Annotated in this window: 36 protein-coding genes and 1 pseudogene (1 of these 37 cut by a window edge); 15 read left to right on the top strand and 22 right to left on the bottom strand. The window is 73.1% G+C overall.

Annotated features, from left to right (window positions below):
• Positions 1 to 423: 423 nt before the first annotated feature.
• Both M1L60_RS26335 and M1L60_RS26330 read left to right on the top strand, forming a co-directional pair.
• Positions 424 to 999, top strand: a complete 576-nt coding sequence (locus M1L60_RS26335; RefSeq protein ID WP_253240197.1) for a sigma factor-like helix-turn-helix DNA-binding protein — start codon at positions 424 to 426, stop codon at positions 997 to 999.
• A 120-nt stretch (positions 1,000 to 1,119) separates the two neighbouring features.
• Positions 1,120 to 6,291 carry a diguanylate cyclase gene (locus M1L60_RS26330; protein ID WP_253240196.1) on the top strand — a complete coding sequence of 1,724 codons (5,172 nt, stop codon included), beginning with the start codon at positions 1,120 to 1,122 and terminating at the stop codon, positions 6,289 to 6,291.
• 25 nt (positions 6,292 to 6,316) lie between these two features.
• Here M1L60_RS26330 and M1L60_RS26325 read toward each other — a convergent pair whose 3' ends face one another.
• The 4 genes from M1L60_RS26325 to M1L60_RS26310 form a co-directional block, all read right to left on the bottom strand.
• On the bottom strand, positions 6,317 to 6,703 hold the full coding sequence (locus M1L60_RS26325; RefSeq protein ID WP_253240195.1) for a response regulator transcription factor: 387 nt from the start codon (positions 6,701 to 6,703) through the stop codon (positions 6,317 to 6,319).
• 70 nt (positions 6,704 to 6,773) lie between these two features.
• Entirely contained in the window at positions 6,774 to 9,812 is a 3,039-nt protein-coding gene (locus M1L60_RS26320; RefSeq protein ID WP_253240194.1) for an ATP-binding protein, read from the bottom strand.
• A 113-nt stretch (positions 9,813 to 9,925) separates the two neighbouring features.
• On the bottom strand, positions 9,926 to 11,077 hold the full coding sequence (locus M1L60_RS26315; protein WP_253240193.1) for a thioester domain-containing protein: 1,152 nt from the start codon (positions 11,075 to 11,077) through the stop codon (positions 9,926 to 9,928).
• A 65-nt stretch (positions 11,078 to 11,142) separates the two neighbouring features.
• Complete coding sequence (locus tag M1L60_RS26310) at positions 11,143 to 12,291, bottom strand: cellulose-binding domain-containing protein (protein WP_253240192.1); 1,149 nt, start codon at positions 12,289 to 12,291, stop codon at positions 11,143 to 11,145.
• 129 nt (positions 12,292 to 12,420) lie between these two features.
• Between M1L60_RS26310 and M1L60_RS26305 the strand changes: the two genes are divergently transcribed.
• From M1L60_RS26305 to M1L60_RS26285, 5 genes are read left to right on the top strand one after another with little or no spacing between them, the layout of a single operon-like run.
• Positions 12,421 to 12,813: a cupin domain-containing protein gene (locus M1L60_RS26305; RefSeq protein WP_253240191.1), complete on the top strand. Its 393-nt coding sequence runs from the start codon at positions 12,421 to 12,423 to the stop codon at positions 12,811 to 12,813.
• Positions 12,814 to 12,855: 42 nt separating this feature from the next.
• Entirely contained in the window at positions 12,856 to 13,251 is a 396-nt protein-coding gene (locus M1L60_RS26300) for a group III truncated hemoglobin (RefSeq protein WP_253240190.1), read from the top strand.
• Complete coding sequence (locus M1L60_RS26295) at positions 13,236 to 13,895, top strand: helix-turn-helix transcriptional regulator (protein WP_253240189.1); 660 nt, start codon at positions 13,236 to 13,238, stop codon at positions 13,893 to 13,895. Before M1L60_RS26300 ends, M1L60_RS26295 begins: the two co-directional genes overlap by 16 nt.
• A 30-nt stretch (positions 13,896 to 13,925) precedes the next feature.
• Positions 13,926 to 14,516 (top strand): dihydrofolate reductase family protein, encoded by a 591-nt coding sequence (locus M1L60_RS26290; protein WP_253240188.1) that lies wholly within the window; start codon positions 13,926 to 13,928, stop codon positions 14,514 to 14,516.
• Between the two features lie 52 nt (positions 14,517 to 14,568).
• Positions 14,569 to 15,978, top strand: a complete 1,410-nt coding sequence (locus M1L60_RS26285; RefSeq protein WP_253240187.1) for a DNA polymerase IV — start codon at positions 14,569 to 14,571, stop codon at positions 15,976 to 15,978.
• A 317-nt stretch (positions 15,979 to 16,295) separates the two neighbouring features.
• Here M1L60_RS26285 and M1L60_RS26280 read toward each other — a convergent pair whose 3' ends face one another.
• The 14 genes from M1L60_RS26280 to M1L60_RS26215 form a co-directional block, all read right to left on the bottom strand.
• Entirely contained in the window at positions 16,296 to 16,604 is a 309-nt protein-coding gene (locus tag M1L60_RS26280) for a hypothetical protein (protein WP_253240186.1), read from the bottom strand.
• A gap of 47 nt (positions 16,605 to 16,651) precedes the next feature.
• Positions 16,652 to 17,323, bottom strand: a complete 672-nt coding sequence (locus M1L60_RS26275; protein ID WP_253240185.1) for a hypothetical protein — start codon at positions 17,321 to 17,323, stop codon at positions 16,652 to 16,654.
• Positions 17,324 to 17,846: 523 nt separating this feature from the next.
• Positions 17,847 to 18,173, bottom strand: coding sequence for a hypothetical protein (locus M1L60_RS26270; RefSeq protein ID WP_253240184.1), 327 nt, complete (start codon positions 18,171 to 18,173; stop codon positions 17,847 to 17,849).
• Positions 18,158 to 18,661, bottom strand: coding sequence for a hypothetical protein (locus tag M1L60_RS26265; protein WP_253240183.1), 504 nt, complete (start codon positions 18,659 to 18,661; stop codon positions 18,158 to 18,160). The genes M1L60_RS26270 and M1L60_RS26265 overlap by 16 nt, the downstream gene beginning before the upstream one ends.
• 66 nt (positions 18,662 to 18,727) lie before the next feature.
• Positions 18,728 to 19,834 carry an o-succinylbenzoate synthase gene (menC, locus tag M1L60_RS26260; protein WP_253240182.1) on the bottom strand — a complete coding sequence of 369 codons (1,107 nt, stop codon included), beginning with the start codon at positions 19,832 to 19,834 and terminating at the stop codon, positions 18,728 to 18,730.
• A complete protein-coding gene (locus tag M1L60_RS26255) occupies positions 19,831 to 20,688 on the bottom strand; it encodes a GNAT family N-acetyltransferase (protein ID WP_253240181.1) in 858 nt (285 codons plus the stop codon). Before M1L60_RS26255 ends, menC begins: the two co-directional genes overlap by 4 nt.
• Positions 20,685 to 21,764: a M20/M25/M40 family metallo-hydrolase gene (locus M1L60_RS26250; protein ID WP_253240180.1), complete on the bottom strand. Its 1,080-nt coding sequence runs from the start codon at positions 21,762 to 21,764 to the stop codon at positions 20,685 to 20,687. The genes M1L60_RS26255 and M1L60_RS26250 overlap by 4 nt, the downstream gene beginning before the upstream one ends.
• A gap of 1 nt (position 21,765) precedes the next feature.
• A complete protein-coding gene (locus tag M1L60_RS26245) occupies positions 21,766 to 25,026 on the bottom strand; it encodes an LpqB family beta-propeller domain-containing protein (RefSeq protein WP_253240179.1) in 3,261 nt (1,086 codons plus the stop codon).
• Positions 25,027 to 25,124: 98 nt separating this feature from the next.
• Positions 25,125 to 26,732, bottom strand: a complete 1,608-nt coding sequence (locus tag M1L60_RS26240; protein ID WP_253240178.1) for a PucR family transcriptional regulator — start codon at positions 26,730 to 26,732, stop codon at positions 25,125 to 25,127.
• 24 nt (positions 26,733 to 26,756) lie between these two features.
• A complete protein-coding gene (locus M1L60_RS26235; RefSeq protein WP_253240177.1) occupies positions 26,757 to 27,503 on the bottom strand; it encodes an ABC transporter ATP-binding protein in 747 nt (248 codons plus the stop codon).
• Positions 27,491 to 28,831, bottom strand: coding sequence for a serine hydrolase domain-containing protein (locus M1L60_RS26230; RefSeq protein ID WP_253240176.1), 1,341 nt, complete (start codon positions 28,829 to 28,831; stop codon positions 27,491 to 27,493). Before M1L60_RS26230 ends, M1L60_RS26235 begins: the two co-directional genes overlap by 13 nt.
• Positions 28,828 to 30,786: a dipeptide/oligopeptide/nickel ABC transporter permease/ATP-binding protein gene (locus M1L60_RS26225; RefSeq protein ID WP_253240175.1), complete on the bottom strand. Its 1,959-nt coding sequence runs from the start codon at positions 30,784 to 30,786 to the stop codon at positions 28,828 to 28,830. The genes M1L60_RS26230 and M1L60_RS26225 overlap by 4 nt, the downstream gene beginning before the upstream one ends.
• Complete coding sequence (locus M1L60_RS26220; protein ID WP_253240174.1) at positions 30,786 to 31,754, bottom strand: ABC transporter permease; 969 nt, start codon at positions 31,752 to 31,754, stop codon at positions 30,786 to 30,788. The genes M1L60_RS26225 and M1L60_RS26220 overlap by 1 nt, the downstream gene beginning before the upstream one ends.
• A gap of 3 nt (positions 31,755 to 31,757) precedes the next feature.
• Positions 31,758 to 33,305 carry an ABC transporter substrate-binding protein gene (locus M1L60_RS26215; RefSeq protein ID WP_253240173.1) on the bottom strand — a complete coding sequence of 516 codons (1,548 nt, stop codon included), beginning with the start codon at positions 33,303 to 33,305 and terminating at the stop codon, positions 31,758 to 31,760.
• A 185-nt stretch (positions 33,306 to 33,490) separates the two neighbouring features.
• On the opposite strand from M1L60_RS26215, the gene M1L60_RS26210 reads away from it, so the two are divergent.
• Together M1L60_RS26210 and M1L60_RS26205 are read left to right on the top strand one after the other, a co-directional pair.
• Complete coding sequence (locus M1L60_RS26210) at positions 33,491 to 34,183, top strand: response regulator transcription factor (protein WP_253240172.1); 693 nt, start codon at positions 33,491 to 33,493, stop codon at positions 34,181 to 34,183.
• Positions 34,180 to 35,898, top strand: coding sequence for a sensor histidine kinase (locus M1L60_RS26205; RefSeq protein ID WP_253240171.1), 1,719 nt, complete (start codon positions 34,180 to 34,182; stop codon positions 35,896 to 35,898). Before M1L60_RS26210 ends, M1L60_RS26205 begins: the two co-directional genes overlap by 4 nt.
• 31 nt (positions 35,899 to 35,929) lie before the next feature.
• On the opposite strand, the gene M1L60_RS26200 is transcribed toward M1L60_RS26205, so the two are convergent.
• The 4 genes and pseudogenes from M1L60_RS26200 to M1L60_RS26185 all read right to left on the bottom strand — a co-directional run bounded on the left by M1L60_RS26200 (position 35,930) and on the right by M1L60_RS26185 (position 39,680).
• Positions 35,930 to 36,484, bottom strand: coding sequence for a hypothetical protein (locus tag M1L60_RS26200; RefSeq protein WP_253240170.1), 555 nt, complete (start codon positions 36,482 to 36,484; stop codon positions 35,930 to 35,932).
• A gap of 108 nt (positions 36,485 to 36,592) precedes the next feature.
• Complete coding sequence (locus M1L60_RS26195; RefSeq protein WP_253240203.1) at positions 36,593 to 37,753, bottom strand: ABC transporter permease; 1,161 nt, start codon at positions 37,751 to 37,753, stop codon at positions 36,593 to 36,595.
• Positions 37,754 to 38,004: 251 nt separating this feature from the next.
• Positions 38,005 to 38,628: pseudogene (locus M1L60_RS26190) on the bottom strand (ABC transporter ATP-binding protein); the annotation flags it as partial.
• Positions 38,629 to 38,654: 26 nt separating this feature from the next.
• On the bottom strand, positions 38,655 to 39,680 hold the full coding sequence (locus tag M1L60_RS26185; protein ID WP_253240169.1) for a peptidoglycan-binding protein: 1,026 nt from the start codon (positions 39,678 to 39,680) through the stop codon (positions 38,655 to 38,657).
• A gap of 140 nt (positions 39,681 to 39,820) precedes the next feature.
• Here M1L60_RS26185 and M1L60_RS26180 point away from each other — a divergent pair, with 140 nt between their 5' ends.
• The 6 genes from M1L60_RS26180 to M1L60_RS26155 form a co-directional block, all read left to right on the top strand.
• A complete protein-coding gene (locus M1L60_RS26180; RefSeq protein ID WP_253240168.1) occupies positions 39,821 to 41,356 on the top strand; it encodes a sensor histidine kinase in 1,536 nt (511 codons plus the stop codon).
• A complete protein-coding gene (locus tag M1L60_RS26175; protein WP_253240167.1) occupies positions 41,353 to 42,012 on the top strand; it encodes a response regulator transcription factor in 660 nt (219 codons plus the stop codon). The genes M1L60_RS26180 and M1L60_RS26175 overlap by 4 nt, the downstream gene beginning before the upstream one ends.
• A 66-nt stretch (positions 42,013 to 42,078) precedes the next feature.
• Positions 42,079 to 43,080: a hypothetical protein gene (locus M1L60_RS26170; protein WP_253240166.1), complete on the top strand. Its 1,002-nt coding sequence runs from the start codon at positions 42,079 to 42,081 to the stop codon at positions 43,078 to 43,080.
• Positions 43,081 to 43,282: 202 nt separating this feature from the next.
• Positions 43,283 to 43,618, top strand: coding sequence for a hypothetical protein (locus M1L60_RS26165; RefSeq protein WP_253240165.1), 336 nt, complete (start codon positions 43,283 to 43,285; stop codon positions 43,616 to 43,618).
• A 115-nt stretch (positions 43,619 to 43,733) separates the two neighbouring features.
• Positions 43,734 to 46,658 (top strand): ABC transporter permease, encoded by a 2,925-nt coding sequence (locus tag M1L60_RS26160; RefSeq protein WP_253240164.1) that lies wholly within the window; start codon positions 43,734 to 43,736, stop codon positions 46,656 to 46,658.
• Positions 46,655 to 47,456, top strand: partial view of an FtsX-like permease family protein gene (locus tag M1L60_RS26155; protein ID WP_253240163.1) — the 5' end (the start) only. 2,207 nt of this gene lie beyond the right edge of the window; the window shows 802 of its 3,009 coding nt (coding positions 1-802); its start codon is at positions 46,655 to 46,657; the stop codon falls past the right edge of the window. Before M1L60_RS26160 ends, M1L60_RS26155 begins: the two co-directional genes overlap by 4 nt.

Here is a 47,456-nt window from a genome sequence, read left to right as displayed (position 1 = left end):
TGGACCGCCCTGCGGCCGACGCCAGCCACGACCTGGACCTCGCCTCGCTCCCACGTGATCCGCCAGATACGCCCTAGGAATCCAGTCGCCCGTCCAGTGCTCGTCCCGTTTCTGTCCGCCCACGCCGCGCTCCGGGCCGCGTGAGCGGTTGGAGCGGCCTGTCTCCCTCGCGACAGTTTCGGGTTGGCGACAGGGGACGGTCTCCGGCGGTGCAAACTCTGCGCGGAGTCGCCGGAACGGAGACCTCATGGTCGAGAACGGACATGTCGGAGACCTCGCCGGGCCGTACGCGGTCGGGGACTGCTCGCCGGGCGAGACGGCCACCGTCGCCGAGCACCTGCGGGGCTGCGCGGCCGAGGTCGACGCTCTCGCCCCGAGCAGTGGCAGCGACCCGCGCGGCCGCATCGCACCATTCAGGCGCTCATGCTGCACCTGTCGGCCAACGACGAACAGGTCGCGCTGGCGGCCGACGCCGAACCGGTTTCCGCCGGTTCGCACGGGCCGGGCGCGCCGCAGACGGGCGCCGAGACCGGGAATGAGGTCCCGGCCGTGCGGCGGCGGTGGCGGGACCGGGCCGACGCCATCCTCGACGCCGTCGGCGGGCGGGACACCGCGCTGCTGGATCGGCCCGTACGGCTGGCCGGGCGGCGTGAGGTGCGCCGCCCACTGCGGGAGGCCCTGATCAGCGCGGCTTCGAGGCCTGGATCCACGCCGAGGACGTGCGGGCGGTGCTCGACCTGCCGCCCCGGGCTCCGGGCGGGCGATCTGATCGGGCCGGGCCGAGCGGTCGCCGAGGTCACGCTGGACGCCGAGCGGTTCTGCCGGTTGCCGGCCGGGCGGCTCGCGCCGGCCGTGCTGCTGGCCTACTACGACGGCTTGACGTACCGGGAGGTCGCGCGGACCCTGGACATCCCGGAGAGCACGGCCAAATGGCGCCTGCGCGACGCCCTGCACCGCCTCGGGGAGCGCCTCACCGCCGAGGGGCTGCGCCCGGACTGACTTTCCGTGGTTGGTGTATGCCCTGGCCAAGGCGTACCGTCCGGATAGCTCGCTGGGGTGGGGAAGGACACGTTGACCGCGATCTTTGGGACGGCACCCGGATCACTTTCGGACTTCGAGGTGATCTCGGAGTTGGGGCGCGGCACCGGCACGGCCGTCTACCGGGTCCGGCGGCACGGCGCCGAGTACGCGCTCAAAGTGCTGTCCTCACCGGACCGGAACACCCTCACCGCCGTCCGCCGCGAGGCCGCCCTGCTCGGCTGCGTCGGGCATCCGCTGCTGCCCCGGATCTACGAGGTGGGCGAGACGGTCGTCGGCCCGTACCTGGTCCTGGAGTACGTCGAGGGCGTCTCGCTGGCCCAGGCGCTGCGCCGGGGGCCGTTCGACGAGCCCGACGCGGTGCGCCTGGCCCTCGACCTGGCCGAGCCGCTGGCCGCCGCCCACGGCGCCGGGCTGGTGCACCGCGACATCAAGCCGGACAACGTCATCGTCGAGCCGGCCGGCACCGCCCGGCTGATCGACTTCGGACTCGCGGTGCGGGACGGGACCGAGGAGGGCGGGGTCGCCGGCACGCCCGCGTACAGCCCGCCCGAGCAGACCGGCATGCTCAAACGGCCCGTCGACGGCCGGTCCGACCTGTACGCGTTGGGCGTTCTGCTCTTCGAATGTGTCACCGGCCGCAAGCCGTACGACGCGACCGACGCCGGCGAGCTGATCCGCCAGCACGCCACCGCGCCGATCCCGGACGCCCGCGAGGGCAGCCCCGGCCTCTCCCCCACCCTGGCCACGATCATCACCACGCTCATGGCCAAGGACCCCGACGACCGCTATCAGAGCGGCGAGAGCCTGATCAGCGATCTGCGCCGGGTCGACACGGGCCCGTTCCCGGTGGCCACCGACCGCCGGGCGATCCAGCCGACGGGTCCGGCCCTGCTGGTCGGCCGCGATCAAGAGATGATCACGCTGGCCAACCGCTGGCTGCAGGCCCGCGACGGCACCGGCGGCGCGGCGATCGTGGAGGGCCCGGCCGGCGCGGGCAAGACCCGGCTCGTGCGGGAGCTGACCAACGCGGTCAAGGTCGACGGCGACCTGGTGCTGTACGGCAAGTGCGTGCACGACGACCCGGTGCCGCTGGCGCCGCTGCGAGGCGCGGTCGAACGGTATCTGCGTACGGTGGAACGCCTGCCCACGGCCGAGCGCGTGCACGTCGTACAAAAATTGCAAAGAGCCGCCGGGCGCGGCGGGCCGCTCCTGCGCACCCTGTCGCCGCTGCTGGCCGACCTGGTGGAGCTGCCCGAGATCGGCGAGCAGAGCCGTCACGAGCAGTTCGTGCACGCCGTCTCGGCCTTCCTGATCGGGCTGGCCGACGAGTTCCAGGGCGCCGTCGTGCACATCGACGACGTGCAGTGGCTCGACGGCCCGACCCGCCGGGTGCTGCAACAGATGACGAGCCGGCTGACCGCGACGCCGCTGCTCATCATCGCGACCAGCCGCGACGGGGCCGACGACACGGCCGCGCTCGACCGGTTCGGCGCCGACATGGACACCACGCTCGACACCCGGATCCCGCTCGGCCCGCTCGACCACGACGCGGTGGCCCGGCTGGTCGACGAGCACCTGGGGGCCGTCCAGCTGCCGGGCGACGAGGTGCGGGAGCTCGCCGTGCGGGCCGGGGGCAACCCGTTCACGGTCGGCGAGTACGTGCGGGCCGTCCTCGACGCCGGGCTGATCACCCCGGCCTGGGGCGCCTGGCGGCTCGACCTGGCCGGGCTCGACCGCATCGACGTCACCGGCGACGCGGCCGACCTGGTGCTCCAGCGCATCGACGGCCTCGGGCTGGAGAGCCGCCACCTGCTGATCACCGGGGCCGCGGCCGGGCGGTTCTTCCCGGTCGACCTGGTCGCGGCCGTCTGCGACAGCGAACCCCGCCAGGCCCGGGTGCTGCTGGCCGAGGCCGAATCGCGGCGGCTGGTGACCGCGTCCGGGCCCGACGGCTACCGCTTCCCGCACGACCGGATCCGCGAGGCGCTGCTGGCCGAGCTGGACGGGCAGACCGAACGCCGCCTGCACCAGCGCATCGCCGAGGTGCTCGACGGCGCCCAGCTCCATGCGCCCAATTTCGTGTACGCCACGGCCCGCCACTACGCCCGCGGTGAACCCGGCCGCCGCCCCGAGCGGGTCTATCTCAGCGGCTACGCGGCCGGTCGCCTGGCATTGGCCGAGCACGCCCCGGCCGAGGCCCGCCAGTTCCTCGAGGTCGCGGCCCGGGCGGCCGAGGTCGCGCAGCTCACCCCGCAGCCGGGCTTCTACGTCGCGCTGGGCACCAGCTGCGCCCGCACCGGACAGTTCGCCAACGCGCTGCGCCACTTCGACCAGGCGCTGCGTGGCGAGCCCGACAAGGTGCGCCGGGCCGAGGTCCGGGCCCTGGTGGCCGTGGTGCACAACAGCGCCTGGAACCCGGACCGCGCGTTCGACGCGGTGCGCCGCGGGCTCTCCGAGCTGGGCTCGCCGCTGCCCCGCAGCCGGCCCGGGCTGGCCCTGACCACCCTGTACTCGCTGCTGCTGGGGCTGTTCGTGGGCCGCACCCGGCTCGGCTTCGGCACCGCCGACGGCCGCCAGCGCGAACGCTTCCGGTTGCAGGCGATTCTGTACGACATCGCCACCTATTCGCTGTCCATGCGGATGCACCGGATCATGCGCGCGGTGATGAGCCTGCGCGCGCTCTACCCGATCAACCGGCTCGGTCCCGGTCGCGAGTACGCGCAGCACATGGCCGGTCTGGGCGTGATCGCCGACGTGGCCGGCAAGCCGAAGTACGCCGACCGCCTGTTCGACCGGGCGGCAGGGGTCGCGGCCGTGATCGGCGACCCGGAGCTGATCGGCTACGTCGAGTGGAAGCGCGGCGTCGGCAGCCACTTCGGCGGCCGCGACGAGGACGGGCAGATCTGGGGCCGGGTGCTGATCGAGCACGAGCGCTGGCTCGAGCTGGGCGACTACCTGACCGGCGTGGGCGGCGTCTGCATGCAGTTCTACAAGCGCGGGCGCACGGCCGACGCCGAGGCCTGGCTGCGACGCGGGCGGGCCCGGCTCGGCCCCGGCGCCGAGGCCGAGGGAGCGGCGTTCCGGGCGGTCGCGGCCATCATCGCCGCCCAGCTCGGCCGGGCCGACGAGGCCGACTCGCACATCGAGGCGCTGCGCCGCTTCCTGCGGGCCAACCCCGACAACCCCATGCAACTGATCAATCTGTACGGGGCCCGGATGGTCGCCCTGTTCGAGACCGACCAGCTCGGTGAGCCGTTCGACCAGCTCACGGCCGAGTTCGCGGCGCTCGGCCTGAAGCCCGGCTCGATGGTCCCCGAGCAGCGGGTGTTCTACGTTTTCGAGGCGCTGGGCCGGCTCGCCCGGTGGCGCCGGGTCGGGCTGTCGGCGTCGCGGGACGCCGTGCGCACCGCGGCCCGCGAGGCGGTCGACCGGTTGGGCGAGAAGGCCACCGACAAGCCGCTGGCCGGGTTCCACCGGGTCGCCGAGGCCGAGTTCGCGCTGCTCGACGGGCACCCGCTCGAGGCGGTGCGGCTGCTCAGCGATGTCGAGGTGGCGCTGCTGCCGCTGGACGCGCCGCTGATCGCGTACGAGGCGGCCCGGGTGCGGGCCCGGGCCCTGACCGCCCTCAACCAGAACGCGTCGGCCGCGCTGCAGGCCAAGGCGGCCCACACGATCGCCACCGAGCAGCAGTGGCCGCAGCGGGTGCGCTGGGTCGAGGACGAGTTCCCGGGCAGCCGGCCCGAACCGGCCAGCCCGGTGCGGGCGGCCACCGACAGCCGGCGTCCGACCGACCTGTTCCGCCGCCGCCTCGAGGCGTTGCAGCAGGTCAGCCTGGCCTCGGCCACCGTGCTCGACCCGCGCGAGCTGGCCCGGGTGGCGCTCGACGAGACGCTGCGCATCCTGGGCGCCGAACGGGCCCTGCTCTTCCTGCCCGGCATCGGCCTCAACCAGCTGGTGCCGCTGGTCGGCCGGGACGGCGGCGGCAACGACCTGCACCAGCTCACCGGGTACAGCGCGACCCTGGTCGACCGGGTCCGCCAGACGGCCGAGCCGATCGTGGTCACCGGCAGCGAGGAGGGCGAGGCCCTCGGCTCGCAGAGCATGCAGACGCACGGCCTGCGCAGCATCCTGATCGCGCCGTTGCAGTTCGACGGGCAGCTGCGCGGCGTGGTCTACCTGGACAGCCGGGTCGCCAAGGGCGTGTTCACCACCGACGACGTGGCCATCCTCAAGGCCATCACCAACCACATCGCGGTGTCGCTCGAGACGGCCCGGGCGGCCCAGCTCGAGGTCGCGGTGCAGGCCGCCCGGCGCCAGCGCGACGTGGCCGAGACGTTGCGCGCGGCCATGGCCGATCAGAGCTCGTCGCTCGACCCCGACGAGGTCATGCAACGACTGCTCGACAGCCTTTCCCGTACGCTCGACGCCGACTCCTCGGTGCTGCTGACCGCGACGGCCGACGGGCAACTCGAGGTCGCGGCCACCCACGGCGCGGCGGCCCAAGTGGGGATGCGGATTCATCCCGTACCGGAAGAATTGTTCGATCTGACCGGCCCGCGGACGGGGATGGCGGCGCCCGCGTTCGACGCGTTGCTCGGCATGCCGCGCAGCTGGTGGGCGATCCCGGTGGCGCGGCACGACGAGCAGTTCGGCATCCTGCTGGTGGGGTGCCGGGCCGTCGTGACCGAGGCCCAGGCCGAGGTGGCCGCGGCCATCGCCGCCCAGGGCATGACGGCATACGAGAATGCCCGGCTCTTCAGCCAGGTGCGCCGGATGGCCACGATGGACGGGCTGACCGGCCTGAACAACCGCAACCACTTCTTCGCCGAGGCGGGCCGCCTGCACCACGACCCGGTGGCCGCCGTCATGATCGACATCGACCACTTCAAGAGCATCAACGACACGTACGGCCATCCGGTCGGCGACGAGGTCATCCGGGTCGTCGCCGACCGGCTGCGCAGCGTGGTCGCCCCCGGCGACGTGCTGGGCCGGTACGGCGGCGAGGAGTTCGCGGTCGTCACCCCGCAGGCGCCGGCCCGGGCCGAGGACCTGGCAAGCCGCCTGCACTGGGTCGTCTCGGGCGAGCCGGTGCCGACCGCGGCCGGGCTGCTGCCGGTCACCATCAGCGTCGGCCTGGCCTGCTCCCACGGCCGGACACCGGACCTGCGCCTGCTGCTCACCCACGCCGACCGAGCACTGTACGAAGCCAAGCAGACCGGCCGCGACCGCGTCGTGGCCTACCCGGCCTGACCCGCCTGGCCCTTCCGGCGGCCGGTCAGCGGCGGGCGTCCTCGAGGAGGCGGGTTACGCGGTTGACGAGGTCGCCGGAGTCGAAGGGCTTGGCGATGTAGTCGTCGGCGCCCATGGCTCGGCCGTGGCTGGCGTCGAGGTCGCGGGAGCGGGCGCTCAGGATCAGCACCGGGATGCGGGAGGTGCGGGCCATTCCCTGCAGTTGCTGGCAGACCGTCAGGCCGTCCAGGCCGGGCATGTCGATGTCCAGGACGACCAGGTCGGGGCGTTCGAAGTTGGCCACGCTGATGGCGTCGTTGCCGTTGTCGACCGTGACCGTCTTGTAGCCGGCCGCGCCCAGACGCAGGGCGACCAGGTCGCGGACGTCTTCGTCGTCCTCGGCGATCAGCACGGTGGTGGGCAGCATGGGCATGGGACGCTCCTGTGGACGAGGGGCCTGTGCCCTGTTCCATCGGGTGCGCGGCGGCCGGCGCGAGAGGTTCTCAGTAGCGAGACGAGAGCAGTTCGGCGCGCTTTTGTTGCTTCGCGGCATACAGGGCAGCCTCGGACCGGTCGAGCGCGGCCGGGATCCCGTCGGCCGGGTCGGTCGCCGACCAGCCGATCGACGCCGCCACCATGGCCGCTTCCAGCTCCGCGTTGATGCGCTTCATCACGGCCTCGGCGGCGGACGGTGTGCAGCGGGTGAGGACCAGGCCGAACTCGTCGCCGCCGGTGCGGGCCACGAAGTCGGTGTCGCGGATCGCCCGGCGGGCCACGGCCGCCGCGGCCTTGATGTAGGCGTCGCCGGTGGCGCGGCCCCGGGTCTCGTTGGTCGTCCGCAGGCCGTCGAGGTCGATGAGGGCGACCACCGTGGGGTCGGCCAGACGCTCGTACCGGGCCTGGGTCCGTTCGAGGATGCGCTCCCAGCCCCGGCGGTCGGGCAGACCGGTCAGGGAGTCGGTGTCGGTGCTGAGCTGTTCGCGCAGCAGGGCGTTGGTGGCCAGGTCCTGCACGCGGTCGGTGGCCAGCGCGGCCGTCAGCAGCCGGCCGAGCAGGGTGAGCAGCGGTTCGGCGGCGGCCAGGCGCGGGTCGTGGAGCCGGACGTCGGGGTCGAGCCCGCAGATCGCGCCGAACAGGCTGCCGTCGGGCTCGGTGATGACCGCCCCGGCGTACGTGCCGATGGTGATGCCTTTGTTGACCCCGGCTTTCGCGTACGCGGGCACGGCTTGGGCGTCCCCCGTCACGGCGGGAGTGTCACCGGCGGCCATGTGGATGCAGAAGCTGTCCTCCCACGGGTGGCTCTGGCCCTGGCGCAGCCCGTATCCGTTGTCGGAGTCGAGGTAGAGGTAGGTCTGCCGGCCGTTCTCGACCCGGGTCACGGCCCAGAAGGCCAGCGGCATCTGTTCGTGCAGATAGTCGAGCACCAGGTGCGAGGCGTGCTCGAACCCGGCCGCCGAGAAGAGTTCCAGGGGTTCGGCCTCGGCCACGGGCGGCGGTGCGGCGGCGGGAGCGACCGTGTCCTCGGGCGGCGGCACGACGGTGGCGTCGGCGGGCAGCGTGAACGTGAACCGGGAGCCGTGCCCGTCCGGCCCGGCCGCGGCGCTGATGGTGCCGCCGTGGCGTTCCACGATGCGCTTGCAGATGCCCAGCCCGAGCCCGGTGCCGGTGTAGCCGGCGGAGCGGTGGGCGCGGTGGAACGACTCGAAGATGCTGTCCTCCTGGCCCTCGGGGATGCCGATCCCGTTGTCGTCGACGGTCACGGTGACCAGGTGGTCGGCCAGCTCGGTGCGGATGCGCAGCCGCGGCGCCACCCCGGCCGCGGTGTACTTGATGGCGTTGCTGACCAGGTTCTCCAGCAGCTGCCGGACCAGCACCGGGTCGGCGTAGACCGGACGCAGCTCGCCGATGTCGAAGGCCGGCACCGGGGTGCCCGCGCTCTGCGCCTGGTCCATCCGGGCGATCGCGATGTCGTTGGCCAGCTCGCCCAGGTCGACCTGGGTCGGGGCCAGGGCGGCATCACGGGCCGTGGTGTACGCCAGCAGGTCGTCGATCATGCCGCGCATCCGCCGCGAGGCCCGGCTGATCCGGCCCAGGCCGTCGCGGGCCTGCGGGTCGTCCGGCGCCCCGGGCTCGTCGAGGGCGTCGAGCAGCCACGACGTCCAGCCCTCGACCGTGGCCAGCGGGTTGAGCAGGTCGTGGGCCACCACCCCGGCGAACGCGGCCAGCTCGTCGCGGTGCCGGCGTTCGGCGGTGACGTCGTGGAACACGGTGACGGCGCAGCGCACCCCGTTCTGGCTGCCCGGCACCGCGGCCGAGCTGACGCTGAGCAGCCGCCCCTGGGGCACGCCGGGGTTGCGGACCAGGATGTCCATGCCGCGGACGTCCGTCCCGGCGAAGGCCCGCCGGTGCGGCATCTCGTCCGGCGCGACCGGGGTGCCGTCCGGGCGGAACAGGCCGTAGAAGTCGGGCTTGCCCATGTGATCCGTGGGGCTGACGACCCCGCCCAGCAGCCGCCGGACGGCCGAGTTGCGCAGCAGCAGCCGGCCCTGCTCGTCGACGACCGTGAGCCCCTCGACCATCGAGTTGACGATCGCGGTCATCAGCTTGGCCTGGTCGGTGGTGGCGTTCTGCTCGGCCCGTAACTGGGCCACCAGCGCGACCCGCTCGTCGCGGCCCAGGGCCAGGGCCAGACCGACCACGGCGATCATCCCGACGAACGACTGGGCGACCAGGGCCCGCGCCGGGTTGGAGCCGACGTACGCGAAGGCGCCGCTGCCCTGGAGCGTGCACAGCACCGCGACTGCTCCGAGGACCAGCCCGTGCAGGACCACGAAGGCGGTGTTCAGCCGCGAACCGGCCCACACGGTGAGGCTGATCAGCGTGAACGCCAGCGGCAGGTGGTGGTTGATGCCGAACACGGCGGTGTAGGCCGCGATCGAGAGCACGACGACCGCCGTGTACTCGAGGCGGCGCTGCGGGGTGGCGCCGGCCCACCGCGCCCAGGCGCCGCGCCACGCGTGCCGCCAGGTGAACCAGACCGCGGCCAGCACGAGGATGCTGACGGTGTTACGGGTCATCCAGACCGCGGTCGCGGGCCACGAGTACACCCCGGTGACCGCCCACACGCCGGTCGGGCCGATCAGCGCGCCGCCCCCGGTGCTGACGAGCGCGGCCGCCATCAACCGCCACAGTTCCTGCGTACGGGAAAGGGGTTCGTCGACCAGATGGGCCAGCCACCGCCGCACGAGGTAGGCGAACAGGCCGGCCTGGACGACGTTGGCCAGCACGAACCAGGCCGCCAGGGCAAGGGAGGCGCCCGTGGCCATGTTGACCGCGGTCGTGATGACGCACAGGGCCGCGACGTCCCACGAGCGCCGGCGCGAGCGGTACTGCACCAGGAACCACACAGCGGAGACGCCCGCCGCGGGCCAGACCAGGCTCAGGTTGGTCGCGTCCATCACGGTGAGGCGGCCGGCGTAGGTCGCGACCAGGAAGGCGAGCGAGAACGCCAGCGTGCGCGTCACGGACGAGCGCCGGCTCATGGCTCCCCCGTCCTCCGCGTGGTCTCTCACGACTCATCGGCACCGAGAACCACTTGCTGAGACGGAAAATCTCCCCGGGCCGTCGTGGGTCCGGGGAGATTTTCGTACGCGGGTCAGGCCGTGAAACGCAGACGGCGGCGCCGGACCAGGAGGACCGTTCCCGCCCCCAGGACGAGAAGTGCGACGGCCCCGGCCAGCACGACGCCCGTCGGGGCACCAGTGACGGGCAGCCCGCCACCCTCGCCTCCGTCACCGCCCACGCGGCCGGTGGGCGACGCGCTGGGCTCGGCGGGCGAGCTGGTCGGTGCGGTGGTCGGCGGGGTCGTCGTCCCGGGCGCCGGGCTCGGCGTCGGAATCGGGCCGTTCCACTTCGCGTACTTCTTCTCGAACGTGCCCGAGACCTTGTCGCCGTACGGCTCGGCCGGCGTGAGCAGCGGGCCGCCCTCACCGCGGAACACGACACCGGGCACGACAGCGTGATCGGCCGTCGCGGTGACCTTCGTGGTCTGCTCCGGGTCGATCGACCGCACGAACGCGATGCCGCCCCCGCCGTAGACCTCGGTGATCAGCCAGGTGCCGCCGGAGTAGCGGAAGTCGGTGATCGCGTACCCGTTCTCGACCGTCAGCGCCATCCGGCCCGGGCCACGGACGATGAGCTCGGGTGCGTCGACATAGCCCGGCTCCTCGAAGGTCACCGTGCGCTGCGGCTCGCCGAGCGACTCCTGCCGGCGGGTCAAGTAGTCGTACACCTTCTTGACGACCGCGTACTCGTTCTCGGCGCCCAGGCCCGCGCCCGCTCGCCACGCCCCGAGCGAGACGTTGTCGGTCCGCTTCCAGATCGCGGCCTGCGTGCCCAGCCGCAGCAGCTGGTTGACGGTCGCGGCGGACGCGCCCGGCGGCACCTTCACCCCGGCCGCCGCGATGAGCGTGCCGCGATTGACGGACGGGTAGCCCTGCTCGATCACCCACTGCGCGGACGACAGGTTCCTGTTGCCGGCCTCGGCCCAGGTGATGTCCGAGTAGTCGACCTCACCGGTCAGCGCCGTCCGGCTGAACGACAGCGAGAAGGCGGGCACGGCCGGCGCACCCTCGCCCTTCAACTGAATGCCCCGGACCGTGGTCGGCGTGCCACCCAGCAGCAGCGTGCGCGCCGTGCCATCGGCCTTGGCGACCGCGGCCAGCGGCTCCGCGTCGGCGGCCGACGCCGGCGTGGCCGCACCCAGCCCGAGCCCGGCCCCGGCCAGCAGCGCGGGAACGAGCCTCAACAATCGAAATCTCACTGCTACTTCTCCCCCGTGGTTCTCGTGTGCGAGGGATTCAACCACGTCTCTCAGCAGCCGTTGCGGGCGGCGCTGACGGCCACGTCGTCGTACCACAGGGTGTCGGCGCCGTCGCCGTAGCTCTCCCAGCCCAGGCGCAGGTCGGTGAGCGCCGGGCGCCAGGTGCGGTTGAGCCACTGGCCGTCGATGTCGTGGGTCGGGGTGCCGTCGGCCTTCAGACCCGGTACCGAGGTGCCGTTGAGCCAGGTCTCGATGGCGCCGTCACGACCGTCGACTTTGTACTCGACGCAGTTCCACGTGTTGACCGGCAGCGGGGCCGAGAGGGCGACGCCGGCTGGGCTCTGCTCGGGCAGGGTCGCGTCGTCGGAGGCGCGGTTGAACTGCAGCGCGCCGTTCTGGCCACCGAACCGCAGGTCCCGGTGGCCGTCGGCCGAGTCCGACATGGCCACGGCGGTGACGTGAGCGGCGGGCAGTGCCGTGGTGTGCCGCACCCAGAAGCGGACGTACCAGGCCGTGGTCGTGGTGCCGAGGATCTGGGTGTTGCGCACGAAGACGTGGTTGCAGTAGCCCGCGGCGCCGTTGATGCGCAGCGACGCCGAGCCACTGCGAGCGACCGTACGGTCGATGGCCGCACTGCCTGCCCCGGAGCAGTCGGGATAGGTGACGGCCCAGTTACCGCCGGGGACGCTGCCCGTCTGGTTCTCGAAGCCATCGCCCTGCTCGCCCGCTGGCGGCGGCGTCGTGGGCGGCGTCGTGGGCGGCGTCGTGGGCGGCGTCGTGGGCGGGGTGGTCGGTGGCGGGGTGTCACCGCTGCACGAGACGCCGTTGAAGCTGAAGTCCGTAGGGGTGGCGTTGGTGCCCGAGTACGTCCCCTGGAAGCCGAACCGCGCGGACGCCCCGGTCGCCAGCGGCCCGTTCCAGCCGACGCCGGCCGCTGTGACGACGTTCCCGGCCTGGGTGACGGTGGCGTTCCAGCCGTTGGTGACCCGCTGATCGCCGGCGAACGTCCACGACAGCGTCCACGAGGTGACCGCCGCCCCGCCGTTGGTGACCTGCACCTCGGCCGTGAACCCGGTCGACCACTGGTTGGCCGTCCAGCCGACCGTGCACACCGGCGCCGCCGACGCCGCCCGCACCCCGGCCCCGCCCGCTACCACCACCGACGCCGCCGTCAGGACAGCCAGCACCCGACCTCGCACGACAACCACCTCCGCTTAATTTGGGAGCGCTCCCATATATCGATGACTGTAGTTGCATATGGCAGCGATGTCACGAATGGGAGGGCTCCGCTGTCCTGTCTCGTACGCCAATCCGCTCAGGAGGAACACATGAGTCAGCTGCCACCCGGGGTCGACCTGATCGCGACCCGGCCCGACGCCGCCGCCCTGATCCCGGCCGGCGCCGAGGCCCGCACCATCACGGTCACCCTCGGCCCCGGCGACCCCGGCGCACCGCCGCACCGGCACCCCGGCCCCATCTTCGGCTACGTCATCCAGGGCGAACTCCTCTTCGAGCTGGAAGGGGAACGGCCACGGGTGCTCAAGGCCGGCGACACGCTGTTCGAGCCGGGCGGCGACACGATCCACTACCGGGGCGCCAACAACCTCACGGACAGCCCGACACTCTTCCTGGTGATCATGTTCGCGCCGCCCGGGACGCCGATCCTGACCGTGGTCAGCGAGCAGGAGCAGGCTGAGCGACGTCACTTGCGCTTCTCCTAATAAAGATGGCCGATACCCTTTTTATTGACCTACGCTGGGGGCATGGCCCAAGATTTGGCCGGTCGTCCCGACGTACAGGAATTGGTCGGGGCCTTCTACCGGCAGGCGTTCGCTGATCCGCTGATCGGCCCGATCTTCACCGACATCGCCCGGATGGATCTCGAGGCGCACATGCCGATCATGTGCGACTTCTGGGAGACGGCGCTGTTCCGCACGGGCTCGTACAAGCGGAACGCGCTGCAGCTGCACTTCGCGCTCGACAACAAGTTCCAGCTCGAACCGCAGCACTTCGCGCGATGGGTCGAGTTGTGGGGCCGGGCCGTCGACGAACGCTTCGCCGGGCCCAAGGCCGAGCTGGCCAAGCGGCAGGCCGAGCGGATCGCCGGCGCCATGCACCGGCGCCTCAGCCAGCGCAGGTTGCAATGGCCGGCGGCCTGAACCCGGACGCCGCGCAGCCGGCACCGGCCGGGGGCCGGAACCCGTACGCCGCGCAGCCGGCCGGGGGCCGGAACCCGTACGCCGCGCTGGCCGCGCCGAGCCGCCGCCGGATCCTCGACACGATCCGGTCGGCGGCCGGCCCGGTCGACGCCCGGCTCCTCGCGGCCGAGCTCGGCCTGCACGTGACCACGGTCCGCGCCCACCTCGACCAGCTGGCCGAGGCCGGCCTGGTCGAGGCCGCGGCGGGCCACGAGCCGCGGCGGGGGCGGCCCCGGCTCTTCTACACGGCGACGCGCAACCCGGACCCCCGCGACCAGCTGATCGACGCCCTGGCCGACGAGCTGGCCACCGACCGCGCCGTCGCCGCCGGACGGGCCTGGGGTGAGGACCTGCTGCGCTCGGTGCCGGCGGAGGCCGACCGGACGGCGGCGCTGGTGAGGGTGCTCGACCGGCTCGAGTTCAGCCCCGAGCCGATCGAGTCCGGACTGGGGCTGCGGACGTGCCCGTTCCGGGAATCGGCTCGCCGCAACCCGTCGGTGGTCTGCGCCGCCCACCGCGGCCTCGTCGAACACATCGTCGGGGGCGCCACCCTGCGCCCGTTCGTCGAGCCCGAGCTCTGCGTGGTCGACCTGCCCGCCCGATGAGTTTCGGCGTCGCCGTCGGTCCAACCGTTCATGACAGCGACCTACACCTTCGACGTCTTCTCCAGCCTCGACGGCTTCGGCGCGGCCGGCGGCGACTGGACCGGCTACTGGGGCAAGCAGGGCCCCGAACTTCTGAAGCACAGGCTTTCCCAGTACGAACGGGAACAGCGCATGGTCTTCGGCGCCAACACCTACCGTGCGTTCGTGGGGCTGCTCGCCTCGGGCGCCGAGGAATCCGTACGGGATCCCTGGGTGACCCGGATGGTCGGCCTGCCCGCCACGGTCATCTCGAACGCCCTGGACGGCCCCCTCGACTGGCCGGACGGCACGGTGGTCAAGGGCGACGCCGTCGACGTGGTGGCCCGGCTCAAGCAGGAGTCCGCGGTGCCGCTGCGCTCCCACGGCAGCCTGTCGATGAACCGGGCCCTGATGGCGGCCGGCCTGGTCGACTTCGTGCAGGTCACGCTGTTCCCGGTGATCACCGGCCAGACCGGCGAGGACCCCATCTTCCGGGGCGCGGCCGACTTCGACCTCGACCTGGTCGAGACCCGCACCCTCGACGGCCGCATCCAGGAATTCGTCTACCGCCCCACCCTGCACCCCCAGGGCGCCGCCCGGTGACGTCGGCGGCGGCGGGCGCGGTTTTGTCGTACCCCTGAACGACACTGGAGGGGTGAGTGGTGGACGAAGGCGTGAGGCGAGCATTGCCCACGTCGACCTGGACGCGATGTTCGCGGCGGTCGAGCAGCGCGACAAGGTTTCGCTGCGCGGCCGGCCGGTCGTCGTCGGCGGGGTGGCCGGGCGGGGCGTGGTGGCCACGGCGTCGTACGAGGCCCGGCAGTTCGGGGCCCGTTCGGCCATGCCGACGGCCGAGGCTCGACGCCGCTGCCCGTCCGGCACGGCGTTTCTCGCGCCGCGGTTCGCCGCCTACCGCAAGACCAGCGAGGTTGTCATGGCCGTGCTGGCCGAGCTGTCGCCGCTGGTCGAACAGGTCTCGATCGACGAGGCGTACCTCGACCTGGCCGCGGCCGGCCACCACGACCTGACGGTGGGCGGCGTCACCGCCCTGGCCGAGCAGGCCCGGCGCGAGATCGCGGCGGCCACCGGCGGGGTGACGGCGTCGATCGGCATCGGCACCTCCAAACTGGTGGCCAAGATCGGCTCCGACCTGAACAAACCCAACGGCCTGACCGTCGTCGCTCCCGGCGATGAACAGGCCGTGCTGCACCCACTGCCGGTGACCCGTCTGCCCGGCGTGGGCCCCGCCACCGCCGAACGCCTGCGCCGCTCCGGCCTGCACACCATCGGCGACCTGGCCCGCGTCGACCGGTCCGACCTGATCGACTGGTTCGGCCAGGCCCACGGCGCCGGCCTCTACCGGCTGGCCCGCGCCGAGGACGACCGCGCGGTGGTCGGTGAACGCGAGGCCAAATCCGTCTCGGCCGAGGAGACGTTCGAGTTCGACCTGACCGACCGCGGGCGCCTCAACCATGAGATCGACCTGCTGGCCACCCGCGTCGGCAGCCGCCTGCGGGCGGGCGGCCTGTCGGCCCGCACGGTCACCATCAAGGTCCGCCACCACGACTTCACCACGATCACCCGCTCGGCCACCCGGGCCCAGCCCACGGACGACCCGCGGCTGGTCGCCCAGTTCGCCCGCACCCTGCTGGCCGAGATCGACACCTCGGCCGGCATCCGCCTGCTGGGCGTCGGCGCCACCACCCTGGCCGACTTCGTCCAGGACGACCTGTTCGGCTCCACGGTCACCGCCACCCCGGACACCTTCGCCACTTCCGGCGCCCACCATCGGCCCGCCGACCATGAAGAGGGCTCCCCGCCCACGGCACCGGGGAGGCCGACGCCGCCCGCAGCCACCGACTGGCGCCCGGGCCAGGACGTGCGTCACGACAACCACGGCTCCGGCTGGGTATGGGGCAGCGGCCGCGGCGTCGTCACGGTCCGCTTCGAGGGCCCGTCCACTCCCCCGGGTCCGGTCCGCACCTTCGCGGTCGACGACCCGGCCCTGCACCCGTCCGACCCACCCGACTGGACCAACACGCCACCCGTCGCGGCCCCCGCCTGATCCGCGCGATGCGAACGCGTGCCGGGCCCGGGGTCGTACTCACAGCCCCTCGTCCGCTTTGCGTCACCGGCCGCCGGGTTGCCCGCGCACCGATCCGACGACGATCGCGTGGGAAACTCGGTCGATGTGGTGCCTCGATCCCGTCAACAGCCCCGAATTGTTGGGCCGGCTGCGGCCGCACGGCCGGAACGGTGACTTCGAGGTGGCGTCGGTCGGCGAGGGGTGGCGGCTGCTCGTCGAGGCGGTCACGACCGGCTCCTGGCGGTCTTTCCCCAGTACGAACTCCTGGACATCAAACAGAGCTGGGGTGAGCTCGCTCACCACTCGAGGGTCGTACGCAATGTCTCGTGCCTGGGAAGGGCGGCCCTCGTGCCGCCGGCGAGCAGCGCGAACCGGTCGTGCCGCCGGTCGAGGATCTGGGCCGGGGCGAGCGCGCGGGTCCGGACGGTCGCCAGCTCGATCGCCAGGGGCAGGCCGTCGAGCCGCCGGCACAGATCCGCCACGGCCGCGCGGTTGAGATCGGTGAGCTCGAAGTCGCCTGCCGCCGCCACTGCGCGCTCGACGAAGAGCCGGACCGCTTCGTTCTCGCGCAGGCGCTCCAGCGGGTCGTCCACCGGGAGCGGCACCGGCAGCACGTGTTCACCGGCCGCCCGGAGCGGCGCCTGACTGGTGGCTACCGCGAGCTGACGGCGAGGGAGCCGAAGCCGGCGGCGGCGGTCACCTCCAGGCCGGAGCCGTCGCCGGCGGTCAGGGTGGTGTTCTGGGCTATGCCGCTCTCGCGTTTGCCGTAGAGACTGACCTCGCCCGCGCCGGAGTCGGCCCGGACCCGCACGGGGACCTCGCCCTCGGTCTGGATGTTCCATTCGCGGACGCCGCCGGACATGCGGATCGGCAGGGAGCCGGACGAGGTGGGCAGGGCCAGGTAGACGCTGTCGGCGCCGCCGGTCAGGTCGACCGCGCGGACGGTGCCGCCGGTGAGGACGAATTTCGCGGCGCGCACCCCGCCGTTCATGCGGATGGTCCAGGTGATCCGGTCGTCGAGGAGGACGTCCAGGCGGCCGGGGCCGGACTCGCCGGTCGGGCGGGCGGTCACCTTGACGTCGGTGCCATCCACGCTGGTCGCGGGGTTGAGGCCGCTGCCGGGTGGGGTGGTGACCCCGATCGGGCCGTCGGCGGGCCGACCCAGCTCCAGGTTCAGCTCGGTCACGTTGCTGGCCAGGTCGAACGTGCCCGCTTGGAATGCCGGACCGGCGACGGTGGTCGGAGCGGTCGGCTCGGACGACTTGGTGATGACCAGGATCGTCACTCCCAGGAGCACGGCCACGCCGACCAAGGCCACCACCATCTTCGGACGGGGGCGGCGACGTGCTGCGGTGGGTGGGACCGGGTCGAACTCCTCGGTCAAAGGCTCGTCACCCGAAGCACTGGCGGGAGCGGAACCGGAAGGCCTGGACGACCCTCGGCGAAGGGAGGACATGTCATCCGGGGAGAGGAACAGCTCATCCAGGGACGACGACATGTTATCCGGGGATAGCCGGTCCTGGGACGGATTGGATGGGGCTTGGGCCGGAATGGATGGGGCTTGGGCCGGAGTGGATGGGGCTTGGGACGGAGTGGATGGGGCTTGGGACGGAGTGGATGGGCCGTGGGACGGGGGTGACGAGTCCTGGGAGCGAGGCGGCGGGGCCGGGGAACCGGACTGCTCGTCCTGGTAGGCGAAGCCGGCGGCGCCGGACAGCAGGGGGTAGGTCTCGGTCGGCTCGTCGAGTCCGTCCATTGCTGTCTCCTCGCTGCGACCGGGTGTGTCGCCAGGAGGTACGGGCGGCGCCCGCGTTCCGGTTCGATCCGGACCGCCGAAGAAGATCGGGTTACTTGGAGATCAGGGCGCAGTAGACCGTGTGGACCAGGATGGGGCGGCGGACGCTGCGGAGCACCGGCTCGAAAAACTCCTGGCGGTAGTCGGGGTTGGTCATCGAGGTGGTGGAGAACGAGACGCCACCGAAGGAGGCCAGCAGGGCGGCCAGCTTGAACAGGGCAACCGGCACCCCGACCTGCAGTGCGGGCTCGTGGCCGATCCACTCGGCCGCGGTTTCATCCTGGACGGTGATCAGGCCCAGAGCCACGAAGAACAGGAACAGCCCCAGGCCGATGATCGCCGCCTGCACCAGCTGGCGGACGGTCAGCAGCACCAGCACGTTGAGCTCTTGCCGCGGCTCCAACGGCCGCAATGGGGCGGCCGGCGGGATGTCGACACCGGCCAGCGGAGTACCCCGACACGCCTCGGCCAGCCGGCCGTCCCCACCACCAACGGGCTGGTCGCGTCGGGCCCGAACGCTCCGGGCCACGCCGCATGCACCAGCGGCCCGCCGACCACGAAGACGGCGCCGTGGAACACCGCCACCCCGACCACCCCGGCCCAGCTCAGCCGGGGCGGGCGGTGCCCGTTCAACCCGCCCGTGACCGGCCAGATCACCGCCATCAGCAGCAGCGGCAGGATCAGCGACAGGATGGTCGGGACGGATGCCACCTGGAGCAGCCAGTACAGCGACGCCCCGGTCAGGAACGGCACCATCCGTGGTACGACCTGCGGCCGGGCGGTGAACTCGGCGACCAGTTGGGGCAGCGCGGCCCGCACGAACCAGCGCTCGGTCCGGTTGAGGGTGATCGCCTGTGTTCCGCTCACGCCGATGATCGAACCATGCCGGCCCCCGAAGGTCAGCCCGCAAAGACGGTGGTGCGGCAGCGTTCGCTACAACGGCAGCCACTCCATGCTGGTGGTGATCTCGGCCAGGACCTCGGGGCGGGGCTCGACGCCCAGGCCGGGGCCGGTGGGGACGGGCAGGTGGCCGTCCTGCAGCACGAACGGCTCGGTGACGTCGGTGCTGTAGTAGCGGGCCGAGGCCGACGTGTCGCCGGGCAGGGTGAAACCGGGGAGGGCGGCCAAAGCCACGTTGGCCGCCCTCCCCAGGCCTGTTTCGAGCATGCCGCCGGCCCACACCGGGATCCCGTTGGCCACGCACACGTCGTGGATGCGGCGGGCCTCCAGGTAGCCGCCGACCCGGCCCGGTTTGACGTTGATGATGCTGCAGGCGCCGAGGCGGATGGCGTCGGCCGCGGACCGGGCCGACACGATCGACTCGTCGAGGCAGATCGGGGTGCGGACGCGCTTGGACAGTTCGGCGTGGCCGAGCACGTCTTCCTCGTCGAGCGGCTGTTCGATCAGCAGCAGCCCGAACGGGTCGAGCGCGGCCAGCAGCGGCGCGTCCCCCACGGTGTACGCCGTGTTCGCGTCGACCTGCAGCAGCACGTCGTCGCCGAAGCGTTCGCGGACGGCCCGCACCGGCGCCACGTCCCAGCCGGGCTCGATCTTGAGTTTGATCCGGACGTAGCCCTGGGCCAGGTAGCCGTCGACCGCGTCCAGCAGTTCGGGGATCGAGTCCATGATGCCGACCGACACCCCGCACGGTACCCGGTCCCGGGTGGCACCCAGTTCCCGTCCGAAGCTGCGGCCCGAGGCGCGCAGCTCGGCGTCGAGCACCGCCATCTCCAGGGCCGCCTTGGCCATCCGGTGGCCCTTGAACTTGTGCAGGGCGGGCGCGACAGCGGCGGCCGCATCCAGATCAAAAGCGCCCAGCGCCGGCACCAGGTAGCGCCGCAGCACGTCGGCCGCCGCCTCCACGTACTCGCTGGAGTAGAGCGGGTCGCTCATCGCGACGCATTCGCCCCAGCCCTCGGCCTCGTCGGTGACCGCCCGCAGCAGCAGCACGTCGCGTTCGGTCTCCGTGCCGAAGGACGTGCGGAACGGCGACACCAGCGGCATCCGGATCCGGCGCAGCTCGATTCCGGTCAGTTTCATGCGTCAGTCCTCTCCACCACGTACCACCCGGCCCGGTCGAAGCCGGTCACCCGGGCCCCGCCGTCGATCAGCGGGCCCAGGGCCTCGCGCACGGCCACCCGCCAGCGCCGGGCGCCGGCCGGGTCGGTGCGGCGCAACGCTTCGATGTCGGGCGGCACGGCCACCAGCACGATCCGGCCGTCGGCCTCGCCTGGGACGGGTTCCCCCGAGGGCGTACGACCGAGGGCCGTCACCGCCCCGGCCGCGCGCAGCATCTCGGCGTCCCAGCGCTGCGGGCGCTCGCCCCGGGCCACCTGGTCGACGCGGGGCGCGGTCAGGTCCCACTGCAGCAGCAGCCGGTCGGTGGCGTCGTCGCCGTTGATGGCGTCGCCCATCGGGCCGTAGAAGTCGGGCAGGTACTGCACCGGCGCCCCACCCAGCTTGACCAGGTTGAAGTACGCGTTCCGGCTCACCAGCGGGTCGTAGGTCCAGCTGATCCTGCTCATGCCGTGGTCGAGCGCCCACGCCCGCTGGTGCAGCTTGAGGGCCCAGCCCACGTTGCGCCCCCGGGCCGCCCGCGCGACCCCGGCGATGTGGCTGTGGATCTCGTGGCGGTCCGGCGCGGCGAAGAACGCGGCGCATGCCCCGACCAGCCCGGTCTCGTCGAACGCCCCGGCCACGTAGTTGCCGGCCTTGCTCATCGCACGCAGCAGTTCCCGCGAGACCGGCGCGTGGGCCGGGGCCGAGTGCCAGATGCTGTCGAACAGCCAGAAGATCTCGTGCAGCTCGGCCAGTTCGGTGACGATCCGGATCCGGACGCCGGCCGCCGTGGCCGCCAGATCGGCCGCCGTGGCCGGGGTGAGCAGGTCGCTCATCGGCCGGTCACCTCCCGCACCAGGGCCGTGACGAGGGCCGCCCGCCGCGGCATCTCGGCCACGACGACGTGTTCGCCGGCCGCGTGGGCGCCGCCGCCGACCGCGCCCAGGCCGTCCAGCGTGGGTGTGCCGACGCCGGCCGTGAAATTGCCGTCCGAGGCGCCGCCGACAGCGGCCCGTTCCAGCGCGCCGTCGAAGGCCATCGCGCGCAGGTAGAGCGCGTCGGAGGCGGTCGCCTCGAGCGGCGGCCGGTTCGGGCCACCCTCGACGACGATCCGGGCCCCGGGCAGCACCGGGGTCAGCGCCTGCAGGGCGGCGTCGACGCGCAGCTGCTCGGCGACGGTGCGGGCACGGACGTCGACGGCGAACTCGCCCAGCGCGGGCACGGTGTTGGTCGTCGTGCCCGCGGCCGTCCGGGTCGGCACGACGCTCGTACCGGAAACGGGGTCGGCCAGGGCCTGCACCGCGAGCACCTGGTGGGCCAGTTCCACTGTCGCGTTCACCCCCGCTTCGGGTTCGAGCCCGGCGTGCGCGGCCCGCCCGAGAATGCGTACCAGATAGAGCGAAACGCCTTTGCGCTCGGTCTTCAGCGCGCCCCCGTCGGCCGCGCCTTCCAGCACCAGGGCGGCCGCGCAGCCGGTGGCCTCCTGCTCGATCAGCTCGCGCGACGACGGCGAGCCCAGCTCCTCGTCGCCGGTGATCAGCACGCTGACCCCGGCCCGGTCGGGCAGCGCGGCCACGGCGTGCAGCGCCTGCACCACCCCGGCCTTCATGTCGAAGCAGCCCGGCCCGCGCAGAAACTCCCCCTCGATCTCGTACGGATGAAGGGCGAGCGATCCCAGCGGCCACACCGTGTCGTGATGGCCGAGCAGCAGCACCCGCGGCGGCCCGTCGCCGAACCGCCACCGCAGGTGGGTGCGGCCGTCGAGCACGATGCGTTCCGGGTCCACGCCCAGCCGCCGGCGCCCGACCGCGGCCAGCACCTCGGCGCTGCGGGCCACGGCGGCCCGATCGTCCGAGGGCGACTCGCAGGTCACCAGCTCACGCAGGTCGGCCAGCATCTCGGGCAGGTTCATCTCAAGCCACCTTCGGGGTCGCCCGCACACCCAGGTGCACGTAGCGCTCCCCGGTGGGCAGCCGGTAGAAGTACACCGGGAACCAGGTGTCGCTCTGCGGCATCCGTACCAGGAAGAGGTCGTCCTTGACCCCCACCATAGGCAGCTCGTGGACCGGTTCGGGGCTGAGTTCGGCCAGCGGCCCGGTCTGGGTCATCCGCAGGATCGAGCCCTCCAGCACCTCGAGCCGGGTGCTGGCCCGCTCGTAGGTGCCCAGGTGCGGGGTGACGTCGACCTCGACCGGCGGCGACGGCGGGCTCAGCGGCTGCGGCATCGTCACCCCGGCCACCTCGGCGAAGATCTCGCCGAACAGGTCCTGGTAGAGGTCGCGGGCGCCCTCGCCGTTGGTCAGCAGGGTCACGGCCAGGCCCTGCGACGGCAGCAGCCGCAGGAACGCCGACTGGCCGATGGTGTTGCCGTCGTGGCCGATCAGCCGGTGGCCGTCCCAGCCGAAGCGGATCCAGCCCAGCCCCCACGAGTCGCCCAGCGTGTACTTCTCGGGCAGCTCGACCTGTTCGTCGGTCATCGCGGCGGCGCCGGCCGCGCTCAGCACGTCCCCGCCCCCGTCCAGGTGCATCCTGGCGAACGCCAGCAGGTCGGCCGCGGTCGAGTTGATCAGCCCGGCCGGGCCGAGCGCGCGCGGCAGCGTCCACACCGGAGCGACCTGCGGACCGGGCACGTGGCCGGTGGCCGCCCGGTGCAGCAGCGCCTCCTCGGGCAGGGTGCCGGTGCGGCGCAGGCCCAGCGGTTTGACGATCCGGTCGCGGACGGCCGCGTCCCAGGTGCCGCCGGTGAGCTTCTCGATCACCCGGCCCGCCAGCGAGAACCCCGAGTTGCAGTACGACCAGGTGGCCCCGAGCGGGTGGTTCTGGGCCACCTCACGCAGGCCGCCGACGTACTTCTCGAGACAGTCGTCGCCGCGGCCGGTGTCGGTGAAGACGTCGCCGTCGATGCCGCTGGTATGGGTGAGCAGGTGGCGCATGGTCACCTTGGCCGCGACGCCGGAGTCGGCCAGCGTCAGCTCGGGCAGCACGTCGGCGATCGGGGCGTCCAGCTCGAGCTGGCCCTCGTCCACCAGTTGCTGCACGAGCGTGGCCGTCCACACCTTGCTGATCGAGCCGATCTGGAACACCGACTCGGTGGTGGTCTCGACCCCGGTGTCGACGTTGAGCAGGCCGTAGGCGGCCTCGACGAGCTCGTCGCCGCGCAGGATCCCCAGCACCGCCCCCGGCACGCCATGACGCTTGGCCAGCACGTCGAGCCGCCGCTGCCAGTGCCCGGCGTCCAGCGGGGCCCGGCCGGTGCCGGTGTGCCGGCGCACCCACTCGGCGATCCGCCGGTTGAAGTCGAGCCGCTGCGAGGGCGGCCCCTCGACGATCAGCAGGTGCGACCCGCCCGGGTACAGCACGAGCTCGGCCGGCACGCCCCGCTCGCGCAGCGCGGTGTGCCACTGCTGGGCCTGGCCGACCGGGCAGCGCAGGTCGGAGTCGCCCTGGATGATCAGGGTCGGCGTGTCGACGTCGGCCACCCGGGTGATCGGCGACATCGCCGCGTAGCGCCCCGGCTCGGCCCACGGGGTGCCGCCGAGTTCGAGGCCGGCCAGCAGGTGCCCGTCGTCCGAGCTGCCGGCCATGCTGGTGAGGTCGCTGACCACGCCGCCGGTGACCGCGGCCGCGAACCGGTCGTCGATCGCGGTGAGATAGCACGTCATGTAGCCGCCGTAGCTGTACCCGGCCACGGCCAGTTTCGCCGGGTCGGCGGTGCCGTCGGCGACCAGCTGGTCGAGCGGTTCGAGGAAGTCGCGGGCGTCGGCCTCGCCCCACGCGCCCACGGCGGCGGTGAAGAACTGCTCGCCGTAGCCGTCGCTGGCCCGCGGGTTGAGCAGCAGCACGGTCCAGCCGTCGGCCGCCAGCTCCTGGTGGTACAGGTGGACCTCGTCGGCCGCACCGTTCCAGGCGTTGTGCGGGCCGCCGTGGATGTCCAGCAGCAACGGCGTGGGGCCGGTCGCCGCCGGGTCGCGGATCAGCCAGCCCTGCACCACCGTGCCGTCCGAGATGGTGAACTCGCGCTCCACCCGCGCGAACAACTCGACGTCCTCGAAGACCTTCCCGTGGTTCGTGCGCACGCTTTCGGCCCCGCTCGCCACGTCGATCGTGACAATTTCTCCGTACGACCCCGGGGTAGCCAGAGTGACAACGGCCGTGGCACCCGACACGGACAGTCCGGCGACCACGCGACCCGCTCCCCCGACGAGCACCCGAGGCTCACCGCCGTCGAGCGACACGGCGTACAGATGCGAGCAACCCCTGTCCCGTACGCAGAAAAGCACTGTCCGCCCGTCGGCCGCGAACCGGGGCACCGCGCCCGGATAGGCCGGCCCGCCCGCCATGACGTTGCGGTCGAGGCTCTTCGCGAGGTCGCGCACCCCGCCCCCGTCGAGCGGCACGTACAGCAGCCCCGCGTGACCGACCGGCTCCCCCTCGAAGCCGACGACCACCAGCGCGTCACCGTCCGGGGTCCACGCGCCCGGCCCGGCCACCCCGTCGGCCAGCCCGACCGCGTGCGGCCGGGCCTTGGCGTCGGTGACGTCCACGACGTGCAGCGGCGCCCGGAACACCAGGTCGGCGTCGGGGCCGGTGGCCGCCGCGAAGGCCAGCCGCGTCGAGTCGGGCGACCAGGCCGGTTCGCCCGCGTGCCAGTCCCCCTCGGTCACCTGCCGGCACTCGCGGCTCTCCACGTCGAGCACGAACAGATGATTGCGGACATCACGCAGCCACCCGGCGCCGTCGGCCTGGTAGTCGAGGCGCTCGGTGACGATCGGCGCCTTCTCGTCGGCGCCGGTCGTGGACACGGCCGCGGCGAAGGCGATCCGCGTGCCGTCCGGGCTCCACACCGGCGCCCCCGCCCCCTTGGGCAGGTCGGTGACTGCTTCGGCCTCGCCCCCGTCGGCGGGCAGCAGCCAGATCTGGGCCGCCCCGTCGCCGCCGCGCAGGAAGGCGAGCTGCCGGCCGTCCGGCGACCAGGCCGGCGAAGTGTCGGCCGGCCCGCGGGTCAGCCGGCGCGGTTCACCGGTCCCGGCCAGCCAGAGACCCCGGGTGACCCGGTCGCCGGCCTCGTCGGCGGCGCGCAAGACGTACGCGATCCGGTTGCCGTCCGGGCTCAGGGCGGGCTGTTCGGGCGTCGTCACCGACACCAGGTCCTCGATCCGCGCACGACGTGCCACTGTTTCCCCCTCGCCTAGGCCTCAGCGCGAAGCCTGCCTGGCGTGGGGTACCCGTGTCATGGTGCGCCCGGACGAGTCGGAGGCCCTCGACTCGTCCGCTACGCCGAGAAGACGCGGAGTTGCAGCATCGCGCCGAACCTTGCCTCGGGGTCGGTCAGGTCGACCTCGCCCACCTCGGCCAGGCGCCGCAGCCGGTAGCGGAAGGTGTTGGGGTGCACGTGCAGGGCGGCCGCGGCCGCCACGGCGTCGCCGAACGCGTCGAGCCAAGCCGCGAACGTCTCGACCAGGTTGGCGTTGTGCTCGGCGTCGTAGGCCAGCAGCTTGGCCAGCGGCCCGCTCGGCGCGTCGCCCCGGGCCGCCGTCAAGTCGCGCAGTTCCAGCACCATGGCCCGGGTGTAGACGTCCTCGAGCCGGGCGACCCGCCGCCCACCGCCCGAGCGCAGCACCCGCAGCGCGCGGTCGGCGCTCACCCGCACCGCGGCCAGCTCGGCCACCGACGAGCCGGGCGGGCTGACCCCGATCAGGGCCGGCACCCGGTCGCCGACCCGGTCGAGGAACTCCGTGGCCACCTTGACCGCGCGCTCCGAGGTGACCGCGGGCAGCAGCCCGTAGGCGACGTCGCCGAGCAGGGCCACCGCGCTGCCGGCGTGCACGGCGCTCAGGTGCATGGTGAGCGCGTCGGTCAGCCGTTGCCGGTCGGCCGCCAGCCCGGACCGGTCGGCCGCGCCCTCCGGCTCGGCCGGGGCCAGGGCCAGCACCACCAGCGGCTGGTCGGCCAGGCCGAGACGGGCCAGCGACTCCCGGGCGCCCGCACCGCCTTCCAAGGCCGTGCCGACCAGTTCCGTACGCAATCGGCGTTCGACATCGGCCCCCGCGCGCAGCCGCAGCATGTGCAGCGCGACCAGCTTCGCGGCATCGCTGAAGGCGCGCGAGCGGTCGGGCGTGAGCGGCTCGTGCACGGCGGCCCAGATCGAGCCCAGGAACTCGTCGCCCGCGCGCACGGCCACCGCCACCCGCGGCACCGAGAACTCGCCGGGCGCGGTCGGCGGCGGCGTCACGAACACCGGATCGGCGCTGTGGTGCAGGTCGCGCAGCACGCCCGCGCGGGACAAAATGCGGGCGAAGCGTTCCGGCACCTGGCGGCCCAGGATCGTCTCGACCCGCGACTCGTCGGCCTCCTCCTGGCGGCCCGAGAAGGCCAGCACCCGCGAGTCCGGGTCCTCGATCGTGACCGGCGCGTCGACGAGCGCGGCCACGGCGTTGGCCAGCGCGAACAGGTCACCCGAGGGCAGCCCGCCGAGCATCTCGGGCCCGGCGTCGCCGACGTCGCCCTGGCTCAGCATCGACCGCAGCAGCGCCGCCAGCTGGGCCCACGAGGCGCCCCGGGTCAGGGCGAGCAGAGCCACTCCGGACTCCTGCGCCGCCGCCCGCACGTCGTCCCCGGCCGGCACGGGGGCCCGTACGATCAGACCGGCCGCCCCGTGCGGTCCGAGCGCGCGCAACAGGGCGGCGATCTCGGCCGGCTCGCGCAGCCCCACGCCGAGCACGAGCGCGGGCGACGGCAGATGCGTCTCGTCGTACGGGTCATGGATGGCGATGCCGGCGATCGGCTCGGCCGACCGCACCTCGCCGTGCACCAGATCGAGCAGCGTGGCCCCGAGATCGTCGAGGACCCGCCCGAGGCTGGCGCGCGGCTGCTGGCTCATGCCACCGGAGCCTAGCCGCATAGATCAGGTTCCGAGGGGCACGCCGGGACGCGGGACGGCCGCGAGCAGTTCGCGCGTGTACTCGTGCTGCGGGTCGAGCAGCACCTCGTCGACCGGGCCGTACTCGACGATGCGACCCTGGCGCATCACGGCCACGATGTCGCTGACGTAGCGCACCACGGCCAGGTTGTGCGAGATGAACAGCATCGTCAGCCGCATCCGGCGTTGCAGGTCGCGCACCGCGTTGAGCACCGCGCCCTGGATCGACACGTCCAGGGCCGAGGTGATCTCGTCGGCCACGATCACCTCGGGCTTCCCGGACAGGGCGCGGGCCAGCGCGACCCGCTGCCGCTGCCCGCCGGAGAGCTCGTCCGGGCGGGCGCCGGCCCGGTCCGCGGCCAAGCCGACCAGCTCGAGCAGGCGGCCCACCTCGGCCCGCTTGTCACCGGTGCCGCGCGGCATGGCCTCCGCGATGGACGCGCCGATGCTCATCCGCGGGTCGAGCGCCGAGTACGGATCCTGGAAGATCATCTGCAGCGGCCGCGTCCGCAGCCCGGTGATGGGCTGCCCGTCGAGCAGAATGCGCCCGGCGGCGAGTGGGGCCAGCCCGACCGCGGCCCGGGCCAGCGTCGACTTGCCCGACCCGGACTCGCCGACCAGCCCCACGATCCGGCCGGCCGGCACGACCAGGTCGACGCCGTCGACGGCGACCGTGCCGCTGCGGCGCGAACCGAAGCGGACGGTCACGTCCTCGAAGGTCAGCTCGCGCATCGCGGCGTGGCCCGAGCGCCGAAGTGCACGTACTTCTCGCCGGTGGACAGCTCGTAGAAGGTGGCCGGGATCCAGTTGCCGGTCTCCGGGTCCTGGGCCACGAACAGGTCGGGCGCGACTGCGACCATCGGGTAGTCGACCGGCTCCTCCTGCAGCAGTTCGGCCATGGCGCCGGTGACGCTGACCCGCAGCACCGGGCCGGTATCCGTCACGGTGATCTCCTGCCGGATGCTGGCCCGCTCGTAGACACCCGCGTAGGGGGCGGGATCGACCTCGACCGGGACGTCCGGCGGGCCGAGCGGATGTGGGACGGGCACCTGGGCCAGCTCGGCGAAGATCTCGCGGTACAGCTCCTCGTACAGCTTGGCGCCGTTGCCGCCGTTGGTCAGCAGCGCGACGGCGAGACCCGTCTCGGGCAGGATGCGCAGGAAGGCGGCCTGGCCGATGGTGTTGCCGTCGTGGCCGATCAGGCGGTGGCCGTCCCAGCCCGCCCGCTCCCAGCCCAGGCCCCACGAGTCGCCCAGCAGGTACTTGTCCGGCAGGTCGGCCTGGTGCTCGGCCATGGCGGCGGCACTGGCCGAGCTGAGCACCTCGCCGCCGCCGTCCAGGTGCATCTGGGCGAATTTGAGCAGGTCGGCCACGGTGGAGACGATCGAGCCGGCCGGTCCGGCCGAGCGCGGGATGCCCCAGACCGGCGCCACGGTCTGGTCGCCGTCGTGGGTCACGTGGCCGACGGCCGCCCGGTGCAGCAGCGCCTCCTCGGGCAGCGTGACCGTGTGGGTCAGCCCGAGCGGCGTGACCAGCCGGTCGCGGACGGCGGCGTCCCAGGTGCCGCCGGTCAGCTTCTCGATGACCCGTCCGGCCAGCGAGAACCCGGAGTTGCAGTACGACCAGGTGGCGTCGAGCGGATGGTTCTGGGCGGCGTCGGCCAGCACGGCGGTGTACTTCTCGAGGCAGTCGTCGCCGCGGCCGGTGTCGGTGAAGACGTCACCGTCGATGCCGCTGGTGTGGGTGAGCAGGTGGCGCATGGTCACCTTGGCCGTGACGCCGGGGTCGCTGAGGCGCAGCTCGGGCAGCACCTCGACCAGCGGGGCGTCGAGCTGCAGCTTGCCCTCGTCGACCAGCTGCATGACGATCGTGGCCGTCCACACCTTGGTGATCGACCCGATCTGGAACAGCGAGTCGGTGGTGGTCTCGACGCCGGTGCGCAGGCTCAGCACCCCGTACGCGAAGTCGGTGATCTCGCCCTGGCTCAGGATGCCCAGGGTCGCGCCGGGCACGTTGTGGCGCTCGGCCAGCTCGGCCAGGCGCTGATTCCAGTCGGTCATGGTCGTTCCCCTCCCAGGGGTGCGGCGATCGGGTCGTCCGTCTTGTCGTCGTCCGGCACCGTGGTCCGGTTGTCCGGGATCGCGGCCGGGGCCTGGTCGGCGTGCCAGCAGGCGACGCGACGGCCGATGGCGTAGGTGGTCAGGGCCGGGTCCTCCCGGCGGCACCGGTCGGTGGCGAGCAGGCAGCGCGGGGCGTACGGGCAGCCCGCGGGCAGGTCGTGCGGGTCCGGCGGGCGACCCGGGATGACGGCGAGCGGGGCGTTCCGGTCGGTCGTCATGTCGGGCACGGCGGCCACCAGAGCCCGCGTGTAGGGATGCCGAGCGTCGTGCAGCAGCGCGTCGGTCGGCAGATCCTCGACGATCCGGCCGGCGTACATCACCAGCACGCGCTCGCAGACCTGGCCCACCACGGTCACGTCATGGCTGATGAACAGCAACCCGACCCGCTCGGCGGCCCGGATATTGGCGATCAGCTGCAGCACCTGGCGCTGAACGGTGACGTCGAGGGCGGTGGTCGGCTCGTCGGCGATGATCAGCTGTGGATTGGCCATCACCCCCATGCCGATCATGGCCCGCTGACGCATGCCGCCCGAGAACTCGTGCGGCAGCTGCTTCGCGCGGCGCTCGGCCGACGGAATGCGCACCGCAGCCAAACGGTCAACGGCTCGCCGCCAGGCTGTGCGCCTGTCCGCCCCCTGATGCTCGCGGACAACTTCGGCCAACTGCCGCCCGACTCGCTGAGTGGGATTGAGCGAAGTCATCGGATCCTGAAACACCATCGACAGCGAAGTGCCGAGCAGCCGCCGATGGTCGGCCTTCTCGCGGAGGTCGGTCCCGAGGAACTCGAGGCGTTCGGCGCGGACGCGACCGGGGTGTTCGATCAGTTGGGCGATGGCGAGTGCGGTCAGGCTCTTGCCCGAGCCGCTCTCGCCGACGATGCCGATGGCCTCGCCCCGCCGGACCGACAGGCTCACGCCGCGCACGGGAGTGACCGGTCCTCCGGCCGCGGGGAACGTCACGTGCAGGTTCTCGACGGCCAGCAGGGGCTGATCGGGGCCGTCCGGTTCCGGGTCGGCCGGTGGCGGCTCGTACGTGTGTTCTGTCCGTCGACCGGTCTGCGCCGAGCGCAGGCCGATCGCTCGGGCGACCGCCTCGCCGCTCAGGTTGAACGCCATCGCGGCCAGCACCACGGCCACCCCGGCGGCCAGCGCGCCGGCCGGGTGCACGTAGATCTGGGCCAGACCTTCGCCCAGGAGGCGACCCCAGTCGTAGCTGGGGGCCTGCACGCCCAGCCCCAGGAACGACAGGCTGGCGAAGGCCAGCAGAGCGCTGCCGGCCGCCATCGTCGCCGAGACGATCAGCGGCTCGGCGATGTTGGGCAGCACGTGCCGCACCAGGATCCGCATCCGGCCGATCCCGGCCACCCGGGCCGCGGCGATGAAGTCGCGCCCCGAGACGGTGGCCGCCATGGTCTGCGTGAGGCGGGCGAAGCCGGGCGCGGTGGCGAAACCGATCGCCAGCACGGCCCCCTTCGCCCCCACCCCGAAGATGACGGCGAAGAACAGCGCCAGCAGCAGCGACGGGAACGCCACGGCGATGTTGATGAGCGTGCCGACCCAGCGTCCGATCCAGCGGCCCAGCAGCACGTTCGCGGTGCCGAGCAGCAACCCGGCGGTCACCCCGATCGCGGTCGCCAGCAGGGCCAGCCCCACCGACAGCCGGGTCGCCACCAGCACCCGGGCCAGGATGTCGCGCCCGAGCAGATCGGTGCCGACGGGGTGGGCCGACGACGGCCCCTGCAGAATCTCGGCCGACTGCACCGCGTCGGCCCGGCCCGACCAGATCAGCGGGGCCACGACCGCCAGCAGCACCACGGCCGCCAGCAGCACGGCCGCGGTGATCCCGAGCGGACTGCGCAGCGCGCCGGTCCAGCGCCTGGCCGCGGTCGCCTTCATCAGCTCTCCCGGATCGCCGAGCGGGGGTCGAGCACGGCCAGCGCCACGTCCACCACCAGGTTGATCAGCAGCACGCCGATGCCGTAGACGAGCACCACGCCCTGCACGGTCGGATAGTCCTTGGCCAGGATCGACTGGACGATGGTGCCGCCCAGCCCGGGCCAGGCGAAGATGTTCTCGATCAGCACCGTGCCCGCCACCAGCGACCCCAGCAGCAGCCCGCCCAGGGTCAGCGTGGCGGTCAGCGCGTTCGGCAACGCGTGCCGCAGATAGATCGCTCCGGCCCGCAGGCGTTTGGCCCGGGCCGTACGGATGTAGTCGGTCTGCAGCACGGCCAGCAGCTCGACCCGCACGATCCGGGCCAGCATGAACGCGGGCCCGATGGCCAGGGCCAGCACCGGCAGCACGTACGAGTCGGGCCCCGAACGCCCGGCCACCGGGAACCAGCCGAGCTGGACGCTGAACACGAACACCAGCCCGACCGCCATCAGGAACTCGGGAATGGTCGCCACCACGACGCCGGCCGAGGTGAGCGCCCAGTCCCCGCCGCGGCGGCGGCTGTCGCGGGCCAGCACGGCCATCAGCAGGCCGAGCGGCACCGAGACGACCACGGCCAGCGCGAAGGCCAGCAAAGCCATCTGGATGGTCGAGCCGAGCCGGGCCGAGATCACCTCCTGCACCGGCAGACCGGAGGTCATCGAGACCCCCATGTCCCCGGTCAGCAGCTTGCGCAGGTAGTTCAGGTACTGCAGCCAGAGCGGGTCGTTGAACCCGAGCGCCTCGCGCCGCTGCTCGATCAGCGAGAGCGGAGCGGTCGGGCCGAGCGCCGCCCGGACCGGGTCGCCGGGCAGCACGTGGATCATGAGGAAGGCGGCGGTCACCAGCACCCAGACGCTCAGCACCAGGCGCCCGGCCCGGCGCATCCCGAACCGGGCCCACGGGCCGTCCGTGACGGTAGCGACCTTCACCGGTCAGCCCAGCATGCGGATCGACGACGGGTCGACGTCACCCTCGGACAGGTTGAACTCGATCCCGTTGCCGATGGACGGCGCGTTGGAGTTGGCGAACGGCACCAGGTCCAGGTTCGACACCACCGCCTTCTCGGCCGCGGCCCACTGCGGGCAGCCGCTCTCACCGGTCAGCTTCTGGGCCTCGGCCACCGCCGTCGTATAGGCCTTGTTGTCGAAGGCGGCGAAGTTGGCCCCGTTGGGCGGGGTCGGCCCGGACAGGAACGACACGAGCTGGCTGGGCAGCGTCACGCCGATCGGGAACATGGCCACGTCCCAGGCCAGCTGCCCGGCCGCGATCTGCCCGACCTGCGTGGTCGTGACCGACTTCAGCTCAACCTGTACGCCGGCCGCCTGCCACTGCTGCTGCAGCAGCTCGGCCGCGGCCTGCTGGCCCGGGTTGCCGGTGGCGCCCCAGGCCACGACCAGCTTCTTGCCGGCGACGGCGCTGCCGGCCAGGGCCGCCTTGCCCGCGGCGGCGTCGAAGGCGGGCAGGTTGCCGGCCACGTTGTCGCCCTTGCACGGGGTCATGGCCGGGGCGACCAGGCCGGTCGCGGCCGTCCCGCGGCCGCTGGTGAAGACCTGCTGCATCTGGTTGAGGTCGAGCGACTGGATCAGCGCCTTGCGCACGTTCAGGTCGGCCGTCGGCAGCCCGGCCTTCTGGTTGAACCAGATCTCGCCGGTCGGGGCCAGCACGTCGCGCTTGAGGAACTGGTCGCCCTGCAGCCGGGCCGTGTCGGGGCCGGTGAACCGGGCCACGTTGACCTCGCCCGAGAGCACCAGGTTGGCCGTGGTGGTCTCGTTGGCGATGACCCGGATCACCACCTTGTCGGGCCGGCCGACGGTGTCGGCCTTGAAGTCGCCCGGCCCCCACGCGTACTCCTTGCGCCGGGTCAGCGTGTAGTGGTCGTCCGGCACGGCCTCGGTCAGCGTGTACATGCCGGTGCCGTCGGAGGCCTGCTTGAGCTTCGTCCGGTCGGCCATGCCCTTGTCGCAGACGATCGGCAGGCCGCCCAGGTTGCGCTCCAGGAAAGCGTCCGGGCTGGGCGAGGTCACCGAGACGGTGCCGGCCGCGTCGTCGGCCGTGGCCTTGGCCCCGGCCGGCACGTACAGGCCGATCCGGGTCGAGGAGTTCTTGGCGTCGCCCACGAACGAGATGTTCTTGGCCACGGTCGTCGCCGTCAGCGGGGTGCCGTCGGCGCACGTGATGCCCTTGCGCAGGGTGAACTTCGCCGTCGTGCTGGTCGACTCCCACTTCTCGGCCAGCCCGGGCAGCGTCTTGCCGTCGGGCGCGAACCCGAGCAGGGAATCGTAGAGGAACCGGTCGACCTGACCGGTGACCGACAGTGAGGTGAAGTGAGGATCGAGGTTGCCGGGGTCACCCGGGACAGCCATCGTGAATGTCTTGCCATCGACCGCCTGGCGCCCACTCGCGCCACCGCCGCCGTCATTGCCGCAAGCGGCCAGGAGCACCACAGCCCCGGCCGCGGCCGCGCTTCGCCAAGCGTTCATCGTGCCTCCACGTGCTGTGTGTCACGAAAGACTGCCGAGCGTGCGACCCCCTTGTCTTTGGCGCTGCCGACAACATGGGGACGGTCCAGTTGTCGTGGTGGACGACACACTCCCGGCCGCCGCCGAGTTGTCGAGGGACTGTCAGATTTTCCGTACGCCGGGATCGGGCCGCCTACAGTCGGGCGGTGCCCGCCACCATCCTGATCGCCGAGGACGACCCCCGGCAGGCCGAGATCATCCGGCGCTACCTGCAGGCGGCCGGCTGGTCGCCGGTGGTGGTCGCCGACGGCCGGGCCGCCATCACCGCCGTCCGGCAGCGCGCGCCCGACCTGCTCGTGCTCGACGTGCAGATGCCCGAGATCGACGGGCGGGACGTGTGCCGGGTGCTGCGGGTCGACCACGACCTGCCGATCCTCATGCTGACCGCCCGCACCAGCGCCGACGACCGGGTGCTGGGGTTCGACCTGGGCGCCGACGACTACCTGACCAAGCCTTACGACCCCCGCGAGCTGGTGGCCCGCGTCCGCGCGCTGCTGCGCCGGGCCACCCCGCGCCCGGCGGCCGGGGACGGGCTGCGGGTCGGCGCGCTCACGGTCGACCCGGCCGGCCACACCGTGCACCGGGACCGGACCGAGGTTCCCTGTACGCGGGGCGAGTTCGCGCTGCTGGCCGCGCTGGCCGCCGAGCCGGGCCGGGTCTTCACCCGCCGTCAGCTGGCCGACCGGATCAGCGGGCTCGACCGCAACGCCACCGACCGCGGGATCGACATGCACGTGGTCAACCTGCGCCGCAAGCTCGAGGACGACCCGCGCCGCCCGGCCTACCTGCTGACCGTGCACGGGGTGGGCTACAAGCTGGTCGACGGGTCGTCCGGGTGAGCCGGCCCGTGCCGTGGCGCCGCAGTCTGGTCGTACGCCTGCTCGGCACCTCGATCCTGATCGTGATCCTGTCGGTGGCTACCACGGCCTGGCTGGCCGCCCAGACGGCGACCCGGGCGGTGCAGAAGGAGCGGGCACAGTCGCTGGCCGGCGACTCCCTCATCTACGACCGGCTGCTCGGCTTCGCCGCCGGTCACCCGGGCTGGGACACGGTCGGGCCGGACGTGCGCCGGCTGGCCGCCGAGACGGGCCGGACGATTGCGATCACCACCGCTGACGGCGACCTCATCGCCAGCTCCGATCCGGCGGCGCCGCTGCCGGGGCGGCCGTCGGCGGTGCTCGACCCGCTCGGCGGCGCCTCGGGCCCGATCGATCCGCGCGCCGTCGGCCCGTACCGGCTGGGCGAGCGCGACCGGGCGGCCCAGCGTGAACTGGTCCGGCAGCGCCTGGAGTGCCTGCGCTCACAGGGCGTCGAGGCCACCGCCCAGGAGGTGCCGTCGGGCCGCTTGGTCGTCCGGATGGCCGAGCGCACCCCGCGCCTGCGGCGGGACTGCCTGTTCCGCGAGGACGCGCCGTTCCCGGCCGAGCAGCGCGCGCTCGCGAAGCTGCGGGGCCCGGTCGTCCAGTGCCTCAAGAACCGGCACCTGCCCGACATCGTGCTGTTCCCGGTCGACTTCACCTGGCAGTACGCCGGCGCCAACGTCTACGGCAACGTCCAGGACATCCAGGACTGTGTGGACAACGCACGCCGGGCGCAACTGCGGCCGTACGTCGCCCGCCCGGCCCGACTGTTCCTGAGCAGCCCGGCCGAGCCGCCGGCGCCGCCGTTCGACCTTTCCCGGGCGAGCACCCTGCGGATCGCCGGGGCGGCCGGGTTCGTGCTGCTGGTGGCCGTGGCCGCGGCCCTGCTGGTCGGTCTGCGACTGGTCCGTCCGCTGCGCGCCCTGACCGCCGCGGCCGACGAGGCGGCCCACCGCCCGGCCCCGGTGACGATCGCCCGCGCCGACGAGATCGGCCGCCTGGCCAACGCGCTCAACGACCTCGCCCAGCGAAGTGAGCGAAGTGAACAACAAAGGCGCACGATGGTCGACGACATCGCTCATGAACTGCGCAACCCGCTCACCAACGTGCGGAACTGGCTGACCGCCGGTCAGGACGGGCTGGCCGACCTCGACCAGGACATGGTGCGGTTGCTGCTCGAGGAGACCGGCCTGCTCCAGCACATCGTGGACGACCTGTCCGACCTGGCCGACGCCGACGCGGGCACCCTGGCTCTGGACCGGGCCGAGCACTCGGCGGCCGACCTGCTGGCTACCGTCGTCGAGGCCTATCCGTCGGTCCACCTGCGGGCCGAGGGTGAGCTGCCGGTCCTGGTCGACCCCGTCCGGTTCCGGCAGATCATCGCCAACCTGCTGACCAACGCGATCCGGCACACCCCGCCCGGCGGCCGGATCGACGTGTGGGCCCGTACCGCCGGGCCCGACGTGGTCATCGAGGTCAGCGACACCGGCGAGGGCATCAGCGCGGCCGATCTGCCGCACGTGTTCGACCGGTTCTGGCGGGCCGACCGGGCGCGGGCCCGGGCCACCGGGGGCAGCGGCCTGGGCCTGTCGATCGCCCGCAAACTGGCCCAGGCCCACGGCGGCGACCTCACGGCAGCCAGCACGGCCGGGGTGGGCAGCACGTTCACGGTCCGGCTGCCGGCGTCCCTCTGAGGAGGCGTCCGCCCTCCCCTTCGGCTAGGCGTCAGCCTTTCTTGCCGTCGAACGCCTCGGCCTGACAGCGCAGTTCGAGCGCCTCGTCCGGCTCCTGCGGGTCGGTGTACCAGGTCGGGCCGGGCCGCCATTCGCCGTTCCTCTTGACGAAGTCCTGACCGGCCGCGACCAGGCACAGGTGGTAGTTGTTGTCGTCGTCGGCCCAGTACGGGTTCTTGTCCTCGTCCAGTTCCGGCGCCAGCACCGGTTTGAGCTTCCCGCACGCGGCCACCACCTTGCGGTCGGTCTCGGCGATGATCCGCCCGTTGGTCTCGTTGGTGTTGCCGCTGGCGCTGATGTCGAGCAACCCGTCCTCGGCCGTCCGCATCGGGACCTTGTTCTCTTTTAGGCATTTCATCCACGGCTGCTGCATGCGGCGCACCTCAGCCGCCGTGGTATCGGGCCGGATGACCGGGGCCGCGGGCGCTACCGAGACGGGAGCGCTGCCCGGCGTCTGCAACGAGACCACCGACGGAGTGTCTTCCGACGGCGCCGACGAACAACCGGCGAGCACAAAAACAAAGGCCAGAGCCAATTTGGTACGCATGACGTCCCTTCAGGAGAAGCCGAGTGCTTCGGCCGGGGTGAGACGGGCTGCCCACACGAACGGGCAAGTTCTTCGGTCGCGGCGAGACGGGCTGCCCGCACGGGCGGGTCACGAGGCGGCCAATGCTTCGGTCGGGGTGAGGCGGGCTGCCCGGACGGACGGGTAGACGCCGGCGACGACGCCGACCAGCAGTGCGCCGCCGGTTCCGGCGGCCAGCGCGGTCAGCGGCACGACGGGCGGCCAGTGCTGGTGCAGCGCGTAACCGACGGTCGCGGCCACGCCCAGGGCCGTCCCGGTCAGGCCGCCCAGCAGCGACAACGCCACCGATTCGGCCAGGAACTGGGTGCGGATCTGCCCGCGATGGGCGCCCAGGGCCCGCCGCAACCCGATCTCGCGCCGGCGCTCCAGCACCGAGATGACCATGGTGTTGGCCACCCCGATGCCGCCGACGAGCAGCGCCACCCCGGCCATGCCCAGGAACAGCGCGCTGAAGGTGGCCTCGGACGCGCGCTGGGCCGCGAGCGCGTCGGACGGGCGGGTCACCCGCACCAGGCCGGGCGCGGCGGGCAGCACGGTCGCGGGCAGCACGTCCCGGACGGCCTCGACCGCCGGTTCGTGGCTGCGGACGTAGACCACCGTCGGCCGCCCGTCGAAGCCGAGCTCGCGGCGTGCGGCGGGCCAGCCGACCAGGGCCGCCCGGTCGATCTCGGGCGCGAGCGGGATCGGCCCGAGGATGCCGGTGACGGTGAACCACCGCTGTCCGATGTAGAGCTGTGGGCCGCCGGCCGGGTCGGTGATGCCCAGCCGGTCCGCGGCCTCGGCCCCGAGCACCACCGTGGGGAACTGCTCGTCGAACCAGCGCCCGGCCCGGATCCGGCCCTCGAGCAACGGCAGGATCCCGGGCCGGCTGGCCAGCACGGTGGTCGTCGCGGAGTTGTCGGCCCGTTCGTTGCGGGCGATCGTGGCGTGCGTGTTGGCCATCGCCGACGCGCCGACGACCGGGGCGATCCGGGCCGCCATCTCGGCCGCCCGCTCCTCGAGCGCGGCCGGGGGCTGCTGGTCGGGCAGCGCGCTGGCCTGCAACAGGTTGGTGCCGAGGGCGGCCAGGTCACGGGCCAGGGCCCGCTCGCTGGAGGCCGGGATGCCCATGACCACCACCATCGTGGCGATGCCGATACTGATGCCCAGCGCGGACAGGGCGGCCCGCATCCGCCGCACCCGCAGACCCACGAACGCCAGGGCGAGAACGTCGGCCGGCGACAACCGCACGGCCCTCACGACTGCCCCGCAACGAACGGCTGCGCCACACCGAACGACCGCCCGGCCGCGACCGACTGCTGCACGACGTGCGACTGCCCGCCGTGCTCCACGACGTGCGACTGCCCACCAGCGAGCGACTGCCCAGCGCCCAGCGCAGGACCACCAGCAACCGACCTCCCACCGGCTGGCGCAGGACCAGCGGCGATCGACTGCCCAGCGGCTGGCGGAGGACCAGTGGCGGTCGACTGCGTCGCATCGGCGACGACGCGGCCGTCGCGTAGTTCGACGCGGCGGGGCAGGGCGGCCGCGATGTCCCGGTCGTGGGTGATGACCGCGATCGTCGTGCCCTCGGCGTTGAGCCGGATCAGCAGCTCCAGCACGGCCTGCCCGGTCGCGGTGTCGAGGGCGCCCGTGGGCTCGTCGGCCAGCACCAGGGCGGGCCCGGTGGCCAGGGCGCGGGCGATCGCCACGCGCTGTTTCTCGCCCCCGGAGAGCTGGTGCGGCCGGTGCCCGAGGCGGTGGGCGAGCCCGACCCGGTCCAGGGCCTCGGCCGCGAGCCCGCGCCGCTGGCGCCGGGGCACACCGGCGTACAGAAGGCCGGTGGCCACGTTCTCGAGCGCGGTGAAACCGTCGGTGAGGTGGAACTGCTGGAAGACGAAGCCGATCGTGCGGCCGCGCAATGCGGAGAGTTGCCGGTCGGACAGGGCTTGCGCGTCCTGTCCCAGCACGGTGACCGTGCCGTGGGTGGGCCGGTCGAGCGTGCCCATGACGTTGAGCAGCGTGGACTTGCCGGAGCCGGAGGCACCGACGATGGCCAGCAGCTCGCCCGCCTCGACGGTGAGTGACACCCGGTCGAGGGCGGTGACGCCGCCGCCGTAGACCATGCTCACCTCGCGTACAGCCAGGACCGTCACGACGCGGTCACCACCCGGGTGCCCTCGGCCAAGCCGTCGCCGCTGACCTCGACCAGTCCCATGGCGAACATGCCGGTCTCGACCGCGATCACCGGGCCGCCGGAGACCTGGACGGCGTGGCCGCCCTCGCGCAGGGCCAGCAGCGCCGCGACCGGCACGGCGAGCACGCCTTTCCGGGACTGTCCGGCGAAGGACACGTCGACCGGGGCGGAGTCCAGATCCTGAACGGCCTTGGCGTCGCCCAGGGTCACGGTCACGTCGACCTGGGCCGGTTTTCCGGAATCCTCGTCGGCCCGTGCGTCGCGGTCGATCCGGCCGACTGTCCCCTTGGTCCGGGTGCCACCGGGCAGCTCGACCTGCACCGATTGGCCGACGCGGATCGCGCCGAGATCGGCCACGGGCACCGGCACGGTCACCGCCTTCTTGCGCCCGGTGACGACCAGGACGCCCTCGGCTGCCGGGTCGCCGACCTGCGCGCCGAGCTGGCTCACCCGTACGGCGCCCGGCAGCACCACGACGTCGGCCGGGTCGACGGCGCCGGTGACCGGGCGGCCCTCGTCGCCCTGCCATTTCTTGACCGCGGCGACGACACCGGCGGTGAGCACGGCGTCGCCCGACCGTTTGCGGCGCGGCTGGTCACCGGTGCGGTAGCCCAGCGCGCGCAGGTTGTCGACCAGCACGCGGACGTCGCGCCCGGTCAGCCCGGCCGCCGCGAGCGGGCGGAACAGCGGCGTCGACCCGTAGAGCAGGATCACCGGCTGGTCGTCGTTGCGGTACAGCGTTCCGCCCCGCTTGACGGTGGCGCCGGTCCGGGGCAGCCAGGTCACCGTGCCCCCGGCGGCCCGGATCGTCCGGGGCACGCCGTAACCGAGCGTCCCGGGCAGGGTGCGGGCGGTGCTGAGGTCGGTGCGCTCGACGGCCACAGTCGCCACCGCGGCGGCGGACGGCTCCGACCGGGGCGGGCCTTCCGCCGTACACCCGGCCGCCGTGACGACGGCCAGGAGCAGGATCATTCGTCGCATGCCGGCCACGATGCCGAGCAGTCGTCAGCGGGCCGTCAGTAGATTGTCGAGCGACTGTCAGACTTTCGTGGGAGGACGGGCCCATCGAGATCTCCCGAACCGCTGACGCCGCCGGCCCCGATCCCGGGCAGGCTGGCCGGATGCGGACGAACGTGGCTCGGTGGCGCCGGCAGGCCGGCCTCACCGAGCGGTGGCGGCTGGCCTACGAGGTCGCCCTGGTGGCGCTGGTGACGGTGGCGGCGGTGGTGCCGTCGGCCCTGGTCGGCTGGTATCCGGCGGCGCCGTGGCTGGTCGGGCTGACCACCCCGGTGCTGTTGCTGCTGCGCCTGACCCACCCGTTGATCGGCTACGTGGCCGCGGCGCTGGTCGGGCTGGGCACCGGTGGGCCGAGCAGCATGCTGCTGCTGGTGCTGAGCGCTTCCCTGGCCTATCGGGTCGCCCACTGGTGGCAGGTCGGGGCCGGGCTGGCCGCAGCCTGGGTCGGTTACGTGCTCTCGTTCCTGTGGGAAGAGCCGCTGACCCTGGAGTGGACCCTGCTCACCACGCTGCTGTTCGCGCTGCTGGCGGTGCTGCCGGCCGGGGTGGCCCGGCTGGTCCGGCGACGGCGGGTGCTGCTCGCCGCCATGCACGGGCGCAACGTGCAGCTGCACAGCCAGCAGAGCGAGATCGCCCGGCAGGCCCAGGCCCGCGAACGGGCCCGGATCGCCCGCGACATGCACGACTCGCTCGGGCACAAGCTCACCCTGATCTCGCTGTACTCCTCGATGATGCGGACCGCCGAGGACCCCGACGAGACGGCCGACCTGGTCCGCAAGACGTCGTCGGCCGCGATGACCGAACTGCGCCAGATCCTCGGTCTGCTCGGTCAGGACGACCCCCAGTCCCTCGTACGCCCGTTGACCGGCCTGGACGAGCTGGCCGAGCAGGCCCGGTCGTCGGGGGCCCGGGTCGAGCTGCTCCGCGAGGGTGAGCCCCGCCCCGAGGCGTCGCTGACCGAGCACGCGGCCTACCGGGTCATCCAGGAGGGACTGACCAACGCGTTGCGCCACGCCCAGGGCGGCGCGATCACGCTGCGGCTGCGGTACGAGCCGGACGCGCTGATCGCCGCCGTGACCAACACGGCCGGGCTGCCGGTGGTGCGGACGACCAGCAAACAGGGGCTGCTCGGACTGGCCGAACGGGTGCGGGTGGCGGGCGGCATGCTCTATCACGGGCCGACGCCGGACGGCGGCTTCCGGGTCGCGGCCACCCTGCCCCACCTGGGCGAGGGCGCCGCCCCGGCCCCGGTCGAGAACCCGCCGCCGCCGGCCGGGCCCGACTTCGCCGACGTGATCGACCGGCACCGCCGCCGGTCCCGGTTCGTGCTCGTGGCCACGGCGTTGTCGATCGCCGTCTTCCTGGCCCTGTGCGGGGTGGGAATGTGGCTGATCTCGGCCTTCGCCACCGTCGACCGCGAGACGTACGACGCGGCCCGGATCGGGGCGCCCGAACACGCCGTACGGGAAACCCTGCCCGACCCCGACGCCGGGACCCCCGCCGCGGACGCCGCCTGCGTCGACTATCAGGCGTCCATCTTCGACCAGGTCCGCGGCGAGGACGGCGAGTTGCGTTACCGCTTCTGCTTCCGCGACGGCATGCTGAGCGACAAACAGATCATCCGGGAGCCGACGTCATGACCGAACCGTTGCGGGTGCTGCTGGCCGACGACGACTCGCTGATCCGCACGGCGATCGACGCCATCCTGCGCCCGGCCGCCGGCATCGAGCTGATCGCGCAGGCCACCGACGGCCGGGCCGCGATCGACCTGACCCTCAAGCACCGGCCCGACGTGGCCCTGCTCGACATCCAGATGCCCGTCCTCGACGGGCTGGCCGCGCTGCGCGAGATCCGCCGCCTGGTGCCCGAGGTCCGGATCGTCGTGCTGACCACCTTCGGCCAGGACGAGTACGTGGCCCAGGCGCTGGCCCAGGGCGCGGCCGGGTTCCTGCTCAAGGAGTCGGCGGCGGACGAGCTCGAGTACGCGATCCGCGCCGCCGCGGCCGGCAACGCGTACCTGTCCCCGAAGATCACCCGGCAGGTGCTCGACCGGCTGCCCGCCCCGCCCACCCGGCCCACCGAGGACCAGCTCAAGGTCGACCAGCTCAGCGAGCGCGAGCGGGAGGTGCTGATCCGGCTGGCCCAGGGCCTGTCCAACGCCGAGATCGGCAAGCAGCTGTTCGTCAGCGAGGGCACGGTGAAGACGCACGTCTATCACGTGTTCGCCAAGCTGGGCTGCGAGAACCGGGTCCAGGCGGCCATGCTGGCCCAGCGCACCGGCCTGCTCGACAACTAAAGTTGCAGGCCCGTTCGGCCGGTCGGCAGACGTGCCGGAACCCCGCCCGCGGCCACACTTTCGGGCATGACCACGACTTTCGAGACCTGGGAACTACCGGCTCGGATCGCGCTCGGCGACCAGGGCATCGGCTACCACACGGCCAACCCGATCATCGAGGATGTACGGGCCCACTGCGAGCGCACCGGGCAGAGCCCGTTCGAGGCGTACGGCGACCCCCGCGAATTCGCCGTCCGGGCCGCGGCCGAGCAACCGGCCGAGGTGCGCGAGATGGTCGACCGCGAGGGCATGACCCCCGGCGACTACCTCAGCGGCCAGATCTTCGTGGTGAACCTGCTGGTGCTCCTGGCGGTGCCGCTGTTCGCGGCGATCGACCGCACGTGGACGTTCCCGGCCACGGCCGCCGGCCTGACCGGCACCGTGCTGCTGGCGCTGACGCTGTTCTGGGCCGGCGCGGTGCCGAGGGCGGTCCGCGCCTCGGGCCGGCCCCACCTGGTCAAGTACGCCTGGGCCGCGCTGCCGGTGCTGGTGCTGGCGGCGGCGACGGCGTTCACGACCCTGCCCCGCGAGCACCTGTTCCCGATCCCGGTGGTGGCCGTCGTGGTGGTGGCCGCGATCCTGCTCGGCCTGCAGATGCGGGAGCCGAAGAAGCCGACCGGCCCCGCGTCCCGGATCCCGGCCCCGGCCACGGCCGACGACTGGTTCGAGCGCTTGAACGGCCTGCTGATCGGCCGCTACGACCTGGCCCCGGACCGCGCGGCCGAACTGACCCGGACGGCCCGCGCCCAGCTGGCCGGCTCCGGTCGTACGGCGGATCTCGGATCGGTCGAGGAATACGCCCACCGGATCCAGGAGGGCGAGCCGGCCCGCAAGGATCCGTTCTGGCGCACCCGGCCCGCCCAGATCATCAGCCTGCTGGTCGGTCTCGGCATCGCGGTCCGCGCCTTCATCGGCTGGCAGCAGGACGGCGTGTGGTGGGCCGCCTACCTGATCGCCCTCCCGGCCGCCCTCGGCGGCGCCTGGTTCCTGCTCCAGGCCCTGCGCGGTAAGCGTCAGCCGCCATCCTGACGTTGGACCCGGTCGAACCTCCGCGGGCGGCGGCACGGCCATTACAGCTCATCTCCCCTGACGGTTCACCGTTGGGCTGGTGGTAATAGCCACATCGCTATCGCCTATCGACAATTGATTGAAGGTATGATCATCGAGTCGGACAAGTGCTGTCCGAGTTTGTTCGGCCTGCACCCGATTCCCCATCCCCAAGGAGAACTCGATGCGCAAGACTGCCGTCCGCCTGTCCGTGGGCCTGGCCGCCGTGGCCGCTTTCGGCACCGTCGCGGCCACCCCCGCCGCCGCGGCCCCGGCCGACGTCCAGAGCGGACTCAGCTTCTACGTCTACAACCGCCAGTCCCCCACGTTCGTCGCGAACTTCCCCCAGCCCGACAGCTCCTGCCAGGCCGTGCCGGCCCGGGCCGACCTCCTGGTCGGGTGGAGCGGCCTGACCAACGTCCTCGCCTACCGCAGCGCCGACTGCAGCGACCGGCCGGCCTCACTGGGCACGCTGCGCAGCATCCGCCCGGGCGAGTTCCAGTCCTTCCGTACGGAGTAAGCACCGCTCCGAAGGCCGGCCGGGTGACCCGGCCGGCCCTTTGCTGCCCCGGACTCACTCGAAAGTCATTTGATCCGTCTACTGTGCCGGATTCCAGCGGAGCGAACGGACGTGGATGTACTTCGTAGCGTTGAACGCCGTCCGGCAGCGGTCCGGCCCGACCACGTTCGTCGCCGTCCTGGCCGCCCTGCTGGCCACCGTGGCCGGCTGCGCGGTGTGGTACGGCCTGGCTGTGGCGTCCCGGTCGGCCGGTCACGAGGTGGCCTCGGCCCCGATCGAGCAGCGCGTCATCACGGTGCGACAGGCCACCACCGCCGGCAGCGACCCCCGTGGCCGCCTCGACGCGTTCGCCGCCACGGTGGGTACGCAGTTGCCGATCCCGGCGGCCACACCGGTCATCGGCGCTGTGGCCGCCATGTCGTTCGTCTATCCCGGCAAACCCGATGCCGGCTCCGACCTGCCGGTGGCTTACCGCGACGGATTCTGCGCGCACGTACGGCTGACCGGCTCGTGTCCGGCCGGCCCGGGCGAGGCCGCCGTCAGCGCCGACTCCGCGCGCCGGCTCGGACTCGCCCCGGGTGACCGCTTCCAGGCCCGGTCGGCGACGTCGATCACGCCGCTGCCGTTCCGGGTGGCCGGGATCTACGAGCCGATCGACCCGGTCGGCGCCTACTGGAGCGACCCGCTGTTCCGGGCCCAGGCGTCGCTCGATCCGTTCTTCACCCCGCTGACCACGTTCAGCGAGCCGTCGCTGGGCCGCCAGATCCTCTCGTGGAGCGTCGAGGTGCCGGCTCCGCTGTTGCGTGGCGACGGCGGCTACGACCTCAACGGCGTGGTCAACACGGCCGGTCCCCGGCTCGCGGCGGCCCAGCTCGACCTGACCGCGCCCACCGGCGCGCTGGTGGACCGGGTGCGGGAGCAGAAGGTCGCCGTCGCCCGGGCCGTGGCGGTCGCCGCCGGTCAGCTGATCGTGCTGGCCTGGTTCGCGATCGGCCTGGCCGGCCGCCTGACCGGCCGCGACCGGCGCGCGGACGCGGCCCTGGTCAAGCTGCGCGGCGGTGGCCTGGCCGGGGTGCTGCGGCTCGCGCTGGGTCACCATCTGCTGCCGCTGGCGGCCGGCTCCCTCCTCGGCTGGGTGGCCGGCTTCCTGGTGGCTTGGCCGTTGGCGGGCCGGTTGCCGGTCCGGGCCGAGTGGTGGCTCGCCCTGCTGCTGTCGGGCGGCTCGGTGCTGGCCACCGTGGGTGTCGGCCTGCTGATCCTGTTGGCCGGGGACGCGCTGGCCCAACGGGCGCCGGTCGTCAAACTGCTGCGAACGGTGCCGTCGGCCCGGCGTGACTGGCGGTCCGTCGTGGTCGACCTGGCCCTGCTGGCCCTGACGGCGGGCGCGGTCCTCCAGGCCCGTACGGGTGGCGGCGGCCTCGGCCTGGCCGCGCCCGCGCTGGTCGCCCTCTCCGTCGGCCTCGTGCTGGCCCGGCTGTTGCGCGGGTTGGCCGACCGGACAGGCGCTGTGGCGCTGCGGGCGGGCCGGATCCGGCTCGGACTGATCACCACCACGCTCTCCCGCCGGCCCGGCCACGATCGAGTGTTCGCCCTGCTGGTGCTGGCGGTGGCCAATCTGGCGCTGACGGTCGGCACCGCCGCCGCCGGGCACACCGAGCGGGTCGTCCGGGCCGACGTCGAGCTGGGCGCGCCACGCGTGCTGACCGTGGCCGCGGCCTCGCGCACCGAGCTTCTGCACGCGGTTCGCGCGGCCGACCCGGCCGGGCGGTACGCCATGGCCGCCGTCGTCGACACCGCGGCTGTTCCGCCCGTGCTGGCCGTCGACAGCGGCCGGCTGGCCCGGGTGGCGACCTGGCGGTCCGAGTACGGCCCGGTGACCGCGCTGCCCGCCGGCCCGCCGAGCGCGCTGCCGCTGGTCACCGGCGACCGGCTCACCGTGCGGGTCAGCAGCGCGCGCCGGGCGACCAGCGTGCTCGGCGCCGTGTTGCAACACGAGCGGACCGGGCAGAGCGTCCGGGTCGAGTTCCGCGATCTGCGGCCCGGCCCGGGTACCGCGTCGGCCGCGGTGCCGGCCTGCCGGGCCGCGCCCGGCTGCCGTTTTGTCGGCTGGGAGCTCTCGGGCGGGTCCGGCGCGGTCACCATCGCCGGGCTGGCCCAGCACAACCCGGTCCGCACGGTGCTGGACCGGGCCCGGCTGGGCGACATGGCGCACTGGCGCGGCGACTTCAGCCGACCGGCGGCGGGCCTGACCACGAGCCCGGCCGGGCTCGTCCTGGCCACCGGACCGGGCGGGGCGGGCCAGGTCGCCGCGGTCGACTCGGATCTGCCGTTGCCGATCGTCCTCGCGGGCCCGGCCCCTGGCGCCTGGAGCTTCGACGACGCCGCGCTGAACCGCTTCGGCGACCCGGCCACCCCGGTCCGCGTGGTCGGCCGGCCCACCGTGCTTCCCGTGATCGGCCGCGGCGTGCTGACCGACCTCGACTCCGCGCGCCGGATCGCCGGGGACAGCGACCAGGGCGGCACCCTGCAGGTCTGGCTGACCGGCGACGCGCCCGCGGCCGTGGTCGACGCCCTCGGGCTCCCCGTGCTCGATGACCGCACTGCCGCGGGCCGGACGGCCGAACTGGCCGCCGAAGGATCCGTCGTCACCGGCTCGCTCGCCCTGTTCACCGCGCTCACCGCCGTGCTGCTGGCGGCGGCCCTGTACGCGCTCGGGGCCGCGGTCGACCGGAAACCGCAGCTCGAACACCTGCATACGCTGCGGGTGCAGGGTCTGGCCCGCCGGGTCGCGCTGAGCACGGCCTATGCCGGGGCGGCCACCCTGGCGGTCGCCGGACTGCTCGGCGGGGTCGCGGCGGCGCTGGTCGCCGGCCCGGTCGCCGCCGTCGCCGCGCCGCCGTTCCCCGACGGCTGGGCGGTGATCGCGCCACCGGACCCGCTCACCCCGGCCGCGCCGGCCATCGCGGCGCTGACCTCGGTGATCTTCTTCGGCGCCGCGGCCTGGTTCTCGGCGCGCCGGCTGCGGGCGGGACTGCGATGATCGGCCTCGTCCTGGCCATGGTGTGGGCCCGGCGCGGCCAGGCCGTCACGCTGGCCCTGCTCGCCCTGTTCGGGGTGGCCGCGGCCGTGGCCGCGCCGGCCTATCTGCGCACGGCCGACCGAGCCGTCGCCGCCGGGCAGATCCGGACGGCGCTCCCGGAGGATCTCACCGTCAGCGTCGTGGCCCGCCAGGTCGATCGGCGCTCCCTCGAGCCCGGTGCCGAGCCGCCCGGGCCGGACCTGGAACGGGACGGGTCCGTCCTGCTGGACCTGCCGGGTTTTGACCACATCCACTCGGTCGAGTACCGGACGGTCGGCCTCGAGCCGGTCGAGGGGGTCAGCACTCGTGTGGTGCACCGCCAGCGCGTCTGCGACCACCTGGTGATGACGGCCGGCCGGTGCCTGGCCGGCGAGTCGGACATCGTCCTCGGCGAGAAGACCGGCCGGCGCCTCGGGGTCGCCCCGGGCGAACCGATCGAACTGAGCTTCGCCCTGTACAAGGAAATGCCACCTCGCTATGTCCCCGAAGGTGCGCCCAAGCGTTTGGTGATCGCCGGTTTCTACCGGGTGCCCGAGCCGCGGGACGCCTTCTGGGGCGACAACGGCTACTTCCGGCCCGGCACCGAGCGGGGGCTCGACGAGGTCGCGTTCATCTCCGGCGCCACGATGGCGGCCATGGACCACGGCCAGGTCGAGGCCACCCTGGACGCGTACGCCGGGCCGGGCGCCCTCGCCGTCGACCGCCTGCCCGCCGTACGGGACGGAATCGACGACCTGCGGGCCGAGGTGGCCCGGGCCG

It is taken from the genome of Paractinoplanes aksuensis (genome assembly GCF_024137025.1).
Taxonomy (GTDB): Bacteria; Actinomycetota; Actinomycetes; order Mycobacteriales; family Micromonosporaceae; genus Actinoplanes; species Actinoplanes aksuensis.
This window is presented reverse-complemented; position numbering and strand designations above follow the sequence as displayed.

What these genes read in the sequence shown, in the direction of transcription:
- M1L60_RS26215 (WP_253240173.1), bottom strand. Translation starts at nt 33,305, where the DNA reads ATGAACGCTTGGCGAAGCGCGGCCGCGGCCGGGGCTGTGGTGCTCCTG.
- M1L60_RS26250 (WP_253240180.1), bottom strand. Translation starts at nt 21,764, where the DNA reads ATGAACCTGCCCGAGATGCTGGCCGACCTGCGTGAGCTGGTGACCTGC.
- M1L60_RS26180 (WP_253240168.1), top strand. Translation starts at nt 39,821, where the DNA reads ATGCGGACGAACGTGGCTCGGTGGCGCCGGCAGGCCGGCCTCACCGAG.
- M1L60_RS26300 (WP_253240190.1), top strand. Translation starts at nt 12,856, where the DNA reads ATGGCCCAAGATTTGGCCGGTCGTCCCGACGTACAGGAATTGGTCGGG.
- M1L60_RS26185 (WP_253240169.1), bottom strand. Translation starts at nt 39,680, where the DNA reads ATGCGACGAATGATCCTGCTCCTGGCCGTCGTCACGGCGGCCGGGTGT.
- M1L60_RS26165 (WP_253240165.1), top strand. Translation starts at nt 43,283, where the DNA reads ATGCGCAAGACTGCCGTCCGCCTGTCCGTGGGCCTGGCCGCCGTGGCC.
- M1L60_RS26275 (WP_253240185.1), bottom strand. Translation starts at nt 17,323, where the DNA reads ATGGTGGTGGCCTTGGTCGGCGTGGCCGTGCTCCTGGGAGTGACGATC.
- M1L60_RS26235 (WP_253240177.1), bottom strand. Translation starts at nt 27,503, where the DNA reads ATGCGCGAGCTGACCTTCGAGGACGTGACCGTCCGCTTCGGTTCGCGC.
- M1L60_RS26290 (WP_253240188.1), top strand. Translation starts at nt 13,926, where the DNA reads ATGACAGCGACCTACACCTTCGACGTCTTCTCCAGCCTCGACGGCTTC.
- M1L60_RS26320 (WP_253240194.1), bottom strand. Translation starts at nt 9,812, where the DNA reads ATGAGCCGGCGCTCGTCCGTGACGCGCACGCTGGCGTTCTCGCTCGCC.
- M1L60_RS26160 (WP_253240164.1), top strand. Translation starts at nt 43,734, where the DNA reads ATGTACTTCGTAGCGTTGAACGCCGTCCGGCAGCGGTCCGGCCCGACC.
- M1L60_RS26230 (WP_253240176.1), bottom strand. Translation starts at nt 28,831, where the DNA reads ATGACCGACTGGAATCAGCGCCTGGCCGAGCTGGCCGAGCGCCACAAC.
- M1L60_RS26305 (WP_253240191.1), top strand. Translation starts at nt 12,421, where the DNA reads ATGAGTCAGCTGCCACCCGGGGTCGACCTGATCGCGACCCGGCCCGAC.
- M1L60_RS26240 (WP_253240178.1), bottom strand. Translation starts at nt 26,732, where the DNA reads ATGAGCCAGCAGCCGCGCGCCAGCCTCGGGCGGGTCCTCGACGATCTC.
- M1L60_RS26175 (WP_253240167.1), top strand. Translation starts at nt 41,353, where the DNA reads ATGACCGAACCGTTGCGGGTGCTGCTGGCCGACGACGACTCGCTGATC.
- M1L60_RS26295 (WP_253240189.1), top strand. Translation starts at nt 13,236, where the DNA reads ATGGCCGGCGGCCTGAACCCGGACGCCGCGCAGCCGGCACCGGCCGGG.
- M1L60_RS26325 (WP_253240195.1), bottom strand. Translation starts at nt 6,703, where the DNA reads ATGCCCATGCTGCCCACCACCGTGCTGATCGCCGAGGACGACGAAGAC.
- menC (WP_253240182.1), bottom strand. Translation starts at nt 19,834, where the DNA reads ATGAAACTGACCGGAATCGAGCTGCGCCGGATCCGGATGCCGCTGGTG.
- M1L60_RS26200 (WP_253240170.1), bottom strand. Translation starts at nt 36,484, where the DNA reads ATGCGTACCAAATTGGCTCTGGCCTTTGTTTTTGTGCTCGCCGGTTGT.
- M1L60_RS26225 (WP_253240175.1), bottom strand. Translation starts at nt 30,786, where the DNA reads ATGAAGGCGACCGCGGCCAGGCGCTGGACCGGCGCGCTGCGCAGTCCG.
- M1L60_RS26170 (WP_253240166.1), top strand. Translation starts at nt 42,079, where the DNA reads ATGACCACGACTTTCGAGACCTGGGAACTACCGGCTCGGATCGCGCTC.
- M1L60_RS26335 (WP_253240197.1), top strand. Translation starts at nt 424, where the DNA reads ATGCTGCACCTGTCGGCCAACGACGAACAGGTCGCGCTGGCGGCCGAC.
- M1L60_RS26255 (WP_253240181.1), bottom strand. Translation starts at nt 20,688, where the DNA reads ATGAGCGACCTGCTCACCCCGGCCACGGCGGCCGATCTGGCGGCCACG.